Origin of the sequence: Rhizobium freirei PRF 81 (assembly GCF_000359745.1) — a bacterium.
Taxonomy (GTDB): Bacteria; Pseudomonadota; Alphaproteobacteria; order Rhizobiales; family Rhizobiaceae; genus Rhizobium; species Rhizobium freirei.
Genome location: NZ_AQHN01000059.1, coordinates 1 through 42,052, shown reverse-complemented (window position 1 = coordinate 42,052; position 42,052 = coordinate 1). Strand labels below are relative to the sequence as shown.

Annotated in this window: 37 protein-coding genes and 3 pseudogenes; 22 read left to right on the top strand and 18 right to left on the bottom strand. The window is 57.0% G+C overall.

Annotation, left to right across the window (positions count from 1 at the left end):
• Window positions 1-187, top strand: a 187-nt coding sequence (locus tag RHSP_RS33625; RefSeq protein WP_037150510.1) for a transposase, incomplete at its 5' end; no start/stop codon positions are given.
• 20 nt (window positions 188-207) lie between these two features.
• On the opposite strand, the pseudogene RHSP_RS33620 reads toward RHSP_RS33625, so the two are convergent.
• The 9 genes and pseudogenes from RHSP_RS33620 to RHSP_RS14505 form a co-directional block, all read right to left on the bottom strand.
• Window positions 208-558 (bottom strand): annotated as a pseudogene (locus RHSP_RS33620) (transposase); the annotation flags it as partial.
• Between the two features lie 441 nt (window positions 559-999).
• On the bottom strand, window positions 1,000-3,357 hold the full coding sequence (locus RHSP_RS14540) for a hypothetical protein (RefSeq protein WP_004118330.1): 2,358 nt from the start codon (window positions 3,355-3,357) through the stop codon (window positions 1,000-1,002).
• Complete coding sequence (locus tag RHSP_RS14535; protein WP_240535433.1) at window positions 3,354-4,568, bottom strand: DUF2357 domain-containing protein; 1,215 nt, start codon at window positions 4,566-4,568, stop codon at window positions 3,354-3,356. Before RHSP_RS14535 ends, RHSP_RS14540 begins: the two co-directional genes overlap by 4 nt.
• 287 nt (window positions 4,569-4,855) lie before the next feature.
• Entirely contained in the window at window positions 4,856-6,874 is a 2,019-nt protein-coding gene (locus tag RHSP_RS14530) for an McrB family protein (RefSeq protein ID WP_004118326.1), read from the bottom strand.
• A 33-nt stretch (window positions 6,875-6,907) separates the two neighbouring features.
• On the bottom strand, window positions 6,908-8,302 hold the full coding sequence (locus tag RHSP_RS14525; protein ID WP_004118324.1) for a coiled-coil domain-containing protein: 1,395 nt from the start codon (window positions 8,300-8,302) through the stop codon (window positions 6,908-6,910).
• The gene (locus tag RHSP_RS14520) at window positions 8,274-10,430 is read right to left on the bottom strand and encodes an AAA domain-containing protein (protein WP_240535432.1); all 2,157 of its coding nucleotides are present in this window, start codon (window positions 10,428-10,430) and stop codon (window positions 8,274-8,276) included. Before RHSP_RS14520 ends, RHSP_RS14525 begins: the two co-directional genes overlap by 29 nt.
• A 180-nt stretch (window positions 10,431-10,610) precedes the next feature.
• On the bottom strand, window positions 10,611-11,405 hold the full coding sequence (gene istB / locus RHSP_RS14515; RefSeq protein ID WP_004118321.1) for an IS21-like element helper ATPase IstB: 795 nt from the start codon (window positions 11,403-11,405) through the stop codon (window positions 10,611-10,613).
• Window positions 11,395-12,915: an IS21 family transposase gene (istA, locus tag RHSP_RS14510; protein ID WP_028754964.1), complete on the bottom strand. Its 1,521-nt coding sequence runs from the start codon at window positions 12,913-12,915 to the stop codon at window positions 11,395-11,397. Before istA ends, istB (RHSP_RS14515) begins: the two co-directional genes overlap by 11 nt.
• Before the next feature lie 55 nt (window positions 12,916-12,970).
• Complete coding sequence (locus RHSP_RS14505) at window positions 12,971-13,858, bottom strand: hypothetical protein (protein ID WP_183932624.1); 888 nt, start codon at window positions 13,856-13,858, stop codon at window positions 12,971-12,973.
• Window positions 13,859-14,617: 759 nt separating this feature from the next.
• Between RHSP_RS14505 and RHSP_RS14500 the strand changes: the two genes are divergently transcribed.
• On the top strand, window positions 14,618-15,346 hold the full coding sequence (locus RHSP_RS14500; RefSeq protein WP_051043305.1) for an SNIPE associated domain-containing protein: 729 nt from the start codon (window positions 14,618-14,620) through the stop codon (window positions 15,344-15,346).
• Here RHSP_RS14500 and tnpC read toward each other — a convergent pair whose 3' ends face one another.
• From tnpC to tnpA, 3 genes are read right to left on the bottom strand one after another with little or no spacing between them, the layout of a single operon-like run.
• Complete coding sequence (tnpC, locus tag RHSP_RS14495; protein WP_004118315.1) at window positions 15,347-16,912, bottom strand: IS66 family transposase; 1,566 nt, start codon at window positions 16,910-16,912, stop codon at window positions 15,347-15,349.
• A gap of 54 nt (window positions 16,913-16,966) precedes the next feature.
• Window positions 16,967-17,320: an IS66 family insertion sequence element accessory protein TnpB gene (tnpB, locus tag RHSP_RS14490; RefSeq protein ID WP_004118312.1), complete on the bottom strand. Its 354-nt coding sequence runs from the start codon at window positions 17,318-17,320 to the stop codon at window positions 16,967-16,969.
• Entirely contained in the window at window positions 17,301-17,723 is a 423-nt protein-coding gene (tnpA, locus tag RHSP_RS34365; RefSeq protein ID WP_240535431.1) for an IS66-like element accessory protein TnpA, read from the bottom strand. Before tnpA ends, tnpB begins: the two co-directional genes overlap by 20 nt.
• On the opposite strand from tnpA, the gene RHSP_RS34360 reads away from it, so the two are divergent.
• A complete protein-coding gene (locus RHSP_RS34360) occupies window positions 17,610-18,554 on the top strand; it encodes a GIY-YIG nuclease family protein (protein WP_240535430.1) in 945 nt (314 codons plus the stop codon). The genes tnpA and RHSP_RS34360 overlap by 114 nt on opposite strands.
• Window positions 18,555-18,798: 244 nt before the next feature.
• Here the strand turns inward: RHSP_RS34360 and RHSP_RS14475 are convergent, their stop codons facing one another.
• On the bottom strand, window positions 18,799-19,539 hold the full coding sequence (locus tag RHSP_RS14475; RefSeq protein WP_004118310.1) for a hypothetical protein: 741 nt from the start codon (window positions 19,537-19,539) through the stop codon (window positions 18,799-18,801).
• A gap of 533 nt (window positions 19,540-20,072) precedes the next feature.
• Here RHSP_RS14475 and RHSP_RS14470 point away from each other — a divergent pair.
• Window positions 20,073-20,483, top strand: a complete 411-nt coding sequence (locus RHSP_RS14470) for a helix-turn-helix domain-containing protein (protein WP_004118308.1) — start codon at window positions 20,073-20,075, stop codon at window positions 20,481-20,483.
• Between the two features lie 327 nt (window positions 20,484-20,810).
• On the opposite strand, the gene RHSP_RS14465 is transcribed toward RHSP_RS14470, so the two are convergent.
• Window positions 20,811-21,845, bottom strand: a complete 1,035-nt coding sequence (locus RHSP_RS14465; protein WP_004118306.1) for an IS110 family RNA-guided transposase — start codon at window positions 21,843-21,845, stop codon at window positions 20,811-20,813.
• Between the two features lie 114 nt (window positions 21,846-21,959).
• Between RHSP_RS14465 and RHSP_RS14460 the strand changes: the two are divergent.
• The 4 genes and pseudogenes from RHSP_RS14460 to RHSP_RS14445 all read left to right on the top strand — a co-directional run.
• Window positions 21,960-22,487, top strand: a pseudogene (locus tag RHSP_RS14460) (IS630 family transposase); the annotation flags it as partial.
• A complete protein-coding gene (locus tag RHSP_RS14455; protein ID WP_240535429.1) occupies window positions 22,403-23,764 on the top strand; it encodes a hypothetical protein in 1,362 nt (453 codons plus the stop codon). The pseudogene RHSP_RS14460 and the gene RHSP_RS14455, both read left to right, overlap by 85 nt.
• A 36-nt stretch (window positions 23,765-23,800) precedes the next feature.
• A complete protein-coding gene (locus RHSP_RS14450; RefSeq protein ID WP_004118303.1) occupies window positions 23,801-24,121 on the top strand; it encodes a hypothetical protein in 321 nt (106 codons plus the stop codon).
• A 32-nt stretch (window positions 24,122-24,153) separates the two neighbouring features.
• On the top strand, window positions 24,154-24,477 hold the full coding sequence (locus RHSP_RS14445; RefSeq protein WP_004118301.1) for a hypothetical protein: 324 nt from the start codon (window positions 24,154-24,156) through the stop codon (window positions 24,475-24,477).
• Window positions 24,478-24,869: 392 nt separating this feature from the next.
• Here the strand turns inward: RHSP_RS14445 and RHSP_RS14440 are convergent, their stop codons facing one another.
• The 3 genes from RHSP_RS14440 to RHSP_RS14430 are packed head-to-tail and all read right to left on the bottom strand — an operon-like array spanning window position 24,870 to window position 27,178.
• Entirely contained in the window at window positions 24,870-25,538 is a 669-nt protein-coding gene (locus RHSP_RS14440) for a DUF433 domain-containing protein (protein ID WP_240535428.1), read from the bottom strand.
• A gap of 3 nt (window positions 25,539-25,541) precedes the next feature.
• Complete coding sequence (locus tag RHSP_RS14435) at window positions 25,542-26,831, bottom strand: type II toxin-antitoxin system HipA family toxin (protein ID WP_004118296.1); 1,290 nt, start codon at window positions 26,829-26,831, stop codon at window positions 25,542-25,544.
• Window positions 26,831-27,178 carry a helix-turn-helix domain-containing protein gene (locus RHSP_RS14430; RefSeq protein WP_004118293.1) on the bottom strand — a complete coding sequence of 116 codons (348 nt, stop codon included), beginning with the start codon at window positions 27,176-27,178 and terminating at the stop codon, window positions 26,831-26,833. Before RHSP_RS14430 ends, RHSP_RS14435 begins: the two co-directional genes overlap by 1 nt.
• A gap of 272 nt (window positions 27,179-27,450) precedes the next feature.
• Here RHSP_RS14430 and RHSP_RS14425 point away from each other — a divergent pair, with 272 nt between their 5' ends.
• From RHSP_RS14425 to RHSP_RS14365, 14 genes and pseudogenes are all read left to right on the top strand, one after another.
• A complete protein-coding gene (locus tag RHSP_RS14425; protein WP_004118290.1) occupies window positions 27,451-28,104 on the top strand; it encodes a DUF433 domain-containing protein in 654 nt (217 codons plus the stop codon).
• Window positions 28,101-28,517 carry a hypothetical protein gene (locus RHSP_RS35125; RefSeq protein WP_004118284.1) on the top strand — a complete coding sequence of 139 codons (417 nt, stop codon included), beginning with the start codon at window positions 28,101-28,103 and terminating at the stop codon, window positions 28,515-28,517. The genes RHSP_RS14425 and RHSP_RS35125 overlap by 4 nt, the downstream gene beginning before the upstream one ends.
• Before the next feature lie 195 nt (window positions 28,518-28,712).
• Complete coding sequence (locus RHSP_RS14415) at window positions 28,713-30,356, top strand: MFS transporter (protein WP_004118282.1); 1,644 nt, start codon at window positions 28,713-28,715, stop codon at window positions 30,354-30,356.
• A gap of 380 nt (window positions 30,357-30,736) precedes the next feature.
• On the top strand, window positions 30,737-32,374 hold the full coding sequence (locus RHSP_RS14410) for an MFS transporter (RefSeq protein ID WP_004118281.1): 1,638 nt from the start codon (window positions 30,737-30,739) through the stop codon (window positions 32,372-32,374).
• 125 nt (window positions 32,375-32,499) lie between these two features.
• Window positions 32,500-32,739 (top strand): annotated as a pseudogene (locus tag RHSP_RS33600) (helix-turn-helix domain-containing protein); the annotation flags it as partial.
• Between the two features lie 404 nt (window positions 32,740-33,143).
• On the top strand, window positions 33,144-33,485 hold the full coding sequence (locus tag RHSP_RS14400; protein WP_210305352.1) for a hypothetical protein: 342 nt from the start codon (window positions 33,144-33,146) through the stop codon (window positions 33,483-33,485).
• Between the two features lie 463 nt (window positions 33,486-33,948).
• Complete coding sequence (locus RHSP_RS14395; protein WP_183932622.1) at window positions 33,949-34,734, top strand: transposase; 786 nt, start codon at window positions 33,949-33,951, stop codon at window positions 34,732-34,734.
• A gap of 18 nt (window positions 34,735-34,752) precedes the next feature.
• Window positions 34,753-36,015 carry a tyrosine-type recombinase/integrase gene (locus RHSP_RS14390; protein WP_004118273.1) on the top strand — a complete coding sequence of 421 codons (1,263 nt, stop codon included), beginning with the start codon at window positions 34,753-34,755 and terminating at the stop codon, window positions 36,013-36,015.
• Complete coding sequence (locus tag RHSP_RS14385) at window positions 36,012-37,001, top strand: tyrosine-type recombinase/integrase (protein WP_004118271.1); 990 nt, start codon at window positions 36,012-36,014, stop codon at window positions 36,999-37,001. The genes RHSP_RS14390 and RHSP_RS14385 overlap by 4 nt, the downstream gene beginning before the upstream one ends.
• Complete coding sequence (locus RHSP_RS35585) at window positions 36,998-37,249, top strand: site-specific integrase (protein ID WP_240535427.1); 252 nt, start codon at window positions 36,998-37,000, stop codon at window positions 37,247-37,249. Before RHSP_RS14385 ends, RHSP_RS35585 begins: the two co-directional genes overlap by 4 nt.
• Window positions 37,250-37,251: 2 nt before the next feature.
• On the top strand, window positions 37,252-38,001 hold the full coding sequence (locus RHSP_RS14380; RefSeq protein WP_240535426.1) for a tyrosine-type recombinase/integrase: 750 nt from the start codon (window positions 37,252-37,254) through the stop codon (window positions 37,999-38,001).
• A gap of 85 nt (window positions 38,002-38,086) precedes the next feature.
• A complete protein-coding gene (locus tag RHSP_RS14375) occupies window positions 38,087-38,977 on the top strand; it encodes a transposase (RefSeq protein WP_200863263.1) in 891 nt (296 codons plus the stop codon).
• Window positions 38,978-38,991: 14 nt separating this feature from the next.
• Window positions 38,992-39,747: an IS21-like element helper ATPase IstB gene (gene istB, locus RHSP_RS14370; RefSeq protein ID WP_015342034.1), complete on the top strand. Its 756-nt coding sequence runs from the start codon at window positions 38,992-38,994 to the stop codon at window positions 39,745-39,747.
• A gap of 1,304 nt (window positions 39,748-41,051) precedes the next feature.
• The gene (locus RHSP_RS14365) at window positions 41,052-41,447 is read left to right on the top strand and encodes a DUF6941 family protein (protein ID WP_004118260.1); all 396 of its coding nucleotides are present in this window, start codon (window positions 41,052-41,054) and stop codon (window positions 41,445-41,447) included.
• Window positions 41,448-41,595: 148 nt separating this feature from the next.
• Here RHSP_RS14365 and RHSP_RS14360 read toward each other — a convergent pair whose 3' ends face one another.
• A complete protein-coding gene (locus RHSP_RS14360; protein ID WP_004118259.1) occupies window positions 41,596-41,970 on the bottom strand; it encodes a hypothetical protein in 375 nt (124 codons plus the stop codon).
• Between the last annotated feature and the right edge of the window lie 82 nt (window positions 41,971-42,052).

Below are 42,052 nucleotides of genomic sequence, written 5' to 3'. Positions count from 1 at the left end.
GGACAAGGCGAAAGGCTTCGAGGTTCTGCCGCGTCGATGGGTGGTCGAACGGACCTTCGCCTGGCTTGGCAGATGCCGCAGATTGGCCAAAGACGTCGAACGCTCGATCGCATCAGCCGAAGCGTGGATCATGATCGCCCACATTCGTCTCATCACCAGACGGCTAGCAAGGTATGGATATCGTTGAACGCTTTTCGAATCCGACTCTTAGTCGCCCGTGAAGAACCGTTTTCGGTGTGGCGGCGCATGATTGTCGGCGTCGAGAGTTTGCCTGACGAGCAGGCACAAAAGTAGCCTGAACCACCTGAGCAGAAGCGAGAAATTGTAGCCGGCGGCAGCCAGAACGGCATTGAGGGCATCGCCCTGCTGTCCGGCAAGATAGTTGCGGTCCATTCTGCGCTCGTTCTTGAGGTGCCCGATGACGGGCTCGACGGCTGACCGCCTTCGCATCAGACGTTTGATGGCCGGCGTCACGTGGCGCTTCTGGCCACTGGTGAAGACCCGCAGCTTGTGGCTCTGGGGCGCATTGTGGCCGCGGTATCCGGCGTCGGCCAGAATGCCAGGATCAGTCCGAGAAATGGCCGCCTTCAAATCGGAACGCCCGCCGGAATGAAATCGGAATGACTGGCCGGCTTCAAATCGGAATCGATGGCCGGCTTCATCGGAATACGCAGCCCATGAGTCGATTTTAGTGAGACGCCGTATTAGTTGCTGGTCTTTTGGGTCGTCGCCTCGGTGCCTTTGTTGTTCGCTCGAGTACCTAATTTAATGCCGCTGACATCAGTGAGGCGCCTTGAGAATGACGGCAATCAACCCCACGCTTCCCTTCACCTTGCCAAAGATATCGATGCCCTGAGCCAGCCTATACCGCCCGCATCAAGGCCTCACAATGAGCTCGTCAGGTACTCTTCGGTGAGCTCATTTGACGGCGCGTAGATCAACCTTAGATCCCCGCAACTGAAAATCGACGGGGCGTGGACGCCGCATACCAGCGATCTACTATTCGTCGGCATCGCTCCCATCCGCCCCACCAAAAATATCAAGCAGAAGCTCTGGGTTGGACCCCTCGCCCCGTAGTTCCTCAAGAACGTGTTCCAGGATGCGCCCGTACTTTGCCAGTGCCCTTAAACGATCCTGGTGCTTGAGATCACCTATCGTCCTCTCGACTGCTCGAACCAATTTATCCGCCTTAGGGTCCTGCCCCTCAACCAACGCGAATGGCTCGACCACCCTCCAACGGAGAAGGCCAACAAGCAGCATCGGAGCGTATTGGAATCTGGTGTACGTCGAGCCCAGATTTTCTTCGAACTCCCGGAGAATCCGTTTGGTCAACCGCTCGACATCTTTGCGAGTAAGCAGCCGAGGCGCGGTTTCAGAGCGCGAAAGTAGGAACGCCATGGCGGCGGTTTCTTTCTGCCACTTCCATTGATCTATGGGCTTGCCCAAGACCTTGTGGATTGCCTGCAGCTCAAAATGCTGGTTGCTGGCGACCCGCCCCAACCCCTGGTAAGCGAGCTTCCAGTGGGCACCTTGAGTGAAAATTGGGTGTCCCCGGGCTTCTTTGTCCCAAGCCTCCAGCAACCAGCCCGAGACGTCTGGCGGGCATCGGCGGAATTGCCATGTCAGAAACCGCAGTGATTGGGTTCCAACAGCTTGGCCCCTCAGCCCGCGACGGACTTCATCTAACGCTCGTTCTACAAGTCGATCCAAGCGCGATAGCGCGACAGCATCTACTCCATTCGGGACATCACCGTCACTTGATATCGCGTATTTGCCGCCAGGTCGAGCCGAGAGCCGATTTGCGAGTGCCGTCCAATCGACGGCAGTCCGGTCAACGTTCTTTTCAAGCAACGTGAAAAGCCCGTCTCCGCGAGGGCTATCGTTCCAACTATCGATTCCGCAGGCGAGCACAAGCCGTCCCGGTATTGTCGGTGCTGGTCTCTGGAACCCTTCGATCAACGCGTCCCAATTTTGTTCGAGTTCGGTCGCGGCATCCCAGTCGACCTGGAATTGGTGACCAAACTTCTGAGAGTGAACGAGGATTTTTGCTCGACCGGACGCCGGGCTCTGTTCCACCCAAAGTTCGACGGGAACTGTCTGGTCGACTTTCACACCGATGTTGACTTCTGCCTTGCGCGGAAGCTCGGAAGTTTCCTTTCTAAGGAAAATAGAAAAACGATCCTGCCCCGCTTGAATGGCCAATCTTGCCGGTTTCGGGCTCCGGTACATCTCACCTGCCGGAAGCGTCTCATCGTAATCAACGAGGTCGAAGTTTTCGACCGCGTCACGCCGCTGCACAATCGTTGAAATCTGCGGCAGGAAATCGAAATAGATGGGATCGCGCTTGCTTAGGCGCCGCGCGGCATGAAGCGCACCATCTGCGATCGAGTTGTCAGCAAGTAACACAACATCTCCACCGATGCTTTGTATCACTGCTGAATGGAATGCTTTTCTGATCGCACCTTTGGACAGAGTTTCCAACAAGACCACATCGCACCCAGCGACATCATCTCGCACATCCTGCAATCGAGGTATCTGCTCGTGATCGATCGTGTCGGGCGGCCTTAATACCTGCCAGTCTCCGTTTCCTTGGCGTAACACCTCGGGCTCTGCCTGGAATCCGAGCGCAAGGCGTCCATTCGAACGTGCCCATTCCAAATGATCGGTTCGGTCGACCGACGAAACTCTAGAAATTGCAGACTTTGCCAACTCCGCCAATCCCCGGTATCCCCAACCCGAACGGATCAGTTTTCCTGTCGAGCGACGCTCCGGCGCTAAGACAGTCTCTCCATGGCTACGCTCGCGACGAATGCGCAGCCTTTGAACCGTGACACCGTCTCCGGTGTGCGAAACCACACCTACGGCCTGGCCTTCTTCAACTGTTCCCCTTTCGATAGCGAACAATGTCGCCAACACGGATCGCCAAACCAGAAGCGGCGTCGAGACCTTTGCCTTGCGCAGAGCCGCCAACAGTCGTTCCTGCAGTAGCTCGCCGGTTTCAGCATGATCATCAAGGCTGGCGATGCCAAAGCTGGCACCGGATGACATCCCTTTCAGCGCTGCAGTCAGGTGGGGGACGGATGGATCGTCGTTCAGCAGATCAGTCACCCTCAACCGCTTCTCGGCAGCTCCGACCACACCCCAACCAGCACCCAGGCCGTGCGGAGAAATTGATGCCTGCGCACCACCCACAAGGCCCCCGTCGGCCTTCGCTCCAGTTTCAACCACGACACCGAAAATGCCGCCTTCGATGAGAGAGCTAATAACCTCCTGCTCCTCGCCGTCCGGCAAAATGGTCCAGTTCCTCGCAGCGCTATCGCGCCATCCATTCAGATCGTACCCGCACAGTTTCCTCATGGCGTCGTCGCGTATATTTCGCTACGTGCGAACGCACGGATAGCGTCCAACCCTTGCCGCAGCCCCTCGCCAGAGGCCTCCAAGGCAATTCCATCAACGCGCGTGCTAGCCTTACGGGATAGGCAAGTCTCGAACTGACCGTGAGATGGGGTCAGTATCAGCCCGTTACGCAGAACTTCAGTTTGGCCGAATGGCTGAATCTCGACCAATCGCTCATTTGCCCGTACGACAGCGTCGTTGAGATCTATGCGAGCCATCGTGTGCGGGGTCCAAACTGCTACGCGGCGCGGCATCCCGCCTCGGTCGATGTCGGAGATGCGGAGAGACACGTGGGCCCGCGTCAAGGCCAGCATACGGCCTGGTGCTTCAGGGCGGGATTGTACCTCGACTATACGACCTGTGTTCTTCAACCAGAACACGGCAATCGGTCGATCCTGCTCGAACCATCGTCCGAGCGATGCCTCTGAACGCCAGACGATGGGCGATTGCGCAATTAGCTCGGCTTCTTCGAGTTCGCTGAGAGCGAGCACGACAGAAAGCACAGAAAAATCCGTCCAGGTCTCCGCTTGCCATGCCCAGAGGTCATCGAGGACCCTGTCTTCCTCCAGCAGGCGGCGCCAGGCTTCATAGATGGAGTTGTAGCTCGGGTCCTGCATCAGAACGTAGTTCGGAACAATCCCGGCATCGGCTACGCTCACTTCAAGATCTGCCAACATCTGCGCGAAGGTTTTGCAGAACCGGCCGAAATGATTGACTTGCGCGTAGCGGCGGCTATGCCGTGCTCGTGGATGCTCCTGCATCCATTCGCGAGCAACCTGGAAAGCAAGTGTCGTATACGCGTGGAGAACCCTGTTTTCAGGGGTATCAAAGTTCTCTCGCCTGACTGTTGCGAGAATACGCTGGCTTGTACCGGCTCGCTCCGCAATCGTCCGCCCCGGTTGACGGACGAGCCAGCGCATCGACGCCCGATCCATTTCCTGAACTCGGTCCAAGAATGTAAGCTCTCTCGTCCGACGAAGCACGCGCCTGATCCTCGGCTCCAGCGCTTTCAGGCGCGGAAGGACATCTTGAGCCTGCCTTACGATCTCCGCCATTCGCGGATCGTGTTCATTCTCTGCGCGCTCCCACGCATCGCGCAATCGGGACCATACATGCAAAGGGTCTTCAAGGGCCTCGCCAAGCTCCTGGACCCGCGCCAAAACCTCGTTCATCCGCCGAAGAAGCTCTCTCGCCCGCACGTCTTCCGGGGTCTCATGCTCCTTTACACCACGAGGGCGAACCGGAAACCCAATTCGCTCCGGTCGCTGAGCATTCGCCGTTTTCGGGTATGGATGGAGAATAAGTTCCACCGGTCCATCTTGAAGCCGGGCCGACATAAGACGCGAGTGTCCGCCGTTCTTGGGTGCCTCGCCACGGACCTCGCTGACCAAACAATCACCAGGACTGAACTTCGCATTGGCAACTCCTCTGCGATCCCAAGGTCTGCCGAGATGGAGCATTACCGCGAAACCCCGTTCCATACGAACTGACCGGAGCCCTCTTTCGCAGCACGGATCGACTCATCGATCGCCTTCGCAAGGTGATCGTCCCGCAGGGCATCACCAACGAAACTTATGAGTTCGGAGAAAGCATGATCGTTACCGTCTTCAACTTCGATACCGCGAAGCTTTGGTAACAAGCGCATTTCAACCTGATCTGCGAGCGGGACACGCAAGTCCTTCGCCTGGTCGAACGAGGTGTAGTTCGCGACATACCCCATGATCGCGCGGCCGAGACGGTGACCGAAAGGTCTCTTGAAGCCCTTCATGAGGCTGACCATTCTATCCACGCTGTCGATAACGGTCTGCTCACTCTCCACAGTCGAAACAGGATTCACCCATGACCGCCATCTTGCCGCCGACAGCGCCTCGGGCTCGGCGATATTTGCTTTCTGCGCAGTCGTCCTGATGGTTCTTGGTGCCGAGAAGCGAAGGACATTCGCCCGGTCCACAACCTTATCAGAGAGCGACTGCGTGCTCTCGTCTTCGTTCATCGTTCCGGCAAACAGAAGGTTGTATCCTGGGAAGATGCGGGGAGCGTCCATACCTCGCGGCATCGGTATCTCAAGCTCGATCTCAGCGTCTTTGCGCAGGGATTTATCCGACACACGGTTCATCGGCGGGCGGCTTTCCAAGCGGCTGAGGAAGTCCGAAAAATAATACTCAACACGCGCAAGGTTCATTTCGTCGAGCAGGATCATTATCATCTGATCCTGAAACTCGCTCTTCTGGTTGTTCAGAATGTCCAGGTGATAGAGCGCCCGCGCCATATCGGTCGGACGGTAGCGCTTTTCGATATAGTTGTAGAAACCCATCAAATCCTGGGGGCTATCCCAGCGAGGTTGAACCGGCACCTGCAGGAACCCGATCCCTATGCCTGCCGCGTACTGTCGCGGCAGCTGGCTCTTGCCAGTCCCGGAGATACCGGCAAGCACGGCCATCTGGGTCGTGTCGTTTGTTTTCATTGCTGTATGGAAGGCATAAACAATGCGACGGTCGTAATGGAGGCCGCTTTGTTCAAGGCGCTGAAGCACCCGTTGGACTGCCTCAGCCTCATTTTCAGCGGCGCGATCTTTCCAGCTCCGCATTTGTGCCAGCACCGGCGGAAGCGTGGTCAACTCCTTGAGACGTTCAACGATTGCCTCCTCGCGGCCCGGCGCATCCCTACCGCTCGCCTCAGCAACGTCTTCCTCCATCTTAGCGACCTGTGCCATTAGCGACGAACGGCGATCTTCCAACGATGAGATGTCGCTTTCGATGGAACGAGCACGCTCCTCGGCGGCTGCGAGTTTCGCCGACGTCTGCGTGAATTCAGCATGAACGGCGGCGGTCGCCTGACGCTCGACAGCGAGGTCTTCTTGAACCTGAGAGAGTTGGGAGTTTGCCGCCTGGAGGAGGCCTTCGACACGTGCGCTTTCTCTACCAAGTTCCTGCGACAGCGCTTCTAAGCGTTGCACTCGCTCCTGCGCTTCGCTCAACTCAATCGCTTGGGACCGCATTTCTGCAATCTTCTTTTCAAGCGCTGCCTGTTCACGCTTCATCTCATCGTTGAGAGCGAACAGCCGCTCGGCGGCAGTGAGGCGGTCATGGACAGCGTCGAGATCTGCCCGGGCGGAAGCCAGCTCAGCGTCAACTGCGTGTTTTTCAATGATCTCCGCTTCGATCACCTCGCGCAGCGCACGGATTTCCTCGCGGCGCTCATCCTTCTGAAGCCATTCAGCATTCAAGTCATCGAGCTGTCTCTTGGTCGCATCGTAGTCAGCCTGGACGTCGGCAATATTGGCTAGGGCCTTGCGGCGCTCTCCTAGTTCATTTTCGATATCGCTAAGGGCCATCCGCTTGTCGGCAATGGCTGTCTCCAGAGACTCCAGGGAGCGCGTCGGCCCGGAGGCGGTAACGGCTCTGTCATGGAGCACCGCGAGGCTTATCTGCACGACGATCAGAGCTACGACAGCCATTGCTGCGAAAAGCAGTATCAAGATGTTTCCTGTTAGCATGTCGACGCTCTCTAATTATGGCCTCTCAGGCTGTGGCTGGGTAGTCGTCGGGGCGTCAATAGCTGGCGGCGCGGGTGCCACATCCGTCTGCTTTGGCGTCTTCGCGTCTGAAAGAGATGCAATTTCCTGAACAAGCACCCCTTTCCTGCCGTTAAGCTCGGCCAGCTCCGCTTTCACAGTATTTAGGTCGCTCTGACGCAAGCTCAGCTCTTTGGCCAGTTCTGCTTGTCGGTTTGATAGGTCTGCGACAGCCTTTTCCAGAGCAGCTTTTTCAGCTGCTGCGCGATCAGCATCGGCTTTGTCCGCCGAAGTTCGAGACTTCAGTGCCTGAAGACTGCTTAACTCTTCTTTGAGCGTGTTACGTTGCGTTGTGGCAGCTGCGACATCTGCCTGGAGATCATTTAATTGTGCCTTCGCGACCGGAAGAGATTTTTCCGCCTCTGCAAGCGCGTCCTGGGCAATTTTTAGCCTGCCTTCAGCCGCTGCAGCATCTGATCGTGCGCGGTCCGCTGCTGTGGTCACGCTCGTGAGATCGCCGTTCAATGCAGCCTTCCGCATTTCGAGAGCGCCGACTTGGTTGGCCAAGTCCGTACGGTTGCTGTCCTGGCGGGCCAAGTCGGCATCCGTTTTAGCTGCAGTGACCTTCGCCTTGGACGCCTGATCCTGGAGCTTTGCGATCGTTGCGTCTAAATCCTGCGAGGCACGTTGTTTGTCGCCGATATCTTTCGTGATTTTCGTCATTTGCGCCGTCAACGAGGCCTGACGGGCGGTAAGATCGGCGACCTGACGTGTTTTGTCGTCAAGGTCCTGAAGCTGGGCGTTTAATTTGGAGATTTCAGCCTCCTTATCGCGCCGGACCTTTTCGCTGACTGCAATCGCGTCGTCGGCAGCACTTTTTCGATCTTCTGCTTGTGCAACGTCGGCATTTGACTGATCGATCTTTGCCTGATTGACAGCAATCCGCTTTTCAAGGTCAGCGTTCTGAGAGCGTAAGGTCGCAAGCGTCTTCTCGGCCTTAGCTGCTTCCGCAATAGTATCGGCGGCCGCTTTCGATTGCTCTTGGCCCGCCTGAAGCTTCTCAACGCCCTCGGCGAGCGATGCCGTCTGTTGGTTTATCTCTGCGTCGAGGCGATCTCGCTGTGCGGTCAGATCAGCGATGGTTTTCCGAATACCATCGGCTTCTACACTTCGTTGAGAGATTTCCGAAAGGACACTATCGCGTCGGCCCAGCGCCTCTGTCCGCTCATTGTTATAGCGCTGAATGTCGGAACGCACGGCACCGTAGTCGCGCTCAAGAGCGTCGACCTGAATCAACGCGACAGAGATCGCGGCCGCTGAGAGCAAGCCAAGCGTCAAAGCGATATAGGTAAACCGCCGCGATCTAGGAAAGCTGTTTTGCGACGCGTTCAATGCACCCCTCCAAATCCTGAGCTAGTTCGTCCACCCAAAAGCGCTGGATTTTCCAGCCAAGCGATTTCAACTGATGGTCTCTCCAATAGTCGCCAAGCTTTCTTTTGCCGTCGGTGTCGGCATGCCAATGTCGACCATCGACTTCCAGGTCGAGCTTGACATCGCCGCTGCCAAACAGTGCAAAATCCAGGCGACGACCGGCGACTTCGAATTGAGCAACGGGGTTCAAGCCGCGCTTCCTAAGCGCCGCGTCCACAATTCGCTCCCAATTGCTGTCAAACGTGCCCTCGCCGATGCGGCCCTTTGGTTCGGTTGCCGTAGCGGCTAGCCGTTGAAGACTCCGCACCTTGCCAGATCGCGCATACGACAAATCGCCAAAGACATGGGCGACGGCCCGGGCGCGGCTAATGGCAACGTTCAGGCGGCGCCAGTCTTTCTGCACGAACGTGACCGCGCTGATCGCACTCGAATGGCCGAGCGTGGGTGAGAAAAGGATAAGGTCTCTTTCTTGACCTTGGAAACTGTCAACCGTGCCGACACGCAGTTCAGCCTTGACACGAAGCTTTTCATTGACTTCTGCGTGGATCGCTTGCTCCAACGCGTATACCTGCGGCCGGAAAGGAGCGATGACCCCGATCGACCCGCTATATCCTTGATCCACGAGGAGCATGCGGACATGCTGCACTATCGCGGCGATCTCAGAATTATTGATGTTGCCGATCATTGGTGATGTTGGCGCCGGTACATCGGTCCACGCAATACCTGGCTTCATGCCCCTTGGTGATTTGAGCTTGTCCTGGTCACCTGCAACCCGCAATTGACCACCATAAAAGTGTTCGTTGATGTAGCCAACGATATCGGCAGCGGATCGATATTGATCGCGAAGCATAACCTTCGCCGCCCCGGGCGTGAGGTCCGCCAAGTCGAATAGCGATCTCCGGCTCTGCGCGAACCGACCCATCTTTGATACCGGCAGGTTCTGGGCCTGCATCAGGTTTCGATCATGCGCAATGCCCAACTGGCTGATGAAGGAAAGCTGGCGATTGTCACCGACAACGACAGCACGTTTTGCCCTAGCGAAGATCGGCAGTGCTGACGCGATATCGCACTGGCTTGCTTCATCAAAGATCGCGAGATCGAATAAGCTGTCTGACAGCGGCACTCGCCGTGCCGCGCCAAGGACTGAAACCAACCACAGGGGCCGGTGACTTACAACTTCACCGGCCAATTCAGATGGCAGCGGCCCGGTGTTTTGAGCAAGCTCTAGGTTGGCAAGCTCCTCGCCTAGCCTCCGTCGGTCGATCTCAGTCAGGTTGACCTTTGACGCCAGAACTTTGGGAAGAAGCTCCCGAGCGACCTCTCCTATCTCCTGCGTAATCGCGACTGGATCACCCTTTACTTCGATCGTAGCTAATTCAGAGCGGAGCTGTTTTAGACGCTGCCTGAGGGTGGCGAGCGTTGTCTCTCCACCGGAACGTTGGCTGCCTACCAACAACTTCGATTTAAGACCGAAAGCTCCCAGTATTGTGTTGATCAACCGAATGACGAGGTTTTTTTCGGGCTCTACCAATGTCTGGACTCCGCGTTCAGCGCTGCTCGCCTCCTGCGCCTCGAGCCTCTCCAAAAGCTCCGCAATCAACCCGTGGATACGCGAAAGCTCGTCGATCTGGTCGAGCAGCCGATTTCGATTTTGCGCGAGCGTCGAGAGTTTCGACAGTAGAACCAAGTCTGGCTCAGCCGCACCTCTTGTGGGCTCGCTGACAAGTTCGCCAAGCACCTGATCGAACGATTGATCGATGTCGCGTGTAGGATCAAGCGTCCTCACTAGGAACGGAGACTGCGGAGCGATGCCACCAAGCCTGGTCTCGACAGCATCGAGGGCTTGGTGGTTCTTCGATGCAACAAGTACGCTTCCACCATCGGCAATCACGGAAGCAGCGATGGACACGATGGCCTGGCTTTTGCCGGTCCCCGGCGGACCGGTTACCACCGTAAGCGGTGCGAGGAGAGACCGCCTCACCGCATCAATCTGCTCCTTATTCAAGTCGCCCGTGTTGATGACGGGAGCAAGCCTAGTTGCAACGGGTGCATCCAAGCCGAGGATCGGCGCCAGCGCAGTCGTGGCCAATTTTTCCTTCGGCCACGCTGCAATTGTATCGAGGTCACGCACAGCTCCGGCAGTGAAGGTAGTATCGGTCGGTAGAAAGAGTGCGGCGATATCATGGATGCCGACGATTGTTGGTTTCCACGCGGAACTGAGCCGGTTTTTCCACCGAGAAGTGAGCCACCTCTGAGTATGGTTTTCTGATCAGGGTTTGGTCAATGGGCTGGCTTTTTCTCCTCTCTTTTGCGCCGCGGCGGCCGAACTGGCCTTGAATCGAAAGCTGTCATTTCCGGTTTCCAGGATGTGGCAACGGTGGGTCAGGCGGTCGAGCAAAGCGGTCGTCATCTTGGCGTCGCCGAAGACTGTGGCCCATTCGCTGAAGCTTAGGTTGGTGGTGATGATGACGCTGGTGCGCTCGTAAAGCTTGCTCAGCAGGTGGAAGAGCAATGCGCCGCCCGAAGCGCTGAACGGAAGGTATCCGAGTTCATCCAAGATCAGCAGATCGAGACGAACCAACGTCTCAGCGATCTGACCGGCCTTGCCTTTGGCCTTCTCCTGCTCGAGGGCGTTGACCAATTCGATGGTCGAGAAGAAGCGGACCTTTCGGCGATGATGCTCGATCGCCTGGACACCGAGAGCGGTCGCGATATGTGTTTTTCCCGTGCCAGGCCCGCCGACGAGCACGACATTCTGCGCTCCGTCCATGAACTCGCATCGGTGCAGTTGGCGCACCGTCGCTTCGTTGATTTCGCTGGCGGCGAAGTCGTATCCGGAGATGTCCTTGTAGGCCGGGAAGCGGGCAGCCTTCATGTGATAGGCGATGGAGCGGACCTCGCGTTCGGCCATTTCCGCTTTCAGCAACTGGGACAGGATCGGCACGGCCGCATCGAAGGCTGGCGCTCCTTGCTCGATCAGATCCGTGACCGCTTGGGCCATGCCATACATCTTCAGACTACGCAGCATGATGACGACGGCGGCGCTGGCTGGATCATGACGCATGGCGACCTCCTACGATCCGGACACGCAGCCCGTCATAGCGTTCGACATTGGCCTTGGGTTCGCGCAGCAAGGTCAGCGCCTGTGGTGTGTCGATATCGGGACCATCACTGGTCTTGCCGTCGATCAGCCGATGCAGCAGGTTCAACACATGCGTTTTGGTTGCCACGCCGGCATCCAGAGCCAGTTCCACAGCGCGGAGGACGACCTGTTCGTCGTGATGAAGAACGAGAGAAAGGATATCGGCCATCTCGCGATCACCGCCGGGGCGGCGAAGCATCTGGTCCTGCAGTTGTCGAAAGGCCGGTGGTAGTTCCAGGAAGGGTGCGCCATTGCGCAAGGCACCGGGCTTGCGTTGGATGACGGCAAGGTAGTGTCGCCAGTCGTAAATCGTCCGCGGCGGCTTGTCGTGACTGCGCTCAATGACCCGCACATGTTCGCAAAGAACGTTGCCCTCGGCTGCAACGACCAGCCGCTCGGGATAGATTCGCAGGCTGACGGGCCGGTTCGCAAACGATGCGGGCACGCTATAGCGGTTTCGTTCGAAGGTGATCAGGCAGGTGGGTGAGACCCGTTTGCTTTGCTCGACAAAGCCGTCAAACGCGGCAGGCAGTGTCATCAATGATGCCCGCTCATCAGCCCATACATCCGCAATCGTGCCGGGCAAGGTGCCATGCGGTGTCTCCCGCCACAGGTCCTGGCAATGCTGTTCCAGCCAGGCGTTCAACGCCGGCAGATCGGGAAAGTCCGGCATCTGTTGCCACAAACGTGGTCGGGCATCCTGAACATTCTTCTCGACCTGCCCTTTCTCCCAGCCCGCAGCAGGATTACAGAACTCGGGCGCAAAGACGTAGTGGTTCGTCATCGCCAGGAAGCGGATGTTGACCTGCCGCTCCTTGCCGCGGCCGACGCGATCGACCGCGGTGCGCATATTGTCGTAGATCCCTCGCGCAGGCACACCGCCGAAGACCCGGAAGCCGTGCCAGTGGGCGTCGAAGAGCATCTCATGGGTTTGCAGCAGGTAGGCTCTGACCAGAAAGGCCCGGCTGTGCGCCAACTTGATATGCGCGACCTGAAGCTTCGTGCGCTCGCCGCCGATCACGGCATAGTCTTCACTCCAATCGAATTGGAATGCTTCGCCTGGGCGGAAAGACAGAGGAACGAATATGCCTCGGCCGGCCGTCTGCTGCTCAGCCCGCCACTCACGGGCAAAGGCAGCGACGCGACCGTAGGAGCCGGTAAAGCCCAGAACCACCAGATCGGCATGAAGTTGCTTCAGCGTTCGGCGCTGCTTGCGTGACCTCCCGGCCTCGGTCTTCAGCCAGCCCGAGAGTTTCTCTGCGAATGCATCAAGCTTGCTCGGCCGCTCCGGTACCGTGAACGTCGGCTCGATCGTGCCCGCGCTCAGATACTTCGCGATTGTGTTCCGCGACAGCCCGGTGCGCCGACTGATCTCGCGGATCGATAGCTTCTCGCGCAACGCCATCCGGCGGATAATGTTTAAAAGTCCCATGTGGATCACTCCGTTGCCCCCGTCGCTCTCCGCGCTGGGGGAAGGTTCACATGGCTCAATTCTCAATGGAAATTATGCGCCTAACCGGCTCAGTTCTGCGTGGAAACCAACAGACGATGTTAGGATCCAGCTCAATTCGCATTTGCTGGCCTGAGATACGTCCCCGAAAGGTGCCCGAAACAGCCTCCTTCAATCGGGAGAGAAATTCATCCCGCCGGAAGCCCAATCCCTCGGCCTGCGTGAACACGTCGCGCAGCCCTGCCTCTTTCCAATTGGCGCTTCTCGCCACGCCCTTGATCCAGTCGGGGTTTGCGACGATGTCATCCGTATCGATCGATACTTCTAGGTGCGTCGGACTGCGCTTCCAGTCAGCGCTGATGAGACCAACCGGCCAGACAACAGCTACACCTTGCTTTTTCCCAACACCCAGAGGCCAGCCCACGGCGAGCGACTGTTCGTTCGCTTCCCGCTTGACGAGAGCCTGCCGAAAGTCATCTGGCAACTCGTCGAGAGGTATCGAGATGGTGAGGACCTGCCCCTCTTCGGGCGTCAGAGGCCCAAGGCCAGTGAACAGTTGCCATTGAACAGAATGGCGATCTTCAACTTGAGTGATCGCACCTCTCGGGTCTGATCGTAATGCGGATCGATAGTATCGAAGCAACGCATTGGGATCGAACGCCGCGAAAGTATCTGCGACTTCACCTTCGCCGACGGAAGACCTTGAGGTCCGGAAAGTCGCGTGGACGGGCCTGAGGGTAAGATTGTCAGTTACTATGGTATTGGTGGCAATTGAAGAAACGGGTTGGGTGCCTGTCTTGTTCGCGGTGGCAATTGGGCGCCACCGACCATCGCGGCCTTTGGCCACTTTTCCAGCTTCGCTGAGGGCAGATAACTCGGCGTAAATTTCCGTACGCCTGCGCGGATCAAAATCGACATCAAGCAACGCAAATAGTTCGTTCGTTGTCCGGCCCGTCGGAAACGCCGATATCGTTCGCAGTAGTATAGACATGACTTACAAATAACCTCAGCCGAGCGCTCCCTCTCAGCTGATCCATTGAATCGCCCTCCTCCAATAAGCGATTGAGGCGCTTTGCGTGTCAACGGTTTGCAACTTGAAATACACGCCCATTTTCGACCCGAGGAGTTCAAGATGGAAGATTTGCATGAATAGTGTTCTTCAAGACACGAAAATACAAACGCCTTTTGCCGGTTAGGTGACCATACTGTTTCGCCCCACCGGCTTTGCGCGGTGAACTTGAAGGCCTCACTCAAGCGGATGCTGCGTCTATGCGATGAAAGCCTGCCGTTCTTTCCATTGACCTAAAGGATCGAGACCCAGAATTACCTTATCGAAGCCAAATTGGATATGCTGGCCGCTTCCCAGAACAAAGCGGTATGGGTGAGCTGGCAGGAACTGCAACCAATACCTCGTCATCAAGCCGCAAGGCTTCCGCGAGTTGTTTGAGCCATAAACTCTGCTCCTGGATGCGTAAGACACCGAGATACATGGGTAAGATGATCATCTTCGCAGATCTCCGTTCCTGGCGCAGCTCTGCACAGCTCGCATCATTCGGGACGCGGCACCTGCTCAGTCGGCAGGCGAAATTAAACCGCTGCACAACTAATGTTATCCGTAACATCCGCTTGCAAAGTCGAGATCGCAGCTTAACGTCCTCATCCAGGGGTGGCAGGGGAGTTCATAATGACAAGCGGTCAAATCATTGGGCTTGTATTTATCATTGGGTTTCCGCTTTGGGCGATTGTTGCGAGCGTCATTGCGTGGAAACAGTCCATACGCAAAAAACGTGCCGAGGGCAGCGTGCGTGCGTTGGAAGTAAAATATAGCCCTATCCTAAATGAGGAAGCAGAAGTCCAGCGACTACGCGATATCGCGAATTCAGTCTCAGTGGACATTTCAAATTTGAGGTCTTCCTATAACGAAAAGAAAGCGATCTTCGACCGCCTCGCAAAGGAGGTAGCGATTTTCGATGAGAAATTGGCGTTCGCCGAGATGGGCGTATATGAGCCTCATTTCGATTACACCGACAGTGAGCAGTACAAACAAACGATCATTGAGAACCGCGAGACCCAGAAACGGATGGTTTCGAACAAGATCGCTGCAATCGCAAAAACGGAGTGGACGGTTAGTGGCAGTAAGGCCAAGGGCCAGACGATGAACAATCGCAACGTGAAGCTCGCGCTCAGAGCTTTCAACAACGAGTGCGATGCAGCGGTCGCAAATGTCCGCTGGAACAATGCGAACGCGATGGAAAAGCGGATCGTCAACGCTCGCCAGCAAATAGACAATCTGAACGCTACGAACGACGTCCATATTACCGATGAGTATCTAAAACGTAAACGCTCATTTCCCTGCACGTTGACGCCCGCGATTCCGGCGCGGTGTTCGACTTGGGAACGGTTTCTGCGTTGATCAGGCCGCTGCGGCCTTTGGAAAGTTGAATGGCAGCAGGTCAGAGATGTCGGCGTCGTCGGCGCGCTGCGGCAACTCGGTGAGGACGTGGCGCAAGTAGGCCAGTGGCTCGACGCCGCAAGCCCGGCATGTCAGCATGAGGCTGTAGACCACGGCGCTGGCCTTTGCTCCATCGACGGTGTCGCTGAACAGCCAGCTTTTTCTGCCAGTTGCAAAAATCCTGATGTCACGCTCCAGAAGGTTGTTGTCGATCGGCATCCTGCCATCATTTGTGTAACGCGTCAGATATTCCCATTGGTTCAGCGTGTAGGAGATGGCATCGCCAAGCTTGCTGTCCGGCAAGACCTTCGGGGCGATTTCATCGAGCCATTTTTTCAGGGCATTCAGGATGGGAACGCTATGTTCCTGGCGAAAGCGGCGAATGCAATGATCTCGCGTTTCGCCGTCATCCGGTATTTCGTCGCGCGCTTGCTTTTCAATCCGGTAGAGTTGTTCGAAGAACTTGAGGGCCTGCTCCGGTGGGCCGCCGGGTTTGTTTCTCGTCTTGAGAGCATTGACAAACCGCCGTCTTGAATGGGCCATACATCCAATGTGGGTGGCCCCCTCCAGCGTGCGCCAGGCGGAATAACCATCGCTCATCAATATGCCGCGGTAATCGCCGAGAAAGGCCTGCGGATAGATCTGTCCGCGGCCCGGCTGATAATCGAGAAGCACGATCGGCTCGGCACTGTCCTCACCGCTGCGATAAGCCCACATGAAGGATGTGTCGGTGGCCGCTCTGTCCTTTTCCTTCAGGACCTGAACAGTCGTCTCGTCGCCATGGATGAGAGACTGTGATCGAAGCCGCAGCTTCAGCGCGTCATAGATGCGGACGAGATGCTTCTCGCTCGAGCCGATCACCCAGTGCCCCAGAGCACCGCGGCTGACAGGAACGCCGGCGCGCTCGAAGGCCTGTGCCAGACGATAGAGTGGCGTGCCATCGACATATTTGTGCACCAACGCGAAGGCTAGCGTCGAGGCCGTGGCAATGCTGCCCGGCAAGGGTTGCGCGGGCATCGGCGCAATGATGACCGGCGTGTTGATGCCGGTGCGGTCGCAATTCCGGCAGGCATATTTGAACCGCACATTCTGAAGGACCTTTGCCTTCACCTCGATATGAAGCTGCTCGCTAACGGCCTCACCCATGCGATGCATTTGGTGATGGCAGCAGGGGCAAGCCTTCTGATCGTCGGGCAGGTCATATTCGACGCGTTCGCGCGGCAGGTTTTCCGGTAACGGTCGGCGGCCGCGCTTCTTGCCTTCCTGCTTTTCTGCCGGCGGCAAGCCGGTGTCCGGAAGATCGACGACATCGCCTTCTTCGCTGTCATCCTCACCGGCGACCTGTTCGGCTTCATTGAAGAGGCGATCAATGTGCTTTTCGCTCTTCGGCGCAAAACGATGTGAGCGAGCAAGCGCCAGCTCTTCCTCGAGTTTGACGACGCGCTCGGCAAGTTGACGGTTTTCCGCCTGCAGCGCGGCAATGCGCGCCATCAGCTCCTCAACAGTCGGTTCGCCAGTTCGATTCATCAGATTCTTGAATCGAAAGCATGCCGCCGCGTCAACCGCTCAATTCGATATCCTTCAGCCAGCGACTTGATATTGCCGCACCGGATGGCGAACCATCGCGTCAATGTCGATGCCGTCGAGAATCCAGTGGAGCTGCTCGGTCGAAAGCGTCACCACCGCAGTCTCCCGGCGTGGCCATCGGAACCTGTCTTCCGTCAAGCGCTTCAGGACCATCACAAAACCGGACCGATCGAAGAACAACAACTTCATCCGGTCGCGGCGGCGATTGCAAAACGCAAAGATCGCAGGCGCGAACGGGTCAAGCTCCATCACCTCCTGCACCAGGACCGCAAGGCTGTTGATGCCGGCGCGAAAGTCGATCGGTTCGCGATGCAGATAGACGTTGAGATCAGCGCCCAGTCTGAACATGGCCGAGAGCTCCGATGATTGCCGTCAATGCATCCACATCACCGCATTCCAGCGTCAGCTTCACGCCATTCGGCAAAGCCGCGCTCACCTTGGCTGGGAGTGGCGACGACCTCGACAGCCGCTCCTCACCAGGCAAAGCAGGCCAGCCCACCGAACTGCTCTGCATCGGCAAACTGTGCTGCGCAGCGCTGACTTGAACCGGAATGAACGCCGACAGCGCAGGTGGCGGCAAAGCAACGGCGTCCTTGGCCGTCTTTATCCATTTCCGAAGAAGGTTGGCATTGATCCCATGTTCAAGCGCAAGCCGCGATACCGACACGCCGGGCTCCAGGCAGGCAGCAACCAGCCGCTCTTTCGACGCCGGATCGTATCGACGGCGGCCGTTGCGCAAAATCCGCCTCACCGCCAGTTTCTGTTCATCGCTCTCAATCACGTGGTGTCCACCTCCGTTAAGTGGACACTTCATGCCAAAACACGCTCAATGCAAAAAGGTGCGGCGAAATTCGCGCTTACTCTAAAACAGAAACTCGTCGAGTTGCAGGTCACCCACGAATACCGTGAAAAGCTGAAGGCCGAGCGGGAGGAACGCGCCGAGATGGCCCGCGCTGCGCGAGAGGAACAGAAGCTGCTTCGGGACATGGAAAGAGCGGAAGAGGAGGAGAATCGCTATCTGCGCCTTCTCGACAAAGCCAAATCCGATGCGAATGAGGCCGCCGCCGACCAAATTGGAGCATACGACGAAAAGATCCGGATGCTGGAAAAAGACCTAGCTGATGCCCACGCGAAGTTTGAGCGTGCGCAGGCGATGGCCGAGAAGACGCGGTCGGGATATGTCTACATTATCTCGAATATAGGTTCTTTCGGCGAAGAGGTCGTAAAGATTGGTCTGACCAGGCGCCTGGATCCAGCCGATCGCGTCCGCGAACTTGGTGACGCCGGCGTCCCGTTTGTCTTTGATACTCATGCAATCATCTACAGCGACGACGCTCCCGCCCTTGAGAGAGCGCTTCACAACGAATTCCAGAAGACCCGCATCAACGCTCAAAACTTTCGCAAAGAATTCTTCAGAGTGTCGATTGACGAGGTCGAGCGGGCGGTAGCGAGGCTCGCGCCTGGTGCACCATTCTTTAAAGACGTTGAGGCTCAGGAATACCGCGAAACCCTCGCTCGTCGAAACGCCATGTTGGCAGCTGTAGAGCCAATTGAATTGGTTGCATTTCCGGCAAGCATTTAGAACACCGACTCCACGCGAATGTGTCCTCCTGGCACCTCGTCCACCTGCCAACCCGCTGCGATGGCGCGATCGACCAGAGCAGTTTGAGCGCATCCCGGCAGACTGCTCAAAGAGAGCTTGGATGTCGGCGAGAAACGTTCGCTGCCAAGCTGTCATGTTTTGTCGAAGCAAGGCCACTTGGATGTCTTTTTGCAGGTTTCCTGCCGGGTCCATTAGAATTGTCACGTGGCATGCGCAGCGATCTTCAAGCTCTTCGTCCTGACTTCGCTGCCGAGAGCGAGGCTGTCGCCTGCTCGACGGATTTAATGAACGCGCTGTAAACTTCGTGTGTCAACCATTCGTGCCGAGTGCTCTGCAGGCGGTTGAAACGCTTCATCTGCGAATGAAGTCGTTCGAACCTGTCCGCCTCCATCAAAGTGAGAGGACGCGCACGGCGACCATCAACGTGTCGTCGAGCAACAGCACCGATGGAGCGAGCATCAAAGTTTTCGGCACCTACCCTGCTCTTCAGCTGCTCCGTCAACGTGTACCAGCGATCCCGAATATCATCATACATCTGATCAACGGAAAGAGTGGGGAGGGTTGCTTCGACATTTTCGACAGAACCGTCGGATTCGACCGACTGTGCCAACGACCGGCTCCCCTCGGTAATAGCCAAGTCTTGGGTCGTGATGTTGATGTCCTGTGTCGTACGCCTCAGACTTTCCAATTGCTCGGCAATTGAGTGCAGTTGTATCTGCAACTCGTCCACCCAACCCGTGGAATTTCTCAGGGCTTCCTGCGTCTTGTGAAAATCGGTTGCGATTATTTTGAAATCATGCACGGCTGACGTGATTCCAAAAAGCTTGACCGCCACTTCGCCCAAGGTAGTTTTTAACACGCCAAACGGTCCGAGAATGACGATGGCTGTCAACGCGACAGACGGCCATGCTATTCGGGCAACGAAGTCGAGAATTTCATGCGGCATGGTATCGTGCGTTCCCATTTAACTGTTGTCATTCGAGATAGATTGCCCAGTTCAATACGGCCATTTATCGATTCGCGCTATGCGAGCCTACATCACATGCTTGGCGGGCGTTTTTGCGATTTTGGGTGCCCCGATAATTCCCGGCCATGTGGACCAGTTGGGCGCGGAAATCTGGATTGGCGGCGAAGTAACGACATGCATTGAGGGTACCGTCACTCTCTGAAATTCGGATCGATATCTAAAGAGCTGGAGCGGGGGCGCCCATCAGGATGAAAAAACCACGAGGGCGGCAAGCGTCGAAATGCAGTAACCCGACGCAATATAAAGCAGCCAACACTGAAAAAAGCTGTGCGCAATGCTCATTGTAGGTCTCAGAATGGGTATATCTGGTAATCGGTAATATATTATCTCCTTAAGTGCTTGATCTTGGGAGACGTTTATCCATGCGCGGCTATCGTTCTGGCTCTAATACCAATCGGCATTGCTGCTGACTCTTGAGGGTTCACAAAACGCGATGAATCTGAATCCATGGTGCAAACGGGAGGTTTGCCATGGGATCAGCACTTCGGCTTCGGACGGATTATGTTGGCGATGACTTGCGCAAGGCGGCGCGGCTGTCGAAAGATGCCGCTCAGACGCGGCGGCTTCTGGCTCTCGCGCAGATTTATGATGGAGCGACGCGCGGCGAGGCCGCGAGAGTTGGTGGCGTGACTGTGCAGATCGTGCGGGACTGGGTCGAGCGCTTTAACACGCAAGGCCCTGAGGGTCTTTTAAACGTGAAGGCTCCGGGCAAGCGTCCGAAACTCAACGACGATCAGCGCCAGGAGCTTCGTCGTCTTGTGGAGAAGGGGCCGATCCCGGCGATTCACGGCGTTGTGCGCTGGCGGTTGAAGGACCTGGCACGCTTGATATTCGAGGACTATCGGATATCGCTGGACGAAAGCACGTGGGACGTGAGTTGAAGGCCATGGGCTTTGCCAAGCTGTCTGCCCGTCCTCGCCACTATGCCCAGAACGAATTGGCGGTGGAGGATTTTAAAAAACGTATGGCCCGCCCGTCTGCAAGAAGATTTTACGGTGTTCTGATCAGTCTGCGTCAACGTATACGGTCTCATGGGTCGCCCCCATGGCCAAGATGGACATCCGCGCGTCTAGAGCCCCATAAGTTTCTCGGCATCATGTGCCATTTTTTAAACCGGGCTTTCCAAACGCCGATCGACTGTCAGGCCATCTTCACGATCCTTCCTGCAAACCTCATTGGGCTACGTGCGATAGCATGTTCCGACCCAATTATGCCGTCGCTACCAGGTAACCGCGTTCGAAGCGTGTCTCTTTGCGTAAAGCGGCCCAAGCGATACGCGCCAGCTTGTTGGCCAACGCCACCACCACTGCGTTCCGATGCACGCCTCTCTCGATCATTGCTGTCAGCCATCGCCCCAAAGGAGTGTCGCTTTTTGAAAGCGATGGCAATGCCGCACGCGCGCCATGGATGAGCAAAGTGCGCAGATAGGTGTTGCCACGCTTGGATATCCCAAGCAGCCGTGCCTTGCCGCCCGTGCTGTATTGTCTCGGAACCAACCCAAGCCAGGAGCCAAGGTCTCGGGCCTTGGCAAAGCTGCTTGCATTACCCACGGCCGCGACCAAAGCCGTCGCGTTGAGCACCCCAATGCCAGGGATCGAGGTCAACCTGCGTGTGGCGGCATCGTTGCGCGCCAGTTGGACAAACTCATCGTTCAGCGCCCCAATCTTCGCGTCGAGCTCTTTCCATTCGGCACGCAGCCCGTCAATCAGCTGACGCATGCGGGGCGACAAGGTCTCATTGCCCTCGGAACGCATGCGATCCAAATCAAGCTCGAACTTTCGCCTGCCAGCAGGAAAGATCACCCCGCGTTCCAGCAAGATCGCTCGCAATTGGTTGAGAAGGTTCGTTCGTTCGGCTACGAGGCGCGAACGCACCCGATGCAACGTCTGGATATCTAACTGCTCCTGGCTCTTGAGTTCAACGAAACGCATTGTCGGCCGTGAAGCGGCCTCCGCGATCCCCTCCGCATCGCGGTCATCGTTCTTCTGCGCTTTGATATATGGGCGAACGTATTCGGGCGACATCAACCGGATCTGGTGGCCTTGCGCCATAAACAGGCGTCCCAGATGATGCGCGCCGCAACATGCTTCCATTGCGACCACACAGGCCGGAAGCTTCGTCACATAGTCGATCAGCGTCTGCCGGCGCATTGTACGACGAACGACCACGGCACCGGCCGCATCGACGCCAACTATGCTGCAAGAGTTCTTGCCCAGATCAACACCGAGGATAGCAATAGACATTCGCTCGTTCCTTTCTCTTTCCCGATATCAGCATCCTACTCGATGCTGGGTGAAAGGGCGGGCCATTCCATAAGTTTCCCGGAAGAGATCAGCGCGATCAGCAAGACCCTCGCTCCAGGCACAGAAATAGAGCTGTGGTGGCAAGATGAAGCCCGCATCGGGCAAAAGAACAAGATGACGCGGCGATGGGCGCAACGGGGAACGCGTCCATCGGCCCCCCACGATCAGCGAACGCTATGGACCTACATATTCGGGGCGATCTGCCCGAAGAAGGGTAAGGGTGCAGGCATTGTCATGCCCTGGTGCGACACAGAGGCAATGAACGCGCACCTTCAGGAAATCAGCCGCGAGGTCGATAACGGTGCGCACGCGGTTCTGATCCTCGATCAGGCGGGTTGGCATTCATCGGCCAAGCTGATCGTGCCGGAAAACATCACCCTGCTCTTCCTGCCGCCGCGATCCCCAGAACTGAATCCTGTTGAAAATGTCTGGCAATTCCTGCGCGACAACTGGCTGTCGAACCGCGTCTTCACATCCTACGACGACATCGTCAATCATTGCTGCGCCGCTTGGAACAAGCTGGTCGACCAGCCCTGGAAGATCATGTCAATCGGAATGCGCGACTGGGCACATCGGTTCTGACCAATGCCGATTGGTATAATGACTACCTTTTCAACAAAGGTGACTGGTTCGCAACGCAAGAGGCGTGGAGGCAAAAGCTGATTGCTACTGTCGAGGCCAAGAATGGCGACGAGCTTCTCAATACGTCTACCACCGATCTGGCTCGTTACCTTGTGAGCGAATTCGCGTTCGAGGTTCCCACGATTTACCCAGATGATTTGGTGGTCGACCAACGGGAAGCTCAAATCGATATCAGTCAGGATCAAAACAGGTGGATAGATGACCGTTCGCGCCCGCATTACATTACTGGAACGGCAGTTGACGTCGAGCTGCCTTTCACCGGCGATAAAGTCGGATTTGATATCCAGCCCACGACCAGCAATTTCAACAATCCCCGGGCGCATGTGGACGATGGCGTTATCTCGTTTTCCATCGCGGGAACCGATCTTACGGCAGAGCGCGTGAGGCAGCAGATCGATGGAATGGTTGCATCGATCAATCTGCATTTGAGCTGGTTGACAAATGACGCGCAGGCCTACAACGCGAGCCTAGGGGACTTAGCGATGAGAACAATTGACCATCGCAAGGAAAAACTTCTCCGAGGCAAATCGCTTCTTGCTGGGTTGGGTTTTAAAATGAAGGAGCGCCCCGGCGCGAGCCAAACGTTCGCAGTTCCTTCCGTCCGTCGTACCATTCATCCTTCTGTCCCAAGGCCCGTTGCTTCTCGCGATCCGTACAAGCCAGAGCCTATTCTCACCCCAGAAGACTATGAGCATGTTCTATTGGTGATGGAGAATATGGTCGGCGTCATGGAGCAAAGCCCCGGGGCGTTCCGGGAAATCGATGGAGAGAGCTTGCGGACCCATTTTCTAGTCCAGCTCAATGGGCATTTTGCCGGCGATGCGACGGCCGAAACTTTCAACTATGAAGGAAAGTCCGACATTCTGATCAAAGTCGATAGGAAAAATATCTTTATTGGCGAATGCAAATTCTGGACCGGCGAAAAGGGCTATCTGGAAACCCTTGATCAGGTGCTTTCTTATCTTAGCTGGCGAGATACAAAAGCAGCGGTCCTTATCTTTAATCGGAATAAGGATTTCAGCGCCGTCCTTGCGAAGATCGGAGAGGTTACTCCAGCGCACCCCAAATTCAAGAAGCTGGTCCAGAAACGTTCTGAGAGCAGTTGGACCTACTTGTTCGGGCACAAGGATGATGCCAACCGTGAGCTTACGATCACCGTGCAAGGGTATAATGTTCCGGAGCTGATAAAGCCACGCATTTTAATATTACCGGGTTGAAAATGACTGCGTGCCGGGATCAATGGAGGGCCGTCGATGTCTGAGGCGAAGAAAGAGCAACTACGGGCTCAAATCGCGTATTTTAACGGTGTAGCGATCTCGATCTTGGCAGTCGGTGGCTTCTCAACCTTTATTTCTCTGTCGATTGAAAGGGTTCAGCCCAATTGGATTCCCTACGCAATGGCCGTCAGCAGCCTAATAGTTTCCGTTTTAGTGCATAAAGTCGCGGCGCTATCGGCACGGCAGCTTGGCCACTTGATGGACGAAGAGAAGCGGCTTAGTGCTCCTCTTTTTGAAGCCAGCAGCTTGCCCAAAGTTGAGATCAGCGAGACTCGGCCAGTTCACTCTGACCGGTAGCAATCTTCTGGCGCGATCTACACTTAACCAGAATGCTGCCTGGTCGTCAGCGTTTCAATAAGCCTGCAGAAGAACGCAGCGCATCAGCGCGCGATCGCTACAACGCGTGGCTCGACAAAATCGATGGCGAAACATTAACCAAGGCGAAGAAGGAAATTTTGCGCGCTCGCGCCCGAATGACGAGAGCGATGTTCGACATCGAGCTCGCGGAAGCTTTTAGAGCCGAGAGCGGCATCCCAGCACACCATATCGACACCTTGTTGCATGAAGAATGCGGGCTCGACCACAAGCACATTTCGGTCGCTCAACCGGGCACCGTCTCTTTTGCAATAATCATTTTGGCTTTTCCGCACTAAACGAACTAAATGCATTTTCGAACATGATTAATCGGCAGACGAGCCTGGCCAGGCAGGTTTGGCAGTCTTCTTAAACGGGTCCAGGATTGTGACGCCCGCCCTTGAAAATCAGCGGTGTTTCGGGTGACGACGACAAGGTCATTTACCTGCGCCGTCGCGGCCAAACCGATAACGTCGGAATCTTGTCCGATTGTCCCGGCATTTGCCCCCACCGGCGGGCGACAGCCTCGTCGGTGTTCCGCTTTCTCTCGATGCTTTTCGGAACCTCTCGAACCGAGATCACGCTGATCGCGAGATCAGTATCGTCAACCGTATCGAGGCCGCCACATTTTCGTGCGGCTCGGGTCGACCGATTTCCTTTAAGACATTTGTATGGAGCAGATATTTCAAGCTCAGTCATCCAACGCGCTAAGATCGGCTGCGCGCATGGCGGCTTTTGCCGTTTGCTTCGGATACGGCCGCCCCGCCTTCGGATGCGCCTCCGCATAGACTCCCGCGGAAACGACCTGTTGCTCCTTCAAGGAGGGATAGTCGCGAAGGACATCTTTGACAGTCGCGCCGGCGTCGAGGAGAGCGGCAATCCGATGCGCCTCGATTTGCGTTCCCCGGATTAGCGGTTCCTTGCCGGATAGGTCGATTTGAGCAGTGAGCTTGTCGAGTTCCTTCAGCTTACGCTCGACGAAGACCAGGTGCTGACCAATGTCGTAGCGCTGTTTACCGAACACGACCTCTTTCGCGTGACCGCGTTTGAGAGAGCTTCGCAACGCCTCGTAGAATTCGGACTGGCTCTTGGGTGTCAGCGCCTGTTTGAGTTCGTCATAGGCATGGAGAAATACCAGCTCGGCTTGACCGAACTGCCTAATATTCCGACCGCCTCGCTTCACGAGTTGCGGCTTGATCGGCGCGCGCTCGACAACCTTTTTGAAAGTGTCTAGAGGCGCATCAACCACAAAAGCCGCTTGTGCCGTTGTCAGATGTTCCATCCTATTGCCCTTTCTAATCCACCCCCAAACATAGGGGTGAATTAGAGAGAGTGCAAGGCCCGGACCGACGTGAGCCAAAGACTACGATTGACGCCGCACTTCGTCCACCAGGCTCAGCGTGCCAAGGCGATCAAGAAGCTGCTTTGCTTTCTTTTCCCCCAGTAGTTTAGGCGCCGATGTCGGCCAATGCTCCAGCGCACGCCTGACTGTCGCAACGACCTCGCGTGTGATCAGCTTCGCGTCCAGGCGAAGAAAACTTGCGACCCTCTCAAAGCGATGCAGGTTCACGCTTTCGAAGCTGTGGGTTTTGACGAACCTCAGCGCCATAGTGTCGGACGGCATGTAAAGAACGGTCGGGACAATATCGTAGGCCGGCGACAGCCGGATTTCGCCAGGTGCCGGGAAACGGAAAGACCAGTTCTTGAGATGGTTGTCGCCATTGCCTAAAAGCACGTCTGCAACTACCCTGCGGATGGCTTCCAATATGTCATCGCGATGGTCGGTGCTGAAGCGGCGCACCATGTTGATGATGGTCTCGGTCGTCGCCATCGTATATTTTCGATCGCCGATCGCTCCTAGAATTTGGGCTGCGTCTTCGATGTGAATGCGACGATCATCGTCGGCACGGTCGAAGCGATCGACGACGAGAACGCGCTCACCATGAGCCAACAGTTCCGCAGGGATGCCGCTGATCGCGGTGCTGGAGACAAGCCGGCAGTTTGCTGTCCGCACGCCGATCGTCCTTGCCATCTGCATGGCCGCATGTTCAGCTTCCGGCAGCCCTGGGTATCGCTCGCTTGCCACCTTGATGATGCAGCGGCCGGTGTTACCGCGACCGGGAACCGTCAATCTGTCGCCCTCGACGTTGGCCGTGAACTTGAGCTGCACACCGGCGAGCGAGAATTTGACCGTGCCATCGGGCAGCGGGACATCCACACCATCTTTCTTTTCAATGGTGATCGGGCCGGCTGACGCTGGAACCGCTGTTTCGGGGACGACGAGGATTGCGCCGGGGAGATCGCCGCCGAGGCGGGTCAGGACGTCGAACTCATCGTGATCGCCCGGCCCCATCTCGTTCAACACGAGGTCCCTGAGGGCGCCCTCTGGAAGCAATCCTGAAAACCATGGTGGCAATGTGCCGTGAAGCCCAATTTTGTCCCCACGCCGCGCCAGACGATTGCGTGTGCCCTCGTCATCGTCAGGATCGAACCAGCCCAGGCTCAAAATTGGCCGCCTTGGATCCCGCAGGAACGTTTCCGCAACGACAAACGCGACCGCGCCGTCACTATCGCGCGTCAGGGTCCCTACCCTCACCTTCCCGATGTTCTGATCCAGAAGATGGACGCCAAGGATCGCCGAAGATTTCGCCATCACGGTTCCCCATTGTCGTCTTCATCGAGATCGACGAAAAGTTCCTCAAATGCGCTGGCCGCCGTACCTTTATTCTGGTGTTCTCTAGCATCGCCAATCAACTGCCTCACTTCCCCCATCCGGGACTTCGGCAGCAGGACCGGCACAAGGTCGAGGGCATCGCAGATTTCGGCAAACAGCGTCAGTCGATCCCTACCCCGTCGATCGGTTGCAAGGTCCCTTTCGAGTTCCGATATTCGTGCCCGGTCCCGGCCGAGCCTTGTCGCAAGTGCAGGCTGGCTGAGACCGCGTCGTTTGCGGGCGGCCAGCAGTTGCTCGCCAAGAGTATTGAAAATCGTAGTGCTCATGCGGAATATCGCTCGCCTGCTGGCCGGTGTCCGGAATTTCGTATGACTCTAAGATAAAGCAAAATGCGGAATTCCGCTAGAGGACGTCATAAGGAGCGAAATAGCGCACCAATATAACGATTGCCCAGCGGCGATTTCGATCTTGGCTCGTCCTCATCAACCCAATGCCTCAAGTCCAACCGGCGACCGCCGATCCGTCCCAGGCCTTGATATCGCCCCCAACAAGTTATATATTCCGACCCATCGGAAGAATTAATACCGATGGCTCAACCATGCCAGCAGTTGCCGAGATGCTGAAGGCGAGCGAGGCTGCCGTTGTCTCGCGCGTGAGCCTGCGCGACGTCAATCGCGTTATCGACGAGCACATCTTGCCGGAAGCGTTCATATCGCTCGACAACGGTCGTCATGTCCTCGCCGGAGCCTGCTCGCTTATCACGTTTTACTTCGAAAGCGCCCGCCGCCTTACCTCGGAAGAACGCCTGTCTACTATCCGGACGGCGGAGGCCCGGCTTGCGAGAGCCCGCACCCTCCCGTGGTCCGCCCTGTTGCTTGAAGATTGGACCGTGCACCACGAGTTTCTGACGATCGATCTCATGCCCTTTATGAGGGGCGCGAGCGAGCGGCTGGACGACCTTGCCGCAGCACGGGAGGTCGTCACATCGTCGGCCGACATCCTTGGTGGGACGCCTGTCATTCGAGGCACCCGCGTTCCTGTCCATGATGTTGCCGCGTCCGTATCCGCGGGCAATTCCACGGAGCGCATTCTCGAAACCTGGCCTGGCCTGGACAGAGAGAAGATCAGGCTCGCGACAATCTATGCGGAAGCTAATCCCTTGCGCGGGCGGCCCCGCGTGCTGGGCGAGCTTCCCGAAGGTTCGGTCATCCTCACAGATCGTCGCGTCCCCCGTCGCACGAAGGCGGGATGAAGTTTCTGATTGATGAGTGCCTCAGTCCTCAACTGGCTAAGATGGCGCTGGAAAAAGGTTATGGCGAAACGAGCCATGTCGTCTGGATGAAAACTGGGTGGCCTGAAAGACTGGGAGCTCACACCGATCATTCTTTAGGGCGACTGGACGTTCGTCACGAAGAACTCGGTCGACTTCCGCGGGCCGAAAGACAAGCCCGGGACGAAGGGGCAATATGCAGACGTTGCCATCCATGCCGGGCTGTCTACCTAAACCGCCCGCCCGGTATGGACCTCGATATGCAGATCGAGCTGTTCGAACAGGCTATGGCCGAACTCGACGACGATGACGATCTCGCCAATCGTGTGTTGGAAATTTCCCTCGGCGATGAGGACGAATTGCGCGTGCTCCGGTACGCACTTCCGAAGGGATAATCGTTCAGGAAGGAAAAACGGCATACAAGCTCAATAATAAGCCAGCAACGTGCTAGAACTGGTCGGACTGCCTGATACACTCCCGCTCAACGCAGGGTTCCTGCGCCAAGAACTCCAATAACGCCGAAATTCGTATCCGAGTTGCGGATAATCTGTGGCGTCACGGTGTCAATGCGAAGCTCAGAGCCATCAAGAATGCAGATCGAAGACGTCACCGCGCGCGGGCCAACCACCCTTGATCCGCTACGCAGTATAGCATTCCGTTCGATCTGGAGTTCCACGCAAGTCGCCAACCTGGGATGGCTGGTGCAAACCGTCACGATCAGTTGGCTCATGGCGACGATCTCCGCTTCGGATCTGATGGTCGCGCTTGTGCAGGCTTCAACGACGCTTCCGGCATTCATACTCTCCATTCCCGCCGGAGCAATCGCCGACACCTATAGCCGTCGATCGGTCATGATCACCGGGCTCTCATTGATTGCGCTCGCTTCCATCGTACTGGCGATTGCTGCCGCCTTCGGCTTCGTTAGTCCCTGGCTGATTCTAGGTCTGGGATTTGTCGCAGGCTGCGGCTTTGCGCTGAATGACCCCGCTTGGCATGCCTCGGTGGGCGATATCCTCGACAAGCGAGATATTCCGGCTGCGGTGACGCTTATGTCGGTCGGATACAACATGACGCGCAGCGTTGGACCGGCTTTGGGCGGAGCCATTCTCGCGTTCCTCGGTCCGTTGGCGGCCTTTCTCTTTGCCGCCTGCAGCAACTTAGCGCCTCTCGGCGCGGTGTTGCGCAACAAGTGGCACGTCCGCAAGTCTCCGCTGCCTGCAGAGCGAATTTCAACAGCAATCCATGACGGAATGCGGTTCACGGCGCTTTCTTCCGACATCCGGGCGGCGATCATACGTGCCACCCTTTTCGGCCTTGCCGCCATTGCCATACTTGCTCTTCTGCCGCTTGTCGCCCTCGATCGTTTGGCCGGCGGACCAATCATCTACGGCATACTGTTTGCCGGTTTCGGAACAGGCGCTTGCATCGCCGGACTGAACAACCGGCTCTTAAGGAGATTGATTCCTCAGGAATGGCTGATGGCGATCGCTTCCATCGCTTGCGCGTTTTGTTGCATCTCACTTGCCCTCACCTCCTCAGTACCTTTGGCGACACTTGCGCTTGTCATCGGAGGCGCCGGCTGGGTCATCACCTGGACCGGGTTCGACGTCTGGGTGCAATTGGCAAGTCCGCGCTGGGTCGTCGGCCGTACGCTCTCCATCTATTACGCATTCCTCTCCGGCGGCATGGCAGCCGGCAGTTGGATCTGGGGCACCGTCGCCCAGACCTATTCGCTTGCATCTTCTCTCGAACTTGCCGCAGCGGCCCTGTTACTCGTCGCCGCATCAGGGTTCGTCCTGCCGGTGCATCTGGCGGCCGAGGCAGACCAGCAGGGCTCGGTTTATCCGGCGCCAACGGTGGCGCTTGATCTGAAGCCCCGAAGCGGCCCGATTGCAGCGAGGACGGAATATGCCATAGACGACAGCGACCTGGACATCTTCCTCGATCACATGCGCACTCGAAGATACGCCCTGGCCCGGGCAGGCGCACGTGACTGGACGCTCCAGCGAAATCTTCGAAAGCCTTCCCGTTGGACAGAAACATTCCGCACGCCGACCTGGATGGATTTCCTGCGTTTGCATCATCGTCTCTCCCCGTGGGATCAGGAAGTCGTACAGCTTCTCGCCGCTTTGCATATGAGTGACAAGCCTCCGGAAACTGATCTTGTGATTGAGCGCACAACAGACACGCGACGGACCCGGAGCCAACCGGTCGCGCGCGTTTCGCGTCCATGAGGTGATCTTGCGATGAGGCCATTTATCGAGCAGCGGCAACGGTCCCATAATGGCGTCGGCCAGAAACAAAACCTCACGGTTCAGACTGTGGAGACTAGCCGCAAGCCGAACACAGCTCCTGGCCTGGGAGTGGCATCAACCCCTGCCATCCTGGTTCGCTCGGCTGTCGTCGATCCCTGCTCGACGACAGCCGCTTTTCCCTCGGTTTTCGATTCCGGCCTTGCCGCCACGCGCCGATGCCTGGCCCGCGAACTCTTGGACAAAGCGTCGACTGGGCAAGCGACAAATGATGGCAGACCGAAGTACGACTCCTTTCCCTCATCGCCGAATACGCCCGTCAAGCACGGCCGAAGTGACCCGCCCGAAAGAGACTGAATGACATGCCTTCAAAAGAAGAGACAGCATCCATAGGGCTATTGGCGCCACTGAAGAATTCGACGTTCCGTTCGATTTTCTTCGCGTCGCAGCTTTCCAGCCTGGGCTGGCTGATGCAGACGGTAGCGCTCAGCTGGCTCATGGCCACGGTTTCGACGTCCGATGTCATGGTTGCCCTCGTTCAGGCCTCATCCACGCTGCCAGCCTTTTTTCTTGCGATCTTCGTTGGCGCGATTGCCGACAACTACAGTCGGCGCATGGTCATGATCGTCGGTCGAAGCCTGATGATGGCGGCCTCGGCGATGCTGACGATCCTCATGGCCTTCGGCATCACCGATCCATGGATGATCCTGGCGTTCAGTTTCCTTGACGGCTGCGGTATCGCATTGAGCGATCCTGCTTGGCGCGCTTCGCTTGGCGATATGCTGGAGCGCCGCCATCTGCCGTCGGCCGTGACACTTCTTAATGTCGGCTTCAACACGGTCCGTAGCGTCGGTCCCGCCCTCGGCGGCATCATCGTTGCTGTATTCGGGCCGCTCGTCACATTCGCGCTCACCACCTTCGGCTTCGTCGCGCCCCTCACCGCCCTGTGGCGAAACAAGTGGACCGTGAAAGCGTCGCCCCTCCCCCGGGAAGCGCTCATGACGGCCATCTATGATGGCCTGCGCTTCACCGCGATATCCTCCGAAATCAAGGCGACCATTGTCCGCGGGACGCTCTTTGGGCTGACCGGAACCTCAATGCTGGCGCTCCTGCCGCTCGTCGCGAGAGACCTTTTGAAGGGCGGCCCGATCGACTACGGTATTCTCATGGGGGGCTTTGGCGCCGGCGCGCTGGTCGCGGGGCTCGTGAACCCGCCACTCAGGCGCGCGGTCACGCAGGAGCTGCTGATCGTTCTGGCATGCGTCGCGTGTGCGGCATGTGCCATCTCACTTGCTCTGACGTCCTCCCTTATCATCGCAACAGTCTGCCTTGCCTTCGGGGGCGCAGGCTGGGTGACGGGATGGTCGGGGTTCGGCGTCAATGTGCAGTTGGCAAGCCCACGTTGGGTCGTGGGTCGCACGATTTCCATCTACAGCGCCTTCACCTATGGGGGGATTGCCGGGGGCAGTTGGCTCTGGGGAATTATCGCGGAAAATCATTCCCTCTCCCTGTCCCTGGCATGTTCTGCTGCGTCCTCCTTGGTTGTTGCGGCACTTGGGGTCAAGCTCCCGATCAGCAACCGCCTAGAGTCGGAGCTCGAAGCCTCCGGCGCTTTCGATGCGCCTGTGCCGGCACTTGATCTGAAGCCGCGAAGTGGCCCGATCCTGGTCACGACAGAATACGCTGTGGCGGACGAGAATGCTGACCTTTTTCTTGAAATCATGCGCAGGCGTCGGCTGGTTCAAAGCCGCGTCGGTGCACGCCAGTGGACACTCACGCGCGACGTTCAGCAGCCTTCGCGATGGCTCGAGACCTTCCGGACGCCGACCTGGACGGATTACCATCGCCTTCATCACCGCCTCAACGAAGCGGACAAGCGCCTGGACGACGAGCTCAAGGCGTTGAGCGTGGCGTACGACCTCCCGCGAACAACCATTCTGGTGGAGCGCCCGACGGCTGCGCGCAAGTCCGCGCCCGTGCCATACGTTTCGCAGAAGTAGGGATGTCAGCAGACATCTTCCCAACGGGGTCTATATTGGTGGCTATTTTTCTTTGGAAAGCTTCGAGCGTCACCGGAAAACCGCTCTCCAGTTTCATATTCCTGATTACGCCACAGCTTGTCGTTATGCACTATTCGCAATTGACCCTCGCCGATCGGCGGCGCCTGCATCATTTAGTCGAGCGCAAGGTGCCGATCAACGAGATAGCACGTAAGCTCGGCCGTCACCGATCGACCATCAATCGTGAGATCAGGCGCAATACGCTCCATGACCGCAAACTTCCCGAATATAGTGGCTACGTCTCGACGGTTGCCGACGATATCGCCAAGAAACGCCGGCGACGCTTGAGAAAGCTGCGACGTCATCGGCGACCACAGGTCGGGTCGCTCTCATCTTTTCCCTCCCATGAGAACACCGCCCCCACCGCTGCAGTAGTCAGCTCGCAAAATCTGATTTGAGGAGCGATATGATGTCGACTTCGATTTTGACTGCTTTGACAGTGTGCGCGGGCCTAAGCACGTTGGTGCTGATGGTGGCGCAGCTTCTTCATTGACGCACGAAGCTTTCAGCGTCCGCTTGGTGACCAACCATTAGTCTGAACTTTACGGCGAGGCGGAATTCTGGCAAACTTCTGCCATCGTGGTCAGGACATGACGTCCTTTAGACCAAAGTTATCGGAGCTCCTTTCCATCCGATATCTCTCACTTCTCTGGCCCTGCGGATTCCCCCTCAGGGCTTTCCTTTGTGCTGAGCCGTGCCGGGTGCCGAAATGATGGACGAAACCAGAGAATACCTGATGGATCAGCGCAGCACGCTACTGTTCCAGATCGAGCGGGCGAAGCATCATCTTGCCGGCCTTGAGGCTGATGCGATCAAGATCATCAACAGCAAGGCCTCCCTGCCTGCTGCCGATATCGCCATCATTACCGAGGACTTGGCGGAGCACCTGAGAAGCGAGATCGAGGCGCTGTGCTGGGCGATCGACCATATTGACCACGAGCTGGAATATCTCGACGGCGATGATGAGTTTGAGCCGTTCACCGGGCGTGAAGCTCGTTCGCGCGGTACAATCGACAGACCTGGTAATGCGTTGTTTCTTCGGACTTCATGACAACGGTGTTTCGCACAGCAACGCCCAAGCGGGCACCCAAAAGCAAAAAGCCCCTATCCGATTAGGGATAGGGGCACAGTTTCCATGAAGTGCTCTGTTTCAATCGTCGGAGGCACACTTCCGACCGCTGAATTAGAACGTGATAATGGCGTGGATCATATACGCCCTTCGGCCTGCGGGCGCGGCCTGTTCGGGAATCAGCATTTTATGAGCGGCGTTGCTACTTGCAGCGCCGTTATTGTTTTGAAAGATGGTGGGACGGGTGCCGAGGCGGGCGCCCGGGCAAAACCTTTGAGTGTAGATTCCGATGATTTACCGGACGGCGTTCCGATCAAAAACCGGACACGATTCCGAGAATTAACCGGACGCGATTCCGATTTGATACCGGACGTTTTTCAACGTAAGCAGTGCCCCTGGGTCAGCAACCTTGGCATGCATTTCCTTTTGAACTTGAGGAGATGGCATGTCGAAGAGACGAAGGCTGACCATGAGACAACTACGACATTTACTTCGACTGCGATCAGATGGCGTGAGCGTTCGCGATATTGCCGATCTGCTCGGGATTGCCCGCAGCACGGTGCAGGACGGGATCGGGCGAGCTGCGACGGCAGGGCTATCCTGGCCTTTGCCTGCCGATCTGACGGACGACGTCCTGGAATGTAAACTTTTCGCCCGGCAAGGCACCAAACAAGGGGTACGGCGACTACCAGAGCCGGATTGGAGTGTCATTGCGGTCGAGCTGAAGAAGCCCGGCGTGACCCTGACGATCCTGTGGGAGGAATATCGAGCCGTCTATCCTGATGGCTACGGCTTCAGTCGGTTCTGCGACCTGTTCCGCGGCTTTGAGCGGCGTCTGACGCCAACGATGCGGCAGGTCCACATTGCTGGCGACAAGGTGTTCGTCGATTATTCCGGCAAGAAGCTGCCGATCGTCGATCGCAAGACCGGCGAGATCCGCGAGGCGGAGATCTTTGTCGGCGTGCTCGGTGCATCGAGTTATGCCTTTGCAGAAGCCACCTGGACTCAGACCCTGCCGGACTGGATCGGCTCGCACGTGCGCATGTTCGCCTATTTCGGCGGCGTGCCGCGCCTTATCGTCTACGATTACGTGCCCGGGCACGTAATCGGGGTTTTGTGTCCCGAACGGTTATGCGCCCCGGCGGGCGTAAGTTTCTGTGATCAAACGACCAGATTGTCTGTGGCGGCACATCTCTGGCGAACAACGAGCGCACCCTCCTATTCCCCTTAATTCAGAATGGAGGTTGTCATGTTGGAACACTTTTTCGTCAAACCACAAACTATCGATCGGATTATGGATTGCTGGCTAGGGCCGCAGATCGAGCAGTATGTGAAGGCTTTGTGCGAACGTGCCTATACGCCTCGAAGCATCTATCGCCGCGTTCCCGTGCTGGTGAAGTTTGCGGCATTCACTGCCGGCCAGAATGTCGAACGTATAGAACAAGCGGAAGGGCTCTTCGAGCCGTTCATCGCTGATTGGTTGTCAAATCGTCATTCCGGTCGATCGGCTGATGCACGTCGACGCGACCGCAACTTTGTCACTGGCATCATGCGGCATTTCTTCAGCCTGGTCGTATGGAAGGCAGGCGATGACCGCACCAGACCTTCGCTGCCCGATCCATTTGCAATCCAGATTCCAGGGTTCTTCGATTATCTCCGAGATGAGCGAGGGTTGCGGCAAAGCTCCATCGCGCATTACCGGCATTACCTTCGCGTCTTCGAGCGACATCTCGGCGATATAGGATGCGATCCGAAGTCGCTTACATTACCGGTGGTGACGACCTTCATCACGACACAGGCCTCGCATTTCGGCCGCACCGTGATGATCAGTCTTGCCAGCATCCTGCGGGTCTTCCTGCGATACCTGCATCGGGAACACGTCCTTCAGCGCGACATCAGCAAGCTGGTCGAGATACCTCAACGTTATCGGCTGGCCGATATCCCTCGATCGATTAGTTGGAGTTCGGTCCAGGATATGCTCGATCAGGTGGACCGGCGCACCGTGGTTGGCCGGCGCGACTACGCCATGCTGCTGCTGATGGCCGTTTATGGGCTGCGCTCCCGTGAAGTAGCGCTGCTGACGCTCGACGATGTCGACTGGAAGCGCGATCGGCTGCATGTGCACGGGCGCAAGGCCGAGCACAGCACCACCTATCCGCTGGCCCCCGTCGTTGGTGAGGCGATCGTGGATTACCTCAGGAACGGGCGGCCTGACGTTCAAAGCCGATTGCTTTTCTGGCGGCATTTGGCCCCACAATCGCCACTTACACACTCTGCGGTGTCGGCCACTGCCAGCAAGTATCTTCATCGCGCGGGGATTCCGGTTAGCCGTCCAGGATCACACACTCTCCGTCATGCCTGCGTCCAGCGCCTGGTAGACACGGGGTTTTCGCTCAAGACCATCGGCGATTATGTCGGGCATCGCGCTGCCTCCTCGACCATGATTTACGCGAAGGTCCAGGTCGATGGCTTGCGGGAAGTAGCTCTGGGTGATGGGGAGGATCTGCAATGAGCCCGCGTCTTCCCGAGCCTTCAAGCCCGATCGCACCCTACATCGTCGCTTTCCTTCGCCACAAGCGCGCGCTCAACCGGCGCTATGACGTCGAAGACAAGGTGCTGCGGATGTTCGACGGCTACCTCAACGCTCAAGCGGTGACGAACCTGACCGAGATCACCCCGGCGCTCCTCGATGCATTCTTCCTGAGCCGTCCGCGCTCGCGGCCTCGAAGCTTCAACCATCTGATCGGCGTCGTCGGCCGGCTGTTCGAGTGGATGGTCGAGCATGACTTTATTGATCGTTCTCCTGTCACGATGAAGCCGCGCCGCCGAGGTAATCCGAGACCGCCCTGCATCCTGGATCTGCGGACCGCTCAACAGCTCATCGATCGCGCCGCCGAGCTCCCGGATCAGAACAACGCCCCGCTTCGCGGGCCTGCCTATGCCATCATCTTCAGCCTGTTGTTCGGGCTTGGTCTGCGCGTCGGCGAGGTTGCGCGCCTGCGCTGGCGGGATGTCGATCGGGATCGTGACGTGCTCACCATTCGCGAGACGAAGTTTTCCAAGTCAAGGCTCATTCCCATGGGGCCGCAGCTGGCACAGCGCCTTTATGCGTTCATGACGCTGCGATCACAGCACGTAGTTTCGGTTACCCCCGACACGCCGCTGTTTTCTTTCCTGCGGGGTCGAGCGGTGAACCCCGGCACGATCAGTATCATTTTCCGTTCGCTGGCCGATCAATTGGACATACCAATCCCAGCGGGAGGAACGCCGGCTCACGTGCATGATCTGCGACACAGCTTTGCGGTCGGGCGACTTCTGCGGTGGTATCGCGACGGACATAATCCCACCGACAAGCTCGTTAAGCTGTCGACCTTCATGGGCCACGTGGACCCCGCTTCCACCGCCGTCTATCTCACCGTTACAGCCGATCTCCTTGAAGCCGCCGGCCAGCGCTTCGAACGCTTTGCAGCACCGCTTTCGTATGGAGGACGGCCATGAGAACCGTCGGCAGCCTCGTCTATCAGTTCTTCGAACACCATCTCAAAGCCGAGAAGGGTCTGGCGTCCACCTCGATCCGGAGCTACCGCGACGGGATCCGGTTGTTTCTCCTATTCTTGGCCCGGGAGAACCGAACCCCGATCAGCAAGCTCAGGCTGAGAACCTCAGCGCCGACAATGTGCGGGCATTTCTCGCCCATCTTGAATCCGAGCGCGGCAACGGCATCCGAGCACGGAACCACCGGCTAGCAATGCTGCACACCTTCTTCGCCAATGCCGGGGGCCAGGAACCTATAGTGCTGCCGGAGGCCGAACGCGTCGCCGCCATCCCAAGGAAGCGTGCGCAGCCAGCAGCCACCTATTATCTCGAGCGCGACGAGGTCGAACGGCTCTTCGACAAACTGCCGCGCAGCGGAAAGCTGGCCATCCGCGACAAGGCGCTGCTCATGTTCCTGTACAATACGGGCGCCCGCGCAACGGAAGTCACCGGACTGATCGTCGATCAGTTGGTTTTGACCTCCTCACCGCGGGTGAACCTGCACGGCAAGGGCGACAAGTGGCGGACCTGTCCACTATGGCCCGAGACTGCCCGCCTGCTTGGCGAGATGCTGCGTAACCGACGCCACCCAGCCGCTACAGAAAGTCCGGTATTCCTCAGCAACGTCGGGAAGCCGCTGACGCGGTTCGGCCTATATAAGCTTGTCCGGCGTCATGGTTCGAATATTCGCATTGGCAATGGACAGAGGTCCATATCTCCACATGTTTGGAGACACACGACGGCCGTTCATCTCCTCGAGTCCGGCGTCGACGTGAACGTCATAAGAGGCTGGCTTGGCCACGTCAGCCTCGATACAACCAACCGATATGCCGAGATTAGCATCAGGATGAAGCAGGAGGCGCTTGAGGCTTGCCAGGGACTTGCTAGTTCTTCGGTGGGACCTCCCCGAAAGCCAGTCTGGCAGAGCGAGCCAAAGCTTCTCGAATGGCTCGCCGACCTCTGATCGTTATGTGCCCCGTGTCGGCGAGAGCGCTTGGATCACCAGGCTGCGGGGCACATAACCGTTCGGGACACAAAATCCGGATAATTTGAAGTCCGGCGTCAACAAGGCGAGCTTCTACGATCCGGAGATCAACCACAGCTTCGGCAGGATGGCTGCCCATTACGGCGTCGGCGTGCTTCCGGCGCGACCGAAGCGGCCGAAAGACAAGCCAAAAGTCGAGGCCGGCGTACGTTTCGCCCAGAGCTGCATCCTCGGCCGGCTACGCAATCAGACCTTCTTTTCACTGGAGGAAGCTAACGCCGCCATCCGGGATGCCGTCGAGCGGATCAACACGCACGTCATGAAGCGGTTGGGCCAAACCCGCCAGGAGATGTTCAAGACCATGGAACGCCCGGCACTCGCGGCTCTTCCGGCAGAGGACTACGAATACGCCGAGTGGAAGCTGGCGCGGGTCTCGACCGACTACCATGTCGAGTTCGAGCACTATTTCTACTCCGTGCCCCATACCCTGATCCGACAGCAGGTGGATATCAGGGCCACGGGCCGCACGATCGAGGTCTTCTTCAAGGGCAAGAGGATCGCAGTCCACCAGCGTCGTTACGGCGGATCACGCTACGGAACCGATCCTGACCATATGCCCAGCTCGCACCGGCGCTATGCCGAATGGTCGCCTGCAAGGTTCCAGCGCTGGGGCGCTTCCATTGGGCCTCAGACCGAGGGGCTGATCATCGCTATCCTGGCCAGCCGTCCTCATCCGGAACAAGGCTTTCGAACCTGCCTCGGCGTGCTGAAGCTCTATCGGGCAATTCCTACGATGCAGGCCGAGGCGGTGTCCGCCCGTGCCGTCGAGATCGGCGGACTGACCTGCAAAAGCATCACCGCGCTCATCAGCACCTACAAGGCACCACGACATTCCGCCGAACCTGCCGCCGTCGGCGAGCATGCCAATCTTCGCGGCAAAGCCTACTTTCATTAACGAGACAATCAAGAATGCTGACCAATCCCACTGTAGATACGCTGCGCCAACTCGGCCTTTCCGGCATGGCTTCCGCCTTCCAGGAACTGGAAATGCAACCGGAAGCGAGAAGCCTCCAGCACGGCGAATGGCTCGCGATCCTGCTCGAACGGGAACAGACCTCGCGTCGCCAGAAGCGCTTCGAAGCCAGAGCCCGTGCCGCCAGGCTGCGCCATGACGCCCAAATCGAGAATACCGATTTCCGAGCAGCGCGTGGTCTCGATCGCAACCTCTTCCTCAAGCTTTCCACCTGCGACTGGATCAGACAGCGGCACTCCCTGCTATTGATCGGTCCTGCCGGCGTCGGCAAAAGTTGGCTGGCCTGCGCTCTCGGTCAAAAGGCGTGCCGGGAGGATCTTGCCGTCGCCTATCACCGCGTGCCACGGCTCTTTGCCGCGCTCGCCCTGGCACGAGGCGACGGTCGCTACGCAAAGATGCTCAAGAGCCTGGGCAAAGCCGATCTCCTCATCCTGGACGATTGGGGGCCGGAGAAGCTCACCGACGAGCAACGACGCGATCTCCTGGAGATTGTCGAGGATCGATACGAGAAGCGCTCGACCATTGTTACCAGCCAAATCCCCGTGGACCACTGGTACGATATGATTGGAAATCCCACGATCGCCGACGCCGTGCTGGATCGCCTTGTCCACAACGCCTACCGCATCGAACTTTCCGGTGAGAGCCTGCGCAAACATCGAAACCTGTCAGCCGAGAATGCAACTCAGGCTTGACCTGCCCGATATTCGCCGACAATGATCAACTCAGACCCAGAGACGCTGTACATCGTCCGGCTTCGCCTCGGAATCGCGTCCGGTAAAACGCTGGAATAAGCGTCCGGTTAAAGATCGGAATTCCTGTCCGGTTTCATTGGAATACACACCTTTGAGCGAATTGTCGGCATCGACATTCGCCTTTTTTTGATATCGTTGACAGCAACGGGTGGGATATCTATGGCCTTGATCAGCCACCTAAGGGCCAAATTCCAAATAACCGACGCTTAACATGAAGAAATTTACGAATCGGCTCTCTTGCTGTTGGAACAAGGCCGGGGTGGCAATGAAGAACCGCCAATTACCAAAAATTCATTCAATAGCCGATTGCTGATAGAGGTTTGTTGACTTATATGTCAATATTGGAGGAATTGCAAAACCACGTTTCAACAGGCCGACTGTCGTTCGTAAGACCGATGCTTCCTGGGCGTGGAGTGGAAAGAAACATTTTTGTATCAACGGAAGTCGGTGAGTTTCTAAATGGTGGAGCGTCTGTTCATGCTCGATTTGATAGAGTTGCGGGTGAAGCGAGAGCTCAAATAGATGCTTTCACCACCGGAAGGGCAATTCGATTTGCCATGGACCCGATGCGAAAAGACCCCGCAACTCTTGTGGCGAGAAATGCTCCTACAAGTAAGGGAATCGTGGATATGCGAATACGACAACCGCGCCCGCAAATCCGTATCTTCGGCGCATTCGCCCAAGTCGATAGTCTCATCCTGCTTACATGGGAAGCTAGGGACAATCTTCGTTTTGGCGCAGCAGTAAAACGATGCCGAGCCCAATGGGATCTCCTGTTTCCTCAAAATTCGCCTTTGATTGGGGCCACACATGCTGAATACATCTCACGAAACATCATTATTGGCTGAGCCATCTAGCGACGATCGTATCAGCGATCGCACACTTGGTTATGTCACTCAAACCGCGCGAGACGATGTTTTTGACATGGTTGCGAACGCTTGTGTCGAAGCCGGTATAACACGCGCAAACATTGCCCGCCGGCTCGGTAAAGATCCTGCTCAAGTATCTCGTCTTCTGAATACGCCCGGGAACTGGACGATAGACACGATAGCAGAACTACTTTTTGCTATCGATGGTAGCTTCCTGCGAGCTGAACGGCACTGGCCCCAGAGAGAAGCACTATCCAATCGGAGGCATTCCACATGCGTCACGGAAAGCTCCGGTTCATTTGGCAAAGCAGAATGGAATTCTAGGGCCCCAACCCAAAATGTCGCCAAGACGGCCGCTGGTCTAGGGGGCGTACATTGGCAGAAATAAGGGCTCGCGTCGTATTTTGCGACGACATACGTCAAGAGTTCAACGGCAAACTCATCCTGATTGGGGTCTATTCTGGCGAAATCAGGCTTCAAGCCCCTTTCATTCAACCCATGGCCACATGGATTCAAATTTTCGGTCTGCCTGCTGGCGATCATAAAACAAGCGTAACAGTCACCTATGAAGACGGCAAAAACTCTGTCATTTTGGGAAAGATAGATGTGCAGTTTCAGATTTCTGACGCAGCACTACCAGCCCACGCGTTTCCAACTGGTCTGCTGGTTAATTTTGATCGGCCAGGTGACATCGTTGTCAACATCTCTATCGACGATCAACCAACATTCATCGCCGATCGCTTAAGAGTATCGATTTCAGAGAATTCATGACTCCTCCCATATTTCCTACAACTCCCTTCGCGGAAGCGACCTCGACAATCCGAAGGCATCCAGAGACCCGCTCGGCGGATTTTTTTGCCTCCTCAGCGCTGATTGCCGCTCTGCCGATCCTGCCGCTGCAGAATCTCGCGAACGACCTTCACATCCCATTCAGCTCATTGACGGATGACGTCAGATCCTTGATCGAGGCGAGTACGGACCCGACCGATTGTTCGCTTGCTGACATCCGAAAGCCGAGCGTCTTGATATCGCCTTCGGCGGTCGACTGTCGCGTTTCGATCGCCTGCAGGCGCTGATCGACGCGGGCTGAATTCGCTTCGGTCTGAACGATAAAGTCCTTCCGCCAACCCTGCAGGTCCTCGATATCGCGGCTTTTGTTCGCCGTGACCCAGACACCCATGCCGACCGAAGAGGCGATCGAGAGAATTCCAACGAGGGTATTGATATTCGCCCCCATCCTCTTCGCGCGTTCCGGCATCTGCATCTCTTCATCTCCGGTTTCGTCAGCCACCATCTTTCACGTCTTTCAATGCGGTATGGAGAGGAGGCCGGCACCGATGGCGATTGCAAGGGTGCCGGCCGTGATGAAGAATAGC

Coding starts and splice junctions, on each gene's coding strand:
- RHSP_RS14390 (WP_004118273.1), top strand. CDS start 34,753: ATGTTGGAACACTTTTTCGTCAAACCACAAACTATCGATCGGATTATG.
- tnpC (WP_004118315.1), bottom strand. CDS start 16,912: ATGAATCGAACTGGCGAACCGACTGTTGAGGAGCTGATGGCGCGCATT.
- RHSP_RS14395 (WP_183932622.1), top strand. CDS start 33,949: ATGTCGAAGAGACGAAGGCTGACCATGAGACAACTACGACATTTACTT.
- RHSP_RS14415 (WP_004118282.1), top strand. CDS start 28,713: ATGCAGATCGAAGACGTCACCGCGCGCGGGCCAACCACCCTTGATCCG.
- RHSP_RS14430 (WP_004118293.1), bottom strand. CDS start 27,178: ATGAGCACTACGATTTTCAATACTCTTGGCGAGCAACTGCTGGCCGCC.
- RHSP_RS14540 (WP_004118330.1), bottom strand. CDS start 3,357: ATGAGGAAACTGTGCGGGTACGATCTGAATGGATGGCGCGATAGCGCT.
- tnpB (WP_004118312.1), bottom strand. CDS start 17,320: ATGTTCAGACTGGGCGCTGATCTCAACGTCTATCTGCATCGCGAACCG.
- RHSP_RS34360 (WP_240535430.1), top strand. CDS start 17,610: ATGTTCAAGCGCAAGCCGCGATACCGACACGCCGGGCTCCAGGCAGGC.
- RHSP_RS14410 (WP_004118281.1), top strand. CDS start 30,737: ATGCCTTCAAAAGAAGAGACAGCATCCATAGGGCTATTGGCGCCACTG.
- RHSP_RS14500 (WP_051043305.1), top strand. CDS start 14,618: ATGACAAGCGGTCAAATCATTGGGCTTGTATTTATCATTGGGTTTCCG.
- RHSP_RS14470 (WP_004118308.1), top strand. CDS start 20,073: ATGGGATCAGCACTTCGGCTTCGGACGGATTATGTTGGCGATGACTTG.
- RHSP_RS14425 (WP_004118290.1), top strand. CDS start 27,451: ATGCCAGCAGTTGCCGAGATGCTGAAGGCGAGCGAGGCTGCCGTTGTC.
- RHSP_RS14435 (WP_004118296.1), bottom strand. CDS start 26,831: ATGGCGAAATCTTCGGCGATCCTTGGCGTCCATCTTCTGGATCAGAAC.
- RHSP_RS14465 (WP_004118306.1), bottom strand. CDS start 21,845: ATGTCTATTGCTATCCTCGGTGTTGATCTGGGCAAGAACTCTTGCAGC.
- RHSP_RS14475 (WP_004118310.1), bottom strand. CDS start 19,539: ATGGGAACGCACGATACCATGCCGCATGAAATTCTCGACTTCGTTGCC.
- istA (WP_028754964.1), bottom strand. CDS start 12,915: ATGGGACTTTTAAACATTATCCGCCGGATGGCGTTGCGCGAGAAGCTA.
- RHSP_RS35125 (WP_004118284.1), top strand. CDS start 28,101: ATGAAGTTTCTGATTGATGAGTGCCTCAGTCCTCAACTGGCTAAGATG.
- RHSP_RS14380 (WP_240535426.1), top strand. CDS start 37,252: ATGCTGCACACCTTCTTCGCCAATGCCGGGGGCCAGGAACCTATAGTG.
- RHSP_RS14450 (WP_004118303.1), top strand. CDS start 23,801: ATGTCTGAGGCGAAGAAAGAGCAACTACGGGCTCAAATCGCGTATTTT.
- istB (WP_004118321.1), bottom strand. CDS start 11,405: ATGCGTCATGATCCAGCCAGCGCCGCCGTCGTCATCATGCTGCGTAGT.
- RHSP_RS35585 (WP_240535427.1), top strand. CDS start 36,998: ATGAGAACCGTCGGCAGCCTCGTCTATCAGTTCTTCGAACACCATCTC.
- RHSP_RS14385 (WP_004118271.1), top strand. CDS start 36,012: ATGAGCCCGCGTCTTCCCGAGCCTTCAAGCCCGATCGCACCCTACATC.
- RHSP_RS14445 (WP_004118301.1), top strand. CDS start 24,154: ATGCTGCCTGGTCGTCAGCGTTTCAATAAGCCTGCAGAAGAACGCAGC.
- RHSP_RS14400 (WP_210305352.1), top strand. CDS start 33,144: ATGATGGACGAAACCAGAGAATACCTGATGGATCAGCGCAGCACGCTA.
- RHSP_RS14535 (WP_240535433.1), bottom strand. CDS start 4,568: ATGAACGAGGTTTTGGCGCGGGTCCAGGAGCTTGGCGAGGCCCTTGAA.
- istB (WP_015342034.1), top strand. CDS start 38,992: ATGCTGACCAATCCCACTGTAGATACGCTGCGCCAACTCGGCCTTTCC.
- RHSP_RS14360 (WP_004118259.1), bottom strand. CDS start 41,970: ATGGTGGCTGACGAAACCGGAGATGAAGAGATGCAGATGCCGGAACGC.